49 protein-coding genes and 3 pseudogenes (1 of these 52 cut by a window edge) are annotated in these 57,671 nt (G+C 63.1%); 30 read left to right on the top strand and 22 right to left on the bottom strand.

What is annotated here, in order from left to right:
- The 10 genes from C7450_RS23575 to C7450_RS23530 all read right to left on the bottom strand — a co-directional run.
- Nucleotides 1-801, bottom strand: the 5' portion of a protein-coding gene (locus tag C7450_RS23575) for an NAD/NADP-dependent octopine/nopaline dehydrogenase family protein (protein ID WP_110376905.1). 276 nt of this gene lie to the left of the window's left edge; only the first 801 of its 1,077 coding nucleotides appear in the window; it begins with the start codon at nt 799-801; its stop codon lies off the left edge, out of view.
- Between the two features lies 1 nt (nt 802).
- Nucleotides 803-1,897, bottom strand: coding sequence for a hypothetical protein (locus C7450_RS23570; protein WP_110376904.1), 1,095 nt, complete (start codon nt 1,895-1,897; stop codon nt 803-805).
- Between the two features lie 13 nt (nt 1,898-1,910).
- Nucleotides 1,911-3,071 carry a M24 family metallopeptidase gene (locus tag C7450_RS23565; RefSeq protein ID WP_245450072.1) on the bottom strand — a complete coding sequence of 387 codons (1,161 nt, stop codon included), beginning with the start codon at nt 3,069-3,071 and terminating at the stop codon, nt 1,911-1,913.
- Between the two features lie 23 nt (nt 3,072-3,094).
- Nucleotides 3,095-4,252, bottom strand: a complete 1,158-nt coding sequence (locus tag C7450_RS23560) for a mandelate racemase/muconate lactonizing enzyme family protein (protein WP_110376903.1) — start codon at nt 4,250-4,252, stop codon at nt 3,095-3,097.
- Nucleotides 4,253-4,356: 104 nt separating this feature from the next.
- Nucleotides 4,357-5,172, bottom strand: coding sequence for an ABC transporter permease (locus C7450_RS23555; RefSeq protein ID WP_110376902.1), 816 nt, complete (start codon nt 5,170-5,172; stop codon nt 4,357-4,359).
- 1 nt (nt 5,173) lies between these two features.
- A complete protein-coding gene (locus C7450_RS23550) occupies nt 5,174-6,034 on the bottom strand; it encodes an ABC transporter permease (protein WP_110376901.1) in 861 nt (286 codons plus the stop codon).
- Nucleotides 6,027-7,106, bottom strand: coding sequence for an ABC transporter ATP-binding protein (locus tag C7450_RS23545; RefSeq protein ID WP_110376900.1), 1,080 nt, complete (start codon nt 7,104-7,106; stop codon nt 6,027-6,029). The genes C7450_RS23550 and C7450_RS23545 overlap by 8 nt, the downstream gene beginning before the upstream one ends.
- The gene (locus C7450_RS23540; RefSeq protein ID WP_110376899.1) at nt 7,106-8,188 is read right to left on the bottom strand and encodes an ABC transporter substrate-binding protein; all 1,083 of its coding nucleotides are present in this window, start codon (nt 8,186-8,188) and stop codon (nt 7,106-7,108) included. Before C7450_RS23540 ends, C7450_RS23545 begins: the two co-directional genes overlap by 1 nt.
- Nucleotides 8,189-8,239: 51 nt before the next feature.
- Complete coding sequence (locus C7450_RS23535) at nt 8,240-8,590, bottom strand: RidA family protein (RefSeq protein ID WP_110376898.1); 351 nt, start codon at nt 8,588-8,590, stop codon at nt 8,240-8,242.
- Nucleotides 8,583-9,770 carry an alpha-hydroxy acid oxidase gene (locus C7450_RS23530; protein WP_110376897.1) on the bottom strand — a complete coding sequence of 396 codons (1,188 nt, stop codon included), beginning with the start codon at nt 9,768-9,770 and terminating at the stop codon, nt 8,583-8,585. Before C7450_RS23530 ends, C7450_RS23535 begins: the two co-directional genes overlap by 8 nt.
- Before the next feature lie 161 nt (nt 9,771-9,931).
- Here C7450_RS23530 and C7450_RS23525 point away from each other — a divergent pair, with 161 nt between their 5' ends.
- Nucleotides 9,932-10,654 (top strand): GntR family transcriptional regulator, encoded by a 723-nt coding sequence (locus C7450_RS23525; protein ID WP_170147390.1) that lies wholly within the window; start codon nt 9,932-9,934, stop codon nt 10,652-10,654.
- Between the two features lie 48 nt (nt 10,655-10,702).
- On the opposite strand, the gene C7450_RS23520 is transcribed toward C7450_RS23525, so the two are convergent.
- On the bottom strand, nt 10,703-11,839 hold the full coding sequence (locus tag C7450_RS23520; RefSeq protein ID WP_110376895.1) for an aminotransferase class V-fold PLP-dependent enzyme: 1,137 nt from the start codon (nt 11,837-11,839) through the stop codon (nt 10,703-10,705).
- A 16-nt stretch (nt 11,840-11,855) separates the two neighbouring features.
- A complete protein-coding gene (locus C7450_RS23515; RefSeq protein ID WP_110376894.1) occupies nt 11,856-13,031 on the bottom strand; it encodes a M24 family metallopeptidase in 1,176 nt (391 codons plus the stop codon).
- A 214-nt stretch (nt 13,032-13,245) separates the two neighbouring features.
- On the opposite strand from C7450_RS23515, the gene C7450_RS23510 reads away from it, so the two are divergent.
- Together C7450_RS23510 and C7450_RS23505 are read left to right on the top strand one after the other, a co-directional pair.
- On the top strand, nt 13,246-14,790 hold the full coding sequence (locus C7450_RS23510; RefSeq protein ID WP_110376893.1) for an ABC transporter substrate-binding protein: 1,545 nt from the start codon (nt 13,246-13,248) through the stop codon (nt 14,788-14,790).
- 69 nt (nt 14,791-14,859) lie between these two features.
- Entirely contained in the window at nt 14,860-15,648 is a 789-nt protein-coding gene (locus tag C7450_RS23505) for an ATP-binding cassette domain-containing protein (protein ID WP_210206515.1), read from the top strand.
- A gap of 459 nt (nt 15,649-16,107) precedes the next feature.
- Here C7450_RS23505 and C7450_RS23500 read toward each other — a convergent pair whose 3' ends face one another.
- The 3 genes from C7450_RS23500 to C7450_RS23490 all read right to left on the bottom strand — a co-directional run bounded on the left by C7450_RS23500 (nt 16,108) and on the right by C7450_RS23490 (nt 19,647).
- Nucleotides 16,108-17,013, bottom strand: coding sequence for a LysR substrate-binding domain-containing protein (locus C7450_RS23500; protein ID WP_110376892.1), 906 nt, complete (start codon nt 17,011-17,013; stop codon nt 16,108-16,110).
- A 316-nt stretch (nt 17,014-17,329) separates the two neighbouring features.
- Nucleotides 17,330-18,496, bottom strand: a complete 1,167-nt coding sequence (locus tag C7450_RS23495; protein ID WP_110376891.1) for an aminotransferase class V-fold PLP-dependent enzyme — start codon at nt 18,494-18,496, stop codon at nt 17,330-17,332.
- Entirely contained in the window at nt 18,487-19,647 is a 1,161-nt protein-coding gene (locus tag C7450_RS23490; protein ID WP_110376890.1) for a M24 family metallopeptidase, read from the bottom strand. Before C7450_RS23490 ends, C7450_RS23495 begins: the two co-directional genes overlap by 10 nt.
- A 679-nt stretch (nt 19,648-20,326) precedes the next feature.
- On the opposite strand from C7450_RS23490, the gene argH reads away from it, so the two are divergent.
- From argH to metC, 6 genes are all read left to right on the top strand, one after another.
- Nucleotides 20,327-21,889, top strand: coding sequence for an argininosuccinate lyase (argH, locus tag C7450_RS23485; RefSeq protein WP_170147389.1), 1,563 nt, complete (start codon nt 20,327-20,329; stop codon nt 21,887-21,889).
- Nucleotides 21,890-22,139: 250 nt separating this feature from the next.
- Nucleotides 22,140-23,729 (top strand): ABC transporter substrate-binding protein, encoded by a 1,590-nt coding sequence (locus C7450_RS23480; RefSeq protein ID WP_110376888.1) that lies wholly within the window; start codon nt 22,140-22,142, stop codon nt 23,727-23,729.
- Nucleotides 23,726-24,907: a M24 family metallopeptidase gene (locus C7450_RS23475; protein ID WP_110376887.1), complete on the top strand. Its 1,182-nt coding sequence runs from the start codon at nt 23,726-23,728 to the stop codon at nt 24,905-24,907. Before C7450_RS23480 ends, C7450_RS23475 begins: the two co-directional genes overlap by 4 nt.
- Nucleotide 24,908: 1 nt before the next feature.
- Complete coding sequence (locus C7450_RS23470; RefSeq protein ID WP_110376886.1) at nt 24,909-25,850, top strand: ABC transporter permease; 942 nt, start codon at nt 24,909-24,911, stop codon at nt 25,848-25,850.
- Between the two features lies 1 nt (nt 25,851).
- The gene (locus C7450_RS23465) at nt 25,852-26,718 is read left to right on the top strand and encodes an ABC transporter permease (RefSeq protein ID WP_110376885.1); all 867 of its coding nucleotides are present in this window, start codon (nt 25,852-25,854) and stop codon (nt 26,716-26,718) included.
- A 144-nt stretch (nt 26,719-26,862) separates the two neighbouring features.
- Nucleotides 26,863-28,074 carry a cystathionine beta-lyase gene (gene metC / locus C7450_RS23460; protein ID WP_110376884.1) on the top strand — a complete coding sequence of 404 codons (1,212 nt, stop codon included), beginning with the start codon at nt 26,863-26,865 and terminating at the stop codon, nt 28,072-28,074.
- A 200-nt stretch (nt 28,075-28,274) separates the two neighbouring features.
- Here the strand turns inward: metC and C7450_RS23455 are convergent.
- Nucleotides 28,275-28,385: pseudogene (locus tag C7450_RS23455) on the bottom strand (IS481 family transposase); the annotation flags it as partial.
- Between C7450_RS23455 and C7450_RS35030 the strand changes: the two are divergent.
- Nucleotides 28,359-28,640 (top strand): redoxin domain-containing protein, encoded by a 282-nt coding sequence (locus tag C7450_RS35030; RefSeq protein WP_110376883.1) that lies wholly within the window; start codon nt 28,359-28,361, stop codon nt 28,638-28,640. The pseudogene C7450_RS23455 and the gene C7450_RS35030 sit on opposite strands and share 27 nt — an antisense overlap.
- Nucleotides 28,641-28,703: 63 nt before the next feature.
- Here C7450_RS35030 and C7450_RS23445 read toward each other — a convergent pair.
- Nucleotides 28,704-28,937 (bottom strand): annotated as a pseudogene (locus C7450_RS23445) (integrase core domain-containing protein); the annotation flags it as partial.
- 4 nt (nt 28,938-28,941) lie between these two features.
- Here C7450_RS23445 and C7450_RS23440 point away from each other — a divergent pair.
- Together C7450_RS23440 and C7450_RS23435 are read left to right on the top strand one after the other, a co-directional pair.
- Nucleotides 28,942-29,226, top strand: a pseudogene (locus tag C7450_RS23440) (phosphoenolpyruvate hydrolase family protein); the annotation flags it as partial.
- A 222-nt stretch (nt 29,227-29,448) separates the two neighbouring features.
- The gene (locus tag C7450_RS23435) at nt 29,449-29,889 is read left to right on the top strand and encodes an SRPBCC family protein (protein ID WP_110376881.1); all 441 of its coding nucleotides are present in this window, start codon (nt 29,449-29,451) and stop codon (nt 29,887-29,889) included.
- A 256-nt stretch (nt 29,890-30,145) separates the two neighbouring features.
- Here C7450_RS23435 and C7450_RS23430 read toward each other — a convergent pair whose 3' ends face one another.
- Genes C7450_RS23430 through C7450_RS23420 form a run of 3 tightly spaced genes read right to left on the bottom strand, consistent with a single transcriptional unit; the run spans nt 30,146 to nt 33,721 of the window.
- Nucleotides 30,146-32,002 carry a phosphoenolpyruvate hydrolase family protein gene (locus C7450_RS23430; RefSeq protein WP_146227471.1) on the bottom strand — a complete coding sequence of 619 codons (1,857 nt, stop codon included), beginning with the start codon at nt 32,000-32,002 and terminating at the stop codon, nt 30,146-30,148.
- Nucleotides 32,003-32,010: 8 nt separating this feature from the next.
- Nucleotides 32,011-33,081: a Gfo/Idh/MocA family protein gene (locus tag C7450_RS23425; RefSeq protein WP_110376879.1), complete on the bottom strand. Its 1,071-nt coding sequence runs from the start codon at nt 33,079-33,081 to the stop codon at nt 32,011-32,013.
- Between the two features lies 1 nt (nt 33,082).
- A complete protein-coding gene (locus C7450_RS23420) occupies nt 33,083-33,721 on the bottom strand; it encodes a cupin domain-containing protein (protein WP_110376878.1) in 639 nt (212 codons plus the stop codon).
- Nucleotides 33,722-33,929: 208 nt separating this feature from the next.
- On the opposite strand from C7450_RS23420, the gene C7450_RS23415 reads away from it, so the two are divergent.
- The 8 genes from C7450_RS23415 (at nt 33,930) to phnE (C7450_RS23380) (ending at nt 42,418) form a co-directional block, all read left to right on the top strand.
- Nucleotides 33,930-34,523: a phosphoenolpyruvate hydrolase family protein gene (locus tag C7450_RS23415; RefSeq protein ID WP_170147388.1), complete on the top strand. Its 594-nt coding sequence runs from the start codon at nt 33,930-33,932 to the stop codon at nt 34,521-34,523.
- Between the two features lie 186 nt (nt 34,524-34,709).
- Nucleotides 34,710-35,834: a zinc-dependent alcohol dehydrogenase family protein gene (locus tag C7450_RS23410; protein WP_110376876.1), complete on the top strand. Its 1,125-nt coding sequence runs from the start codon at nt 34,710-34,712 to the stop codon at nt 35,832-35,834.
- Nucleotides 35,835-35,925: 91 nt separating this feature from the next.
- Nucleotides 35,926-36,285, top strand: coding sequence for a hypothetical protein (locus C7450_RS23405; protein WP_245450071.1), 360 nt, complete (start codon nt 35,926-35,928; stop codon nt 36,283-36,285).
- A gap of 210 nt (nt 36,286-36,495) precedes the next feature.
- Nucleotides 36,496-38,520, top strand: a complete 2,025-nt coding sequence (locus C7450_RS23400) for a PAS domain-containing hybrid sensor histidine kinase/response regulator (RefSeq protein WP_110376875.1) — start codon at nt 36,496-36,498, stop codon at nt 38,518-38,520.
- Between the two features lie 308 nt (nt 38,521-38,828).
- A complete protein-coding gene (gene phnC, locus C7450_RS23395) occupies nt 38,829-39,635 on the top strand; it encodes a phosphonate ABC transporter ATP-binding protein (RefSeq protein WP_110376874.1) in 807 nt (268 codons plus the stop codon).
- A gap of 28 nt (nt 39,636-39,663) precedes the next feature.
- Complete coding sequence (gene phnD, locus C7450_RS23390) at nt 39,664-40,575, top strand: phosphonate ABC transporter substrate-binding protein (protein ID WP_110376873.1); 912 nt, start codon at nt 39,664-39,666, stop codon at nt 40,573-40,575.
- Nucleotides 40,576-40,631: 56 nt separating this feature from the next.
- Nucleotides 40,632-41,552 carry a phosphonate ABC transporter, permease protein PhnE gene (gene phnE / locus C7450_RS23385; RefSeq protein ID WP_110376872.1) on the top strand — a complete coding sequence of 307 codons (921 nt, stop codon included), beginning with the start codon at nt 40,632-40,634 and terminating at the stop codon, nt 41,550-41,552.
- Nucleotides 41,552-42,418 carry a phosphonate ABC transporter, permease protein PhnE gene (phnE, locus tag C7450_RS23380; RefSeq protein WP_110376871.1) on the top strand — a complete coding sequence of 289 codons (867 nt, stop codon included), beginning with the start codon at nt 41,552-41,554 and terminating at the stop codon, nt 42,416-42,418. The genes phnE (C7450_RS23385) and phnE (C7450_RS23380) overlap by 1 nt, the downstream gene beginning before the upstream one ends.
- A gap of 200 nt (nt 42,419-42,618) precedes the next feature.
- Here the strand turns inward: phnE (C7450_RS23380) and C7450_RS23370 are convergent, their stop codons facing one another.
- The gene (locus C7450_RS23370; protein WP_210206513.1) at nt 42,619-43,791 is read right to left on the bottom strand and encodes an alpha-D-ribose 1-methylphosphonate 5-triphosphate diphosphatase; all 1,173 of its coding nucleotides are present in this window, start codon (nt 43,789-43,791) and stop codon (nt 42,619-42,621) included.
- Nucleotides 43,792-44,139: 348 nt separating this feature from the next.
- On the opposite strand from C7450_RS23370, the gene C7450_RS23360 reads away from it, so the two are divergent.
- The 3 genes from C7450_RS23360 (at nt 44,140) to C7450_RS23350 (ending at nt 49,083) form a co-directional block, all read left to right on the top strand.
- A complete protein-coding gene (locus tag C7450_RS23360; protein ID WP_110376868.1) occupies nt 44,140-46,149 on the top strand; it encodes a heavy metal translocating P-type ATPase in 2,010 nt (669 codons plus the stop codon).
- A gap of 199 nt (nt 46,150-46,348) precedes the next feature.
- Nucleotides 46,349-47,176 (top strand): alpha/beta hydrolase, encoded by an 828-nt coding sequence (locus tag C7450_RS23355; RefSeq protein ID WP_110376867.1) that lies wholly within the window; start codon nt 46,349-46,351, stop codon nt 47,174-47,176.
- A gap of 482 nt (nt 47,177-47,658) precedes the next feature.
- Nucleotides 47,659-49,083, top strand: coding sequence for an amidohydrolase (locus tag C7450_RS23350; RefSeq protein ID WP_245450070.1), 1,425 nt, complete (start codon nt 47,659-47,661; stop codon nt 49,081-49,083).
- On the opposite strand, the gene C7450_RS23345 is transcribed toward C7450_RS23350, so the two are convergent.
- Nucleotides 49,068-49,802: a UTRA domain-containing protein gene (locus C7450_RS23345; protein ID WP_110376866.1), complete on the bottom strand. Its 735-nt coding sequence runs from the start codon at nt 49,800-49,802 to the stop codon at nt 49,068-49,070. The two genes, C7450_RS23350 and C7450_RS23345, sit on opposite strands and share 16 nt — an antisense overlap.
- A 261-nt stretch (nt 49,803-50,063) precedes the next feature.
- Here C7450_RS23345 and C7450_RS23340 point away from each other — a divergent pair, with 261 nt between their 5' ends.
- The 7 genes from C7450_RS23340 (at nt 50,064) to C7450_RS23310 (ending at nt 57,455) form a co-directional block, all read left to right on the top strand.
- The gene (locus C7450_RS23340) at nt 50,064-50,774 is read left to right on the top strand and encodes a cysteine hydrolase family protein (RefSeq protein WP_110376865.1); all 711 of its coding nucleotides are present in this window, start codon (nt 50,064-50,066) and stop codon (nt 50,772-50,774) included.
- Nucleotides 50,767-52,026 (top strand): aminopeptidase, encoded by a 1,260-nt coding sequence (locus C7450_RS23335; RefSeq protein WP_110376864.1) that lies wholly within the window; start codon nt 50,767-50,769, stop codon nt 52,024-52,026. Before C7450_RS23340 ends, C7450_RS23335 begins: the two co-directional genes overlap by 8 nt.
- A 71-nt stretch (nt 52,027-52,097) precedes the next feature.
- Entirely contained in the window at nt 52,098-53,657 is a 1,560-nt protein-coding gene (locus tag C7450_RS23330) for an ABC transporter substrate-binding protein (protein ID WP_110376863.1), read from the top strand.
- Nucleotides 53,658-53,684: 27 nt separating this feature from the next.
- Entirely contained in the window at nt 53,685-54,623 is a 939-nt protein-coding gene (locus C7450_RS23325) for an ABC transporter permease (RefSeq protein WP_110376862.1), read from the top strand.
- Entirely contained in the window at nt 54,620-55,486 is an 867-nt protein-coding gene (locus C7450_RS23320; RefSeq protein WP_170147387.1) for an ABC transporter permease, read from the top strand. The genes C7450_RS23325 and C7450_RS23320 overlap by 4 nt, the downstream gene beginning before the upstream one ends.
- Nucleotides 55,487-55,603: 117 nt before the next feature.
- Nucleotides 55,604-56,380, top strand: coding sequence for a creatininase family protein (locus C7450_RS23315; RefSeq protein WP_110376860.1), 777 nt, complete (start codon nt 55,604-55,606; stop codon nt 56,378-56,380).
- Nucleotides 56,381-56,393: 13 nt separating this feature from the next.
- On the top strand, nt 56,394-57,455 hold the full coding sequence (locus C7450_RS23310) for a threonine aldolase family protein (protein ID WP_110376859.1): 1,062 nt from the start codon (nt 56,394-56,396) through the stop codon (nt 57,453-57,455).
- Nucleotides 57,456-57,671: the final 216 nt, after the last annotated feature.

Raw genomic sequence — 57,671 nt, 5'->3', positions numbered from 1 at the left:
GGTGGCATCTGCATTGGCCGATGCGGTTCCGATCCGCTGCATCTCCGCTACCAGCGGGGGCAGATCATGGCCAAAGGCCGCGGCCACGCGGCGACGTTCACCGTCCAGCTTCGCCATCACCCGGGCCACCCCTGGCGTCATCGCATCGACGTAAAAGGTGAAATCGCCCTGCCGCGCCTCGACCCAAGCGGCCGCCATCACGCTGCCGGGCGGGTGAAGCACCATGTTCACATTGGCGAGACCCGTCGCCAGAACATCGCCCGCGTCATGGCTGCCGGGAAAAAGAGCCAGTGCCGTGTGCAGAGCCTCATCGCCGCCCGGCAGCGCGGCAGCGCGCAGGGATTTGGCCCGGCCGGTCACTGTCACTTCATCGGGCAGGTACTTGCGCGCGACATAGGCCAGCGTGGCGAATTCGGCCACGCAGGGCGCGACACCCACCTGCGCCTTGAAAGCCGTCGCGAATTCCAGCGCGCCGCCGGTATGGCCGGGGTTCAGCACCACGGGGCGCGCCGCGTTCCAACCCGCCTGCGCCATGGCGCGCGCAATGCCGGAATGAGCGAATGTGGGCAGCGAAACGACGGCGGCCTCGGCCCAGCCGGCATGCGGCGCCATGGCGGTGTCGATCACCACGGCGCCGGTCCGCCCTTTGCCCAGCACGCCCTTATAGCCGATTCCGTTGGCGCGCAGCGGGGCCATCGTCGCCTCGGATCGCCCGACCAGCCGCACCTCATGGCCCGCCAGCGACAGTTCCACAGCCGAGGCCATGGCACCCGAACCTGACCCGATCACCAGTACGCGCATCTCAACCCCCCAGGCGGGCGCGCAAGTCACCCAGTTCGCGTGCGGCCTCTTCGACCGCGCCCACATTGAACCCCTGCGCCAGTTCGGCGCTGTGGCGTGCCAGCGCGCGCTGGCCGGCTGCAGAATAGACGACTCGCCCGTCATTCTCGACGGACACGCCATCGGCCTCGTCAAAGCCGCGGTTCCAGGCGATGGCCTCGGCCTCGGTCAGCCCCGGCGGCAGGTCCAGCGTGACGCCCGCCTGCGAAACCTGCACCGGATAGCCACCCGGAAGCCCGCGAGGGCCCGGCACATGCGCTCGGCCCGACCACGCTCCGGCCAGCCCCAGCAGCACCGGCACCGCGCCACCGCCCGAAATGAGGTTCAGGTCGCGGTAGGGCAGTTGAAGGTGTCCGGTTAGCGCCTCGGTATCGACGATCTCGACGCCGTCCACCCAGGCTCGCACCGGTGCGCCGCTGCGGGTGCCGGGTGTGCGGCGCCACTGGACAAGATGATGGTGGTGCCCCAGCACGCGCAGGTGCTGCCGCTCTTCAGGCCGCAGAAGCCCAGCGATCACCGATGAATAGATCGACACGTTGCCGACGCCTGTGGCGACCGGCAGCCCCGCGCGCGCCAGCAGGGGGTTCACTCCATCGGGATAGCAGGTGTTGACGAAATGTGCCCCCGGCACCGTCCGGGCGACCGCAGCCGCCGTCCGCGCCGACAGCACGGAGTGAAAGGCGATGGTGATGCCAAAGCCGCCTTCGGCCACCACGCGTGACCATTCGCTATCCAGCACATCGACCTTCCAGGGCGATTGCATCGAGGCCGATTGCACCACCACCCGTGGCTGCAGCCGGCCCAGCACTGCATCCAGCCGGTCGGGGCTATCGAAATCGACACTGGCGCTGTCGAACCGGGCCGGCCGGCCGTGCAGTGCCGCCCGCGAATTGCCCGCCAGTGCGAGCCAGCCGCAACGGGCGGCATTACGTCCGCCAATCACCACGCGCAGCGGTGTATTGGCGGCCAGCGCCAGGTCGGCCACCATCACCTCGGCGAAATAGCCCGATCCCAGGATCAGGATGTCGCAGCCGGCGGCCTCTGCGGTATCGTTCATCTGGTGCTCTCCCTCAGCCGACACGGATCAGCCGGTCGGTATTGGTGTGGTCCGACAGCAGTTCCGCCCCCGAAGCGGTCACGCACAGAAGATCCTTGTTCTGCATCCCGTAGCCAAAGCCCGTGCGGTAGCAGAGCGGCTCGAACCCTAGGACCATGCCATCCTCCAGCCGGGTATCCTGTCCCGGCCGGCCGATGGTGGGGGTCTCGCCGATATAGGGGTCTTCGTGCAGATGCAGGCCGATTCCATGTGCCACGAACGAGATCGGCGGCAGGTTCATCGTAGCCAGCCGGCCGATGAAATCCTGATATATGGCCAGACAACTGGCCCCGGGGCGCACCTGATCAAGGATGCGCTGCTTGCAATCGGCCAGGAGCGACCAGATCTTTTCGGCCATGGGCGGTGGTTCCACGACATAGGCCGTGCGGCAGACGCCCGCCTGATAGCCCGCCCTGACCGCAAAGATCTCGACCCGGCAGATGTCGCCCTTTTGCAGGATGCGGGCGGTGGGGCCGACGTTGGGCAACTGGCTGCGTTCGCCCGTGGCCACGATCAGCAGTTTGAAATGCTCTGCCCCCAGTTCATAGACCCGGCGGGTCAGGGCGGCGGCGATGTCCATTTCCGAACTGCCAGGGCCTACGGCGGCATATGCATCGGCAATCGCCCGGTCGGCAATGCGCGACAGCTCGCGCAGAAGCGCGATCTCGGCGGGGGTCTTGATCTGCCGCAGGCGGGCCAGCATGGCATCGATGGGTTCGAACCGGGCGGCTGGCATCAGACGGACCAGCCGGGCGAAATCGGCTGCCGGAAGGTAATCCAGCTCAATCCCGATCCGCGCAGAGCCCAGCCCCAGTGTAGTCAGTCGGTCGGCCAGCACGGCCATGGGATCGTCGCGGAACTCGGCCCAGACGGTCAGATGCGGGGCGGGGGCCTGGCGGCGGATCGTCGACTCCTCCATATCCACGCCGAACAGCGACAGGTCACCTGCCGCCGACAGGATCGCCATGGCGTGGCGGTGGCGTATCAGCGGCTGCGAAGGCACGACGAACCCGGTCAGATGGGCAAAACCCTCGGGCGAGCACGAGATATTGGCATCAAGCCCGTCGCTGCGCATCGCGGCGACCTGGCGGGTGATGATTTCCTCGCGCGGCGAGAGGGTGGCATGCAGCGTCATGGGAATGGTCCTTTGCGAAACGGTCACGACACGCGGTAGCGGTCGATCTTGGCCTCATCGACGGCGATACCCATGCCCGGCGCTGTGGGCACGGTGATATGGCCGTCCATCAGCTCCAGTGGCGCAACCAGCAGGTCGTCCGAGTAGTAGATCCCGCCGATAGTGCCGGTCTGGAACTGGGCCGGGGTTGAAACGGGGATCACGTTCGACAGCGTGGCCGCGGGAGCTGCGGCGGCAAGATGCACATTGGCAAGGTTGCCAACCCCGGTTTCGACCGAGCCGTTGACGTTGCAGACGATGCCCGCGGCCCGGCAGACGGCTGCGGCCTCCATCGCCTTCCACAGCCCGCCCGCTTTGGTGGTGTAAAGCGAGACGATCTGCGCCGCGCGGGCTTGGGCGATCTGTAGCGCATCGTGCGAGTTCCAGGCGGATTCGTCGGCCATGACCGGGGTATCGATGGCCCGGGCCACTTCAGCGATGCGTTCGATCCCAATGACTGGCTGTTCGAAATAGGCCAGATCGAACTTTTCCATCGCGCGGAAAGTGCGTATGGCCTCGCCCGGGGTGGCATAGCCTTCGTTAGCGTCTACGCACAGGCGAGTGTCAGGGCCAACGGCCGCGCGGATTTCGCCTACGATGCGAATGTCGCGGGCGGCGTCAACGCCGACCTTGATCTTAATCGAGCGGATGCCCTCGGCCGCGACTTTGGCCGCCTCGGCCACCGCCTCCTCGACCGACATCAGGCCGATTGAATGCGTGACCGCCACCCGGTCACGCGTCAGCCCGCCCAAAAGCGTATGCACCGGCACGCCTAGCCATTTTCCGGTCAGGTCCAGATAGGCGAACTCTATCGCGGCCTTGGCATAGGGATATCCCTTGATGATCGTATCCATGCGCCGGTGCAGGCCGATCACATCGCCCAGCGGGTGGTCGTCGATGGCTGGGGTCAGATAGCGCTCAATCACCAGCCCGGCCACGGCGGTGCTTTCGCCGAAGTAACGGCCGAACTCGCCGCCCCAGTCCTTCAGCGCGGGCGCCTCGCCCCAGCCGGTGCGGCCGTCGCTGTCGGTCATGCGGACCATAAGATACTGGCCGATGGGTTCGGTCAGGCCGGTCCACTGATGCCGGCGTCGGGTGGGAAGGCGAACAAGGATCGTCTCGATCTGCGAAATCGTCGGCACTGCAGGCTCCGTCGGGTACAGCTGTCCCTAGGCGCTGCGGGCATGGCCGCGCGCTGAAGGGAGGGGATTGGGTCTTGGAACGGGCGGCCGGGCCGCGCCGGAAGTCAGCTGCGGCGCGGCCTTTCTTCGCCCGCGATCATCCGCAGCAGGCCAAAGCTCAGCTCGATAGCGACTACACCCAGCGCGCTGATGATGATCATGATGCCGCTGGCCGAAGCGATGATCGGATCGGCCCCCTGCGAGGCATAGTTGAAGATCTCAGCCGGAAGGGTTTGGGCGCCCGGCAGCGCGGTGAAAAGCGAGATCGTCACCTCGTCGAACGAAAGCAGGAAGGCGAACAGCAGACCTGCCGTGATGCCACGCATGCCCAGCGGCAGGACGACCCGCATCAGCGTCTGCGCATAGGAAGCCCCAAGGGTGTAGCTGGCCAGTTGCAGCCGCGGGTCCAGCCCGCCGAGGCTGGACATGGTCAGGCGCAGCACATAGGGCGCGGTGATCAGGATATGGCCCGCCAGCAGCGCATAGGGCGCCGTCGGCACGGCAAACTGCCCGAACAGCTGCAACAGCGCGATGGACAGCACGATATGCGGCAATGTCAGCGGCATGGTCGCCAGCGTGACCAGCAGCCCGCGGCCCGGAATGTCGCGGTTGACCAGTACCACCGCCGCCGCAACCCCCAGCGCCCCCGAAGCCGCCGCAGTAATGGACGCGATCTCAAGACTGTAACGCAGCGCGCGCATGAAGGTGTCGTTATGGTACACCTCCTGATACCAGCGCAGCGACAGGCTGGGAGGCGGAAAGCTGATATAGCCTTCGCCGGTGAACGAGGCGCCCAGCACTACGATCATCGGCGCCAGCATGAAGATGCAGAATAGGATGGCGTAGATGCGGCCGCCGGTGCGCAAAAGGCCCGTGGTCATGTCAACCTCCCACCCGGGTCATCACTCGGCGGCTCAGCAGGGTCAGCGTCACCAGCACCGACATGGTCACAGCCAGCAGCACGATGGCCAGTGCCGAACCCGTGGCCCAGTCGCCCACCACTAAATTCTGCTGGTAGATCAAATAGGGCATCGTCTTGTTGCCCGATCCGCCCAGCAGGATCGGCGTGCTGAAGGACGTCATCGACAGCGAAAACACGATGGCGCAGCCTGCCACGACACCCGGTGCTGACAGCGGGAGGATGATATCGCGGAAAATCTGGTAGTTCGAGGCCCGCAGCGTGGCGGCGGCCCGAAGGTAACGCGCGTCAATGCGCGACATAGCCGAGTTGATCGACAGCACCATGTAGGGAATGTAGATATGCGCCAGACCCACCATGATGGCGAACTCGGTCTTGATCAGTCGCGGGCGGATTTCGGACGGCAGCAGTGACGGCAGCCCGCCCGGTCCCAGCAGCACCATCCAGCCATAGGTGCGCACGATTACGCTGATGAACAGCGGCGAGATGATCACGAACAGGAACACTTGCCGCCACCGCCCCTGAAAGAAGAACAGCACCAGCGCCGCCGGATAGCCCAGGACCAGCGCGCCCAGCGTGGCCGCGAGCCCCACGACGACCGTGCGCCACAGGATGCCCAGATAGTAGCTGTCGGTCAGGATCGACGTGTACTGGCTCACCGATGGAAAGGCCGCGTCGACCCCGGTGCCAGTCAAGCTGTTGCCGGCTACGATACCCAGCGGCACCACAAAGAAGAAAAGCAGGATTATGAAGAGCGGGGCCAGCATGGCGCTGTAAAGCACCAGGCGGGGCCAGTCGACCCTGAGGGAAACAGCCTCAGCCATCGGACCCCTCCAGCAGGGCACCCGCCTGTGCCGGCCAGCCGATCCAGACCGGTGCGGACAGATCAAAGTCGGTCTCGGCCCGGGCCGAGAACATCGCCTGTACCTCGCCCCCGTCAAACCGGACGGAGTAATAGCGGTGCGGGCCAGCCTCCAGCATGGAGGTGACCCGGCCCTCGAACCGGTTGTCGGTATGGACCGCGGCGCCGATAGAGATGTCTTCGGGCCGCAGGTACAGCTCATAGGTGCGGCCCGGCTGCATCGGCGTTGCGGTGCGGATTTGCGCGTCTGCGATCTCCAGCGTGTCTGCCGCCGCAGCGCGGCCCTGCAGCCGGCTGGACTTGCCGATGAAGCGGGCGACGAAGCGGGTGGCCGGTCGACGATATAGATCGCGCGGTCTGCCAAGCTGTTCGATGCGGCCCAGATTCATGATCGCCACTCGGTCGCAGACTGCAAAGGCCTCATCTTGGTCATGGGTCACGAAGATCGTGGTCACCTTCGCCTCGCGCTGGATACGGCGCAGCTCCTCCTGCATCTCGCCACGCAGGCGGGCGTCTAGGTTCGACAGCGGTTCATCCAGCAACAACACCTTGGGCCTGATCGCCAGAGCGCGGGCGATGGCCACGCGCTGCTGTTCGCCGCCCGACAATTCCCGCGGAAGGCGCCCGCCCTTGGCACTCAGCTTGACCAGATCCAGCAGCGACTGGATGCGGGCGTCATAGTCGGCCATGTCGTGGCTGACACGCAGGCCATAGCCGATGTTCTCGGCCGCCGTCATATGCGGGAACAGCGCGTAGTTCTGGAACACCACGCCGACTTCGCGCTTCTGCGACGGCAGGCCCGTTACGTCGCGCCCACCCAGCCTTACCTTACCGCGTTCGATCGGTATGAACCCGGCGATCACACCCAGCGAGGTGGATTTTCCGCACCCCGAAGGTCCGATCAGCCCGAACAACTCGCCCGGCTCAATGCCGAGCGAGAAGTCCGCAAGCACGGCCCCGCCACCGTAGTTGACCTCGACCTGTTCAAGATCAAGCGAAACGCCGGCCGGGTTCGTGATGTCCTGTAAGCGCATCAACCCTCGACCTCCCGGTTCCAGCGCTGCACCAGATCAGGAAGCAGCGTCTGCATACGGCGCATGTCGGGGACGAATAGCTTATCGGGGGCTGGGTGGAATTCGCGCAGCGCCTCGGGGATCTCGATCCCCGGCACGACGGGGGTATAACCGATCACCTCGGCCAGCTTCTGCTGGACGCCGGGGGTGTACAGATAGTCCAGCCATGCATAGGCCGCGTTGATATGCGGCGCGTTTTTGACGATGCCCAACGAGGCGCTGTAGCCCACCGCCCCCTCTTTGGGTGTCACGAACCGGGCCGGGAAGCCGCTGTTCTGGTACTGCATGGCGCGAGCGGCGATGTGCGACCACATCCACAGATCGCCCGACTGCACCATGGTATCCATCGGGCCAGAGGCGGTGAAGAAGTCGTAGACATTGGCGCGCAGCTTGCCCAGCTTGGCAAAGGCCGCGTCGAAATCATAGGGATCGCTGCCCAGCGCCTTAGCCAGGAGCGGCAGGGTGGCCACCGTGCTGGTGCTGCCGATGTTCAGCATGCCGGTGTGGGCGCGGTATTTCGGGTCCCACATGTCGAACCACGAGGTCGGTGGCTGCAGCCCCTTCTCCTTGAAGATGCGCTCGTTATACAGGAGGCCCGCCGTTGTATTGCCCAGCGGCAGCGAGCGGGTCTCGGTGCGGCGTTCGGCCGGAATGTTCTGGGCGTTCGGCATGCGGCCAATATCCAGCTCTGCCACCAGCCCTTCGTCGGCAACCTGATAGGTCTGCGCGCCCGCCAGCCAGATCACATCAATCGACGGCGTGCCGCGCTGGGTGCGCAGCTTGGCCACGTTTTCAGAGGTGGGGCTGGAGACATAGGTCAGCCGAAGCCCGCCGTGGTTGGCGGCAAAGGCGGGAAAGATCTCCTGCTCGATCAGCTTCTGGGTGATGCCGCCGGTACCGGCAAAGATCAGCTCGTTTTCCACGGCGGCATGGGCACGGCCAACCCAGGGGGCCGCCAACCCCAGGGCGAATAGCCCGCTGCCGGTCTGCACCAGTCGCCGCCGGCTCATCGCGGTGGGACGGCCTGTCGTGATCTTGGTCATTGTGGTTCCCCTGTCGATTATTTGACCATTTATGCCCGATGCCAACCGGGCCTAGAGCGCCGCGGTGGCCTGCACCTCGATCTTGAGTTCGGGGGCGGCCAGTTGCGACTGTACACAGGCCCGCACCGGTTGCGCGCCGGGCACCACCCAGCCGTCGTAGACGGCGTTCACCGCATCGAAATCGGCCATGTCGGTCAGCCAGATAGTGACGGCCAGCAGCCTGTCGCGCGTGGTCCCGGCCTTGGCCAGCAGGCCGTCCAGCTGCTCTAGAACCACCCGCGCCTGCCCAGCCGCATCGGTGGGGCCGCCGCGCGCGGTCAGCCCACGCAAATAGACCGTTCCGTTGTGGATCACGCAGTCGCGCATCCGCACGTTGTCGCCTATGCGTCTGATATCATGCATTCATGAGCTCCCTTTGAAAATCGGGCCGGCGCAGCTGGCAGACCGATACGCGGCGTAGATCAGCCACCGACCGCCAACCCCCGATCATCATCGCGTTGCGCATTTCGGCCGCCAGGATGTCCAGTACCGCGGCCACGCCGCGCTCGCCCGCCACCGCCAACCCCCACAGATGTGACCGCCCGATGGCACAGGCGGCGGCACCCAGTGCCAGCGCCTTTATCACGTCGGTACCCCGGCGCACGCCGCCGTCCAGCAGCACCGGCACCTTGCCGGCCACGGCATCCACCACCGCGGGCAGGGCGTCGATCGTGGCCAGGGTCCCGTCTAGCTGGCGCCCGCCGTGGTTGGACACCTGAATGCCGTCGACCCCCGCTGCCACCGCCTGGCGCGCGTCATCTGGATGCAGGATGCCCTTGATCACCAGCGGCCCGTCCCACTGGCCGCGCAGCCAGTCCAGATCGGCCCACGTCACATCGGGGTCCAGCACGCTGGCGATATAGGCGGCCATGTCAACCAGCCCGCCCGTGGCGCGGCCTTCGAAATTGCGCAGCGAAAACTGCGGCGCCCCGGCCATGCGCAGCCACCAGCGATAGCGCAGTGCCGTGTCCACCAGCCGCGAGAAGCGAATTCGCCGTTCCATGGTAAAGCCGTTTCGGCTGTCACGTTCCCGGCGCCCGTGCACCGGGCAGTCGGTGGTGACCATGATCGCCCGATAGCCCGCCGCTTTGGCGCGCTGCAGGAATTCGGTGGTCAGCCCGCGGTCCTTGTACAGGAACAGCTGCAGCCATTTGGGCCCTTGCGAGCCAGCCGCAATGTCCTCCATGGATTGCAGTGAACCCGCGCTCACCTGCATGATTGTTCCGCAAGCGGCAGTGGCGCGGCCAGTTGCGGCCTCGCCCCCCGGCCACAACAGGCCCGAGGCGCCGGTGGGCGCCGTCATCACCGGCAGGGTGATCGGGCTGCCTAGAACGGTCGTGCCCAGTTCCACCTGCGATGCGGCGCTGAAGCTGCGGGCGCGCAGCCACAGGTCATCGAACCCCGCCGCGTTGCGCGCAAGCGTCCGTTCGTCCAACGCGCCGCCGCGCACGAAATCGTCGATCATCCGCGGCAGCACGCGATGCGCAGCCTTGCTGTAGTCGTCGACCGAAACAAGCTCGGCCCTGGCGCGGGCAGCCTTCATCGGCGGGGTCCAGATTCAGGTTGCCCTAGCGGCGTTCGATTGCTAGCAGTGACCATATTGAGATCCCTAACTGTGATCACACATTGTAATCACATTTTCTGCCTGTCAAGCCGCCAGCAAGAAGAATCCAGACCTGCCGACAAGGAGAGTTGATGTTGCCCATGAATGAAGCACCGGATGGGGCCGATGACGACGGAACGGCTTCGGGCCGTGGCAAAATGCAAGACCGCGTGCTGGCCAGCATCCAGTATGGGCTGATGTCGGGGCTATTCGTGCCGGGGCAGGCGGTCAGCCTGCGCAAGCTGGCGTCAAGCCTCGGCACCAGCGCCATGCCGGTGCGCGAAAGCCTGAGCCGGCTGCTGGCCGCGAATGTGCTGGAGGAACTGCCCAACCGTTCGTTGCGGGTGCCGCGCATGTCGAGCGGCACGCTGAGGGAGCTGTTCGAAGTCAGGATCCGGATTGAAGGGCTGGCTGCCCGGATAGCTGCGGAAAAGGCCGTGCCGCAGCTGATTGATTCGCTGACGGCGATCAACCGCGATCTTCAGGCCGAGCATCGTGACGGCAACATGGCCGGAGTGCTGCAGGTCAACCAGCGGTTCCATTTCACCCTATACCGCCATGCCGAATCGGACATCCTGATGCCGATCATCGAAGCGTTGTGGCTGCGGTCAGGCCCCACGATGTATTTCTCACTGAACTCGCCCAATCTGTGGGATACCTCGTCCCATATCGAGCTGCTGGCGGCGCTGTCGCTGCGGGACGGTGCTGCGGCGGAACTAGCTATGGCCCAGGACATCCGCAAGACCGGCACCTATCTGGTCGAACAGGCGACCAGCCCACAGGCAACCGGCCCGCTGGCCCAGCTGGGGCGACTGGGCCTTTAGGTGGGTCTGGGGCGGTGAGGGATGGGTTGTCCCCTCAACCGGACGGCGCTATGCAGGCAGCGCGTCGAGCAGCCGGTCGATATCGCCGGTGTCGTTATAGAAATGCGGCGCGATCCGCAGATTGCCCTGCCGCACCGTCACATCCACCCCCGCCAGCACCAGACGTTCGTTCAGTTCGGCGCTGGGCAGTCCGGGATGACGGAAGGTCAGGATGCCAGACCGCGCCGCCGGTTCTGACGGGCTGTGGATCAGATAGCCCTTGCGCTTCAGCCCCTCTATCGCGTGGGCGACTAGCGCCATCGCATGCGCCTCGGTCAACTTTGTGCCCAGCGCCAGAATGGTGGAGAGCGAGGCTTGCAGTCCCCACAACCCGGGATAGTTGGGAAGCGCCTCTTCGAACCGACGGGCATCGGGCTGCATCAGCCCGATGTCATAGTCTATGTCGGTTTCCTCGTTTGTCATCGACCCGGGGCCGATGGCATGGGGATGCAGGTGGCCTAGCGCGCTCGACCGGCAGTAGAAAAACCCCGTGCCCATCGGCCCGCCCAACCATTTGTGCCCGCCGGCCGACATAAAATCGAAATGCGTACGAGTGGCGTCGATATCCAGTACGCCCGCGGCCTGGATGGCGTCGTAGTTCAGCAGAACGCCGCGTTCGTGGCACAGCGCGCCCGTCGCCTCCATATCCTGCCGGTAGCCGGTCGAGAACTGCACGCAGCTGACCGAGACCAGCCGGGTGCGGCTGTCGATCAGCTGGGCGATGTCATCCACCAGCACGCGGCCGCCCGCCGCCTTGGCATCCACCCAGCGGATCTGCACGCCGCGGCGCTGCAGGTTCAGCCAGCAGTACACGTTCGACGGATACTCGATATTGGCGATCACCACATTGTCGCCCTCGCGCCAGTCGATGCTGTTGGCGACGATATTCAGCCCCTCGGTCGTGTTCTTGACGAAGGCGATCTCGGCGGCGCTGGCACCGATCAACCGGGCAATGGCGGGCCGGATATGCTCTTCGGCAAAGCGGATCCGGTGGGGCGAATTGTTGCGCCCGTTCAGTTGCAGGTCGCCCAGCTGCGCATGCACCGCGCCGACCACCCGGTTCGACAGCGGCATCAGCGAGCAGGCATTCAGATAGGCACGGCGATAGACGATGGGAAAATCGCTGCGGGCTTCGGCCAGGTTCATGTTCGGGTCCTCGGGGTCAGTCCAAAATGCGCAGGCTGCGATCCATAGAGGAGATCAGCGTGAAGCCGGTTTCGGTGACGATGCCGGTATCTTCGCACATCATCCCGCCCCAACCGGGTTCGTAATAGGGGGTTTCAAGGCAGAAGGTCGATCCGGCCTGCAGCACCGCCGTGCTGCCCGGCGTGATGATGGGCAGCTCATAGACCGACATGCCGATGGCATGGCCCAGATGGTGGCGGCGCACGTCGGGAAACCCTGCCTCGGTGATGCCCTGCAACCCGGCTTCGAATATCTCGCCGGCTGTCACCCCGGCGCGGGCCGTGTCGACCTCGGCCTTCAGGCCCAGGCGCAGCGCCTCGTACCGGGTCTGCTGCAGGGGTGTGGGTTCGCGCATCACGGCGGTGCGGGCCAGATCGGATTTGTAGCCGTAGTAGTTGCAGCCCACGTCAAACCGCAGCAGGTCGCCCGGGGCCAGCGGTCTTTCGCGGGCAAAGGCATCGGCAAAGGCGCTGTCGAGCCCGCCCACTACGGTGACATTGCGCGGGTAGCCCCCGCCGACCGACATGGCGGCGGCCACGACCGCAGCCACCTCCTTGTCCGTCACGCCGATGCGGGCCGCCTGCATCCCGGCCTCGATGGCGGCTTCGGTCATCCGGGCCGCGGCCCGCAGGAGGGCAATCTCACCCGGCAGTTTAACCGCACGCACCGCCAGCATGAAGGGCACGGCGTCTGCATGGCCGATCCCCCGTGCCTGCAAGAGCGGCACCACCGGCGCGGGCGCGTGGTCCATTTCAACCCCCAGCCGGCGGGGGGCGACGACCGACAGCGCCCGATCCAGCGCGGTTGGGAAATCGGGGTGCTGTGGCGTGGTATGGGCCGATGGTGTGGTGCCGCTGAAATAGAAGGTGCCAAAGGTCAGGATGTCGCTGATCGGCACCCCGGCTTCGATGGCTGCGGCGAAATCGGCCGCCGGAACCACCAGCAACAACCGGTCAGGCGTGACGACGGCGCAATGGACATACCGGCGGTTGATCGCCGCCGGCATGCTTTCATAGCCCGTCGCATACAGAAAGTTCTCGGGGCTGAAGAGCAGGACCGCATCCGTATCGGACCTTTCCAGCGCCGTGCGCAGCCGGGCCAGCCGGGCCCGGGCCAGATCGGTCAGCGATGTTGGTAGGGGGACGAAGGGCATGGGGTCGCTTTCTTCAGGGCACGGTAACAGTGTAACCAATATCGGTACAACGTAACGATTATGGTGGCGCGCAATAACTGTCAACACTGTCACGATAGTCGTAACAAATTGGGTCTGGCCGACCAGAGCCCCCTTGACAGAGGGCCTGACAAGCCTTTATCAGAAACGCTGTAACGATAATAGCAACACTTCCGTGACGACAGGGGAGACCTGCATGGTAGATCGCCGACAGATGATGCTGGGTGCCGCGGCGCTGGGCATGAGCAGTTCGCTGGCATTTCGCGCCTTCGCCCAGTCCCCGGCCGCTGGCAGCGGAACGCTGACCTTTGGCACGCTGGGCCTGCTGGCGGGGCTGGATCCCCATGTCGCGGCCAGCTCGGTCTGGCGCAAGACGCTGACCGTCATCTATGACCGGCTGATCGGCTATGACACCAAAGGCCGGATGGTGGGCGAGCTCGCCGAAAGCTGGGAATTTACCGACCCGTCGACCTTTGTGGTCAGGCTGAAATCGGGGGTGACCTTCCACAAGGGCCAGCCGTTCACGGCCGCCGATGTGATCTATACCTTCGCGCGTATCCAAGATCCCGCGGTCGGCGCCACGCTGGCCAAGCCGCTGGCAGGGGTCAAGGTCGAGGCGCGGGACGATCTGACCGTGGTGTTCAGCCTGCCGCAGCCAGATGTCAGCTTTCCCGCCGTGCTGGCCACCGAAGAGGTCGCCATCGTGTCTGCCGGATGGATGGCCAGCGCCCCCAATGTTGCGGTCGAGGCCAACGGAACCGGCCCCTTCATGCTGAAAAGCTTTGATCCCAAGGTGCAGACGGTGGTCACACGAAACCCCGCCTTTTATGAAGGCCCCGCCAAGCTTGAAACTATCACCTACCGGTCCATCGCCGATGACAGCGCCCGCATCAACGCGCTACGGACGGGCAGCGTGGATGTTATCGACACCGTGCCGTGGAACCAGATCAACGCGCTGAAGGCCGCATCGGGGATTACCGTGTTCTCGGCACCCGCGGCGTTCATGAGTCTGTTTTGCAATGTGTCGATGCCGCGGCTGGCCGACCCCAGGGTACGCCGGGCCATCGCCTGGGCAATTGACCGCAACGCGGTGTCGATGGCGGCGTTCTTTGGCTATGGCAAGCCGCTGTCTGGTATGCCGATGCCGGCGACCTCGGCCTTCCACAACCCAGATACCGCCGATGCCTTTGGCTATGACCCCAAAAAGGCCAAGGCGTTGTTGGCAGAAGCAGGGGTCGAGGGGCTGAAGATCGACTTCATGGTGGCGCAGACGCCGGCGGTCTATGTCGTCGTGGGCCAGATCATCGCGGCTAATCTGGCGGCTATCGGCATCAAAACCAACATCCAGCTGGTCGATTTTCCTACCGTGGTCGACCGTAAGAACACCGGCAATTATGATCTGATCCTGTACGGAACCAATGTACGGGGCCCCGATCCAAACCTTGCCTATGACTATTTCTTCGGTCCCGGCACCGGGTTCTGGGCAAACGGCGCGAAGTTCGAGGATGCCCGCGTCAGCAAACTGCTCGCCGCCGGCCGGGCCGAACAGGACGAGACGCGCCGCAAGGAGATCTACCGCGAGCTGGAGCTGTATCTGCTGGAACTGAGCCCGTGGATATTCATCTCATGGCGCGATGACGCGATGGCCTATAAATCCAGCCTGCAGGGCATGGCCCAACTGGAAGGGGCGCTGAATGTGGTGACGCTGCCGATTTCGGCACAGCACCTGCACTGGGCCTGATAGGATTATACCTTCCGGGCGGGCGGCCTGCCCCGAAGCTGGCATACCCAACCAGTCAAGGAGCCTGCCGTGTCTTCCACCGATGCCATCGTGCAGATCAGGGACCTGAGCATGACCTATGGGTCGGGCCGTTCGCTGCTGGGTGGTGGTGGGCCGGTCGTGCAGGCCGTGCGCGGCGTGTCGCTGACCATCCGACGCGGCACCACGCTGGGGCTGGTGGGCGAAAGCGGCAGCGGGAAAAGCACCCTTGGACGCTGCGCGACGCTTTTGGCCCGGCCCACGGCGGGCGATGTGCTATTCAAAGGGGAATCACTGGTTTCGGCTGACCGCCGCCGCCTCACGGCGTTGCGGCGGGGGTTTCAGACCGTTTTCCAAGACCCTTATTCATCGCTGAACCCACGCAAGACCGTGGCCCGGCTGATCCGCGAGCCGCTGGATATCCACGGGTCGGGGAACCCGGCCTCGCGCGTGGCGCGGGTGGCCGAGATGATGCAACTGGTCGGACTGCGCGAGGATCAGGGCAGCCGCTTTCCACACGAATTTTCCGGCGGCCAGCGCCAGCGCATCGCTATCGCCCGCGCGTTGGTGCTCGAACCCGAATTGCTGGTGCTGGACGAGCCAACCAGCGCGCTTGATGTTTCGGTTCAGGCGCAGATTGTCAACCTGCTGCTGCGGTTGCAGGCCGATCTGGGGCTAACCTATTTCTTCATCTCTCACAACCTGCATTTGGTCCGTCACATCAGCGACGACGTGGCGGTCATGTACAAGGGCCAGATTGTCGAGACCGGTCCTTCGGCCCAGTTCTTTGCCAACCCGCGCCACGACTACACCCAGCAACTGATCGCCTCCGCGGTCTGATCAGCGTGGGACAACGGGTCAAAGCACTGCATCCTGACAAAGCCTGCACTTCCGGGCTTTGTCGCAAACTTGCCATTTGGACCAACACATTGATCGGATACGGTATTCAGGCCGCCAGGACTTCAAACTCGTCGACGAGTGATGGTGCTGGATTGTGGACGTACCTCGCCTGTCGTTTGCGCATGGTGTGGACCATTTTCGATCCCGGACAGGATCGTCGCGGCAGGCGGATGTTTTGAAGCCGATCATCGAGCTTTCGACGCTTGATACGTCTATGATCTTGCGCAATGCAATTGTTCGGCATTGCTTTGCCGAATGCAGACCGGCTTCAGCGATCGACGCGACCGACTTCGCAAGCGGCCTTCGCCATCGCAGGCCATGATTGCCTCATGATTGGTTTGGCTGCTCCTCATGATGTAAGAAAGCTCGCGAAGCGCGAATTACATTATTTACTGGACGCTATACAGCATCTCCAGATGGCGCAATGCCTTTCGACACACTACGCAGGACGTCCGAAAATTGCCTCGAAATGATCGAATTCTGCAAACCCAGAGGGTATATTAAGCTTGTCATCAGCACGACTTCTGGCAGGAACGGTCGCACCACCAGTCCGCTTCTGATGTATTTCTCGGCTGCTAGAGGGTTCACAATTCCGATTCCAACTCCCTCGCAAACAAGAGCGCAAACAGTTGCAGAGGAGTAGGCCTCTGCAACGACGCGCAACCTGATATTACGATGTCCAAAGATTTGATCGATCTTGATGCGTGATGCATCTTCCGGCGAGGGAAGCACAAATGCTTGGCCCGCGAGATCTTCCGCCGTGATCAAGCCCTTTGCTGTTAGCGGATGAGAGGCTGTCATCACACAGACGGCCGCGTATCGCTCGAAGAGCTGACGCTCGACGCCGCGCAGATCAATCTCATTTGAGACGATGCCGATGTGGTATTCCCCTGAAAGGATGAGCTCGCGGACAGAGGAAGAACCTACGACTCGCAGCGTCACCGGAACATGGGGATTGGCCTCCTGAAACAACTTCACCGCCCGCGGCGCAAGCGTATCGCCAAGGGCGGGCAGACTGGCAATTCTGAGGTCACCGGAACCGAGATTGCGGATTCGCGCCGCGGTCATTCGGATCCTTTCGATGCCCGCGAACGCGTCCTCCGACTCGCGGTACAGCATCTGCCCTTCCGGGGTCGGGATCATACGACGGCGCTCACGGGTGAACAGCGGGAATCCGACTTCGCGCTCCAGTTCGGCAATCGATCGACTGATAGCGGGCTGAGTCACGTTCAGAATATCAGCGGCTCGAGAGGCGGTTCCGCAGGCCATCAGTGCGCAGAAGGCTTCAATCTGCCGGAAATTCATATCGCCGTTCACCTCGGTTGGCGGAGCCCGCCCGTGTGTTCTCTTATCCTCCTAGTATAGCCGTCAGCAAGAGTGCGGGATATGGCAGGAAACCCAGGATGCACACAGACGCACGGGGCCAGGCGATCAAGCCTCGGTGCTGCGGCTTCCCCGATGCGCAGCGCAAACTTCGCGGGCCGCGGCGACTTCGGAAGCTCAGCCCGGTCGCGTGGCCCACATCGAGATCATAATCCGACCGGAGCGAAACCAGGCTCGACAAGTCTTGCTGGATAGAAGAGGTGAGCGCCGATCTGCTTCAATCAGGTCGAAACGCGCTCTACTGTGGCAGCGCATCGAGAAACTGGGCGATATCATCATCGTTGTTGTAGTAGTGAGGCGAGATCCGCACGATATCGTTCCGCAGCGAGATCACGACATGTGCCGCGGCGAGTGCTGCATGGATCGCTGGCGCCGGCAGCCGGGGCGATTGGAATGACACAGCGCCGGACCACTCCTCACCGGCACGGCTGCTGATCACGGTATATCCGCGGGCGAGCAGTCCCGATACTGCCCTGTCCGAGAGGCGGCGGATCTGGTCCCGCACGCGAGCCATCCCGACCTCGTTAAACAAAGCGATCGCGGCGGTCAGCCCAACGAGCCCCTGATAATTCAGGATGCCGGGCTCGAAGCGACGCGCGTCCGGCCAGAGTGGCAGGTCAAGGTCGAGATAGTCGAGCGCGAGGCTACGGCTGACGCTGCTCTGGCCGAGATAGCTCACACCAATCCGCTCGATGAGCGCCTTGCGCACATACATCCAGCCGACCCCCGTTGGCGCCAGGAGCCACTTATGCGACGATGTCGCGAGGATGTCGATGTCGGTATCGCGGACGTCGAGCGGCAGAGCGCCGAGAGCCTGAATGGCATCGACACAGAATAACGCGCCCTTGGCGTGGCAGGCGGCCGCGATCGCTTTTAGATCATTGCGATAGCCCGTGCTGAATTCCACCCAAGAGAGCGCTACGAGGCGGGTCCGCTCATCGATCGCCGCCGTCACGGCGTCCTGCGGAACGCGCCCTTTCACGCTCGCCACGGTGACGATCTCGACGCCGCGGGACTTCAGATTGGTCCATGGGAAGACGTTGGCCGGAAACTCCTGGTCGGCGATGACGATCCTGTCGCCCGGCCGCCAAGCCAGGCCCTGCGCGACGATATTCAGCGCATCAGCGACGTTCTTGGTGAAGGCGATCTCTTCGACGTCGGCATTGATAAAGGCTGCAGCGGCCTCACGCGCCTTCGCGACAAGCTCGATGTCGCTCGGTATGCTGATGTTGCCGTTGGCATGATCGTCGATATAACTGCGCAGGGCCTCGGCAACGGGATCGCTCAGCGTGCCCATGGATGCGTGATTGAGCCAGATTTTCTTGCGGGTGACCGGGTAAAGGGCTCGGTAGACTTCGAGGGGCCTTGACCGCACCGCATCGAGTGGCGCGTCAACTAGAGGCATTCATAGTACTCCGGAACAAGCTTACTCAGGACCTCACGTCCGTCTTCAGTAATGACGATCGTATGGCCAAGCATCATCGCCGAGCCCGTCCGGGGATCCGACCAGACTGCATGGAGGAAGAAGGTCATCCCCGGCTGGGCGATCATCGGGTTGCCGGTGTAGAGCAGCGGCGGCGAATCCGGCAGGCCCTTCGGGGGGAAGGTCGCGCCAACGGAATATCCGGCCGAGGGCTGTCGCTCGTTCTCATATCCGGCTTCGTCGAAGACGCGCCGATGCTCGCGGTCGATATTGCCGATCGGCTCGCCCGGCATCGCGGCCTCCGTCATTGCGTGCAATGAGGCATTGGCGATCTCGAAGATCTCCTTGTGCTCGGGCTTGGCCTTGCCGATGGCAAAGGTGCGGAAGATTCCCGCATGGTAGCGCCGGTAGATCCCGCCCCATTCGCAGGTGAGCTGCTCGCCAGCACGCATCGTTCGCGAACCGGAGGAAGCGCGCGTCATCATTGCATTCGGCCCGGAGGACATGATCACCTTGGCGATCGTGATATCGCCGCCGCCACGAAGCACCGCGGCGCCTGCGGCGGCCTCGACCTCGCCTTCATGCACATCCGGCCCCGCGCACGCGGCCACGACGCGAATAACCTCGTCCGCCAGGCTGGCGGCGCGTCGCACATAATCGAGCTCGAGGGGCGATTTCACGACGCGCTGCAACGATACGACGGTCGATGCATCGATCAACGTGCACCACCCGTCGCATGCGACCCGGACCTTCTCCCAGTTGGCGGCTGTCAGGCCATGCGTGTCGAGCTCTATGCCCAGGCGTTTGCCCTGGAGCCCCTTTTCCTGAAGAATCGTCTTCAACTGTTCGGCTGGATTGGCGCCCTCGGCGTCCACCCAGATCCGGATATCCTCGATCGTTGAAGTCAGCCTGGCCTGAGGCAAGTCTGGCCGGCGCGTCATCAGAGTGATGGGCGTCTCGTCTGTCGTCAGGATCGCGCACTGGAAGAACTTGTATCCGCCAGTATCGAAGCCCGTGAGATAATAGTGGCTCTCCTGCGCAAATATGAGCAGCGCATCCAACCCGCGTCGTTCCAGCTCTGCTCGAACATTTCGAATGCGGCGATCGAATTCGGAAACAGGAAAGTGCAGCATGTCGCGATTACTCTGGACTATGAGCCGCGGCATCGGGGCCGCCTCGGAGAACGCAACATTCGCGATAAAATGTAACGTCGTCAACTTGACACTGCCAAGTATAACGAAATTTACTATAAATCCCATAAACCGTTATATATAATTTTATACGCATTTGAACATTGATCGTGCAAATCAGCCCAATTCCATAACTTAAATGTCGATCATCATGCTAATTCATGATGGATCGATCATTCAGCTTGACCATGTGAGGAATCTGAGAGCTCCTCTCTGTTCAAGAAATTTTCAGAGTGATATCGATGATTGTTGGCGAACACGAATTGACGCGCCGCCAGGCGCTGCTGCCGGCTGCGGCAAGAGGAGCTGCCGTCGCCGCCTCCTGCATCATCGGCTCATGCCGGGAGTTGGCGGGTCACGGCTCTCGAAGCCGGTGGCACCGTGGCAGTCCATGACGGCGGTCTATGGCGATGTGCAACCCTCGCCTCATCGCCTCTCGCTTCATGCCACTCTCACTTGGAGCCCCACGCGGGAAACGGCATCCTGGCTGCCGGCTCTGAATGCGACGTGCCGAGCATCGTCCGCATATCCCATGAGCCGCCCCGGGCGCGAGGGACTGCGCCGTTGACGCTGCAAGTCAATGCGCTGCAAATGCGCCGACGCCCATAGAGAGCCGCCTCCCATGATGCCGCCCACATCCTCTGCCCCCCATTCTGCCGGTAGCGCCGGCGCCCTTCTGACAGACGCCCGTCTAGGCAAGAAGCCCGCCCCCCGCCTGCGGCGCTACTATCTTGAACCGGGACTGCGCAAGGAACTGCCGAAGCTTCACCAGATTCTGGCTGTGGACCTTGCCCATGTCGTGATGCTGGCCGAGCGTGGCATCATTCCCGCGACGCAGGCGGCACGGCTTGTCGACGCGCTCCGGGATCTCCGCGCCGATCCGGAAGCACGGCTCCGCATCGAGCCGGAGCGCGGCAGCATGGTGCTCCAGATCGAGGCCCATCTGACAAACGCCGTCGGCGAATCGGATGCTGGCGCCCTGTCGACTGGCCGCAGCCGCATCGACCAGGGCGCGACCGTCCGTCGCCTCTATGAACGCAACGGCACCTTAGCTGTTCTGGACCGCCTCGTGGCGCTGCAGGACGCCTTGCTCGCTCTTGCCGCCCGCCACAGCCGGACGCTGATGCCGGGCTATACCCATTTGCAGCCCTCCCAGCCCTGGGTGTTTGGCCACTACCTGCTCGGTTTCGCCAACAAGATCCACCGGGCTTTCGTCCGGATGCTCGAGGCCTATCACCATCTCAACCTGAGCCCGCTCGGCACGGTCGGCGGCTCCGGCTCGCCCTGGCCGCTGGATCGCCGGCGCACGGCGGCGCTTCTGGGATTCGCGGGATTGGTGGAGAACGCCCGGCTCGGCCGGGATATCCAGTATCTGGCCGACATCGCAGCCGCGGCCTGCCTGATCATGAACGAGATCAATGATCTGGCAACCGACTTGCAGCTCTGGTCTTCGAACGAGTTCGCCCTGGTGGAACTTGATGCCGGCTATTGCGGCACAAGCAGCATCTTCCCGCAGAAGAAGAACCCGATCGCATTGGAGGGCATCCGCACTGCCGCCGCCCAGTCGATGCACTGGTTTTCCAATGTTCTGGCCCTCTGTCGGGGCATGGGCTCGGGCGATCTGGCGATGCGCAGCCCGGGCCATGTCGACGCCGTGTTCGAGACGACGGCGGATATGACGGATCTCATGACCGGCATCATCGAGACGCTGATTGTCCATCCGTCACGCATGGGCGCGCGGGCACAGCTGGGATGGACGACGGCGAGCAGCTTGGCCGACCTTTTGGTTCATCAGGGAACTCTGTCCTACCGCCAGGCGCATCACGCGGTTGGCGCTTTCGTCCGCCATTGCGTGGAAAACGATGTCGCCGTCACCGATGCCACTGCCGGGCTGTTCGCGTCGGTCACCGGCCTCGATATGGCACTGACCGATGCCGAATTCCGGAGCGCGCTGGACCCGGCAACCTTCATTGCCGCCTGCACCAGCCAGGGCGGCGCGGCACCGGAACAGGTCGACGCCCTCTTGCGCGCCGCCGCCGCCGATCGCGAGGCAGATCGCAGCTGGCTCGACACCGAACAGCACCGCCTTGCGTCATGCAACGCGGAACTCGACCGCGCTGCAGAAATCTTGGCTGCGGCGCGGCCAGCCGGAAGTCATCATCATCCGGACCTCGCTCATGAATGATCCAAGCAGATAAACTGAATACTTCTATGCAAAACATCGCTTACGTTGGACACAGAATAAGAAATCCATGATTGAAACGTAGATTCATCGTGAACTGTTCATCACGGACACAGGCCGGCCAGCGTCGATACAGGCGTGTTTTCACGGCCCCGGCACGTGAAGCGCCCTTATAAGCGAGGGTTGCGTCCGATGAGGACAACTACGGATCCCCGGATATGGGGCCATCCGATCAAATCCAAGGGGAAGTGCCATGAAACGGCGGACATTTCTTTCACTCGGCAGCGCGGCTGTCGCGGGCTCTGCCTTCGGCGCGAGGACGGTCTTCGCGCAGACCAAGCCCGCCAAAGTGCTGCGGTTCGTGCCTCTTGCGGATCTCGCCTCGATCGACCCGATCGTGTCGACGGCGGTTGCCACGCGCAATCATGCCTATCTGATTTACGAGGGGCTTTACGGCCTCGACGCCAATCTCGCGCCGCAGCCGCAGATGGCCGAGGGACACCTGGTCGACGATGACGGCAAGCGCCTGACCTTCAAACTGCGCAGCGGCCTCGTCTTCCACAATGGTGAGCCGGTACGCGCCGCCGATGTTGTGGCGTCGCTCAAGCGCTGGATGAAGCGCGTCCCGCACGGCATCACCCTAGCGGATCGCACAGAGTCTCTCGAGGCGCCGGACGATCGCACGGTGGTTCTGCGTCTCAAGCAGCCCTTCCCGGCCGCGTTGTGGCTGATCGCCAAGGCGACACCGAGCACGATGCCGGAATATCTGGCCAACACCGACCCCAGCCAATCGATCAAGGAGGCGATCGGCAGCGGCGCGTTCCGGTTCGCCCCGGGTGAATACATTCCCGGCGGACGCGCCGTGTACGAGCGCAACGATCGCTACCAGCCCCGCCAAGAACCGGCGAGTTACACAGCTGGCGGCCGCCAAGCGCTGGTAGATCGCATCGAATGGCGGTCGATTCCCGACGTGTCCACGGCAACCTCGGCGCTGATCACGGGCGAGGTCGACTGGATCGACCAGGTGCTTCCCGACGTGCTCCCGCTCCTGAAGACGAGCGCGGACGTCTCGGTCGATCGTCTCGACCAGTATGGCCTCATTGGCGAGTTGATCTTCAACCATCTGCAGGGCCCGACCGCCAACCCGGCGATCCGCAGGGCGATTCTTGCAGCGGTGGATCAGACCTCGGTGATGCGCCTCACCATGGGCGACGACAACCTGTGGAAGGCCCCCATCGGCTGTTTCACACCCGGTACGCCCTCGGCCAACGATGCTGCGATGGACGTCCTCGGCACGCCGCCGAAGAGCAAGGCCGAGATCCAGGCGATGCTGAAGGAGGCCGGCTACAACAACGAGCGGCTCGTAGGCCTTCACGCGAGCGATCATCCCTTCTACGGGCCCATGATGCAGGTTGTGGCCGCGCGCCTCACCGAGGTCGGCTTCAATGTCGATGACGTCACCATGGACCTCAACACGGTCTACCAGCGGCGCCTGAGCAAGGAGCCGCTCGACAAGGGGGGGTGGTCGATGTTCATTACCGCAGGCAATGGCTTCCTCGACTTCAGCGATCCGGCGAGCCCGAATATCTTGCGCGGTATTGGCGAGAAAGGCTTTTACGGCTGGCCGACGAATGCCAAGCTGGAGAGCCTGCGCAACCGTTGGCTCGCCTCCGGGGATCTTGCCGAGCAGAAACAGATCGCGGCCGATATGCAGCGCGAGGCGCTGACGACAGGCCATTGGGCGCCGCTCGGCCAGTACTTCCAGTACAGCGCCTGGCGCAACGAGTTGAAGGGCATGAACAAGAGCCCAGTGCCGCTGTTCTGGGGCGTGTCCAAGGGATGATAACGGATCATTCTCGCGGTCGGGATGCGGACGCAAGCCAGCTCGCTGGCCTGCTCCGCCAAAAGGTGTTCGACGAGGCGCGCGATCTCGATGCCATCGTGACCGCTGATCCCGACCATGTCGGGTACCTCACCGGCTATCGCAGCATGGCCCACGACATGAGCCGGCATTATGCGGTTGCCGCGGTGGCGACGCGTGATGGGGCCACGCTCGTTCTGGGCGCGGCGGACGCGCCGCCTGCCCTGGAGGTCCTCGGCGATCCCGCATGCCTGTTCCGCTACGGGACCTTCTTTGTCGAGACGCGCGGCAGAAGCGGTATCGCGCTCTGCCGCGACTCGGTCCCGAGCTTCGGTGAGGCCTTAGCAGCGGCCCTGCACGGCCTTGCCCCTGGGCTGCGCCTTGGCGTCGACCGCACCGGCCATGCCTGGCGAACGCTGCCGGTCGACGAGAGCTGTCCTGATGCCCGGCCGGCGTTGATCGCGGCCCGCCGCACGAAGCTGCCGGGCGAGATCGCGAGGATCCGGAAGGCCGCCATGCTCCTGGAAGAGGGTGTCGAGGCCGCCTTTGCTCTTGCCAAGGCGGGCGTCAGCGAATGCGAGATCGCGGCGGTGGTGACGCAGGCGATTGTCGCGGGTGGCGGCGTTCCACGCGCGATCGCCGTGACCTCCGGTCCGCGTTCCGGACTTGTGGACGCCTTCCCGTCATCGCGCCTGCTTGAGAGAGGCGATCTTCTGCGGCTTGATCTCGATTGCACCTATGACGGCTATTGGGCCGACGTGGCGCGCACGGGTGTCATCGAAAATGCTTCCCCCCTGCAACGCCAGCGCTTCGACGCTACCGCTGCGGGTCTCGAAGCGGAACGGGCAGCGCTCGGGCCCGGGACAAGGGCTTGCGACCTGTTCGCGATCGCTGTCGGTGCAACCCGCCGCGCCGGGCTCCCCGCCTATCGCCGGCAGCACTGCGGCCATGCCATCGGCATCGAGGCCAACGAACAGCCGCGCCTGGCACCTGGCGACGAAACGGCCCTCGAGGCCGGAATGGTGCTGTGTATCGAGACCCCCTTCTATGAACAGGACTGGGGCGGCCTGATGAGCGAGGACATGGTCGAGATCACGGCGTCGGGCTTTGCGCCTATCACGACGCTGCCTGCCGACCTGCGAACCTGTGGGGGCTGCTGACATGCTGTTCTATGCCGCGAAGCGGATCATCTACACGATCCCGGTTATGCTCGTTGTCGCCATTGTCGTCTTCAGCCTGCTCTATCTCGCTCCAGGCGACCCCGCCGCGGTCATCGCGGGCGAACAGGCTACGCCGCAACAGGTCGAGCTCGTCCGGGCGAGCCTTGGCCTCGACCGACCCTTCCTGGTGCGCTTCCTGGAGTGGATCGGGCAGATCCTCAGCGGCGATCTCGGCACCTCGATCTTCAGCAATCTCCCCGTGTCGCAGCTGATCCTGCAGCGCATCGAGCCAACCCTGTCGCTGATGGTTCTGACCCTCATTATTGCTGTCGGCCTGGCGGTCCCACTCGGGATCCTGGCGGCCTGGCAGCACAACACCAAGACCGACAAATGCGTAATGACCTTCGCGGCGTTCGGCTTCTCGGTGCCGGTATTCGTCGTCGGCTATTCGCTGGCTTATGTTTTTGCGGTGCAGCTGAAATGGCTGCCCGTACAGGGGTTCACCCCCATATCGCAGGGACTTGGCCCGTTCCTGCGCAATCTCATCTTGCCAGCGATGGCGCTTGGAAGCGCCTATATCGCGCTGATCGCGCGGATCACCCGCGCCGCCATGCTGGAAGCGCTGGCGCAGGACTATGTACGCACCGCCCGCGCCAAGGGGCTCAATCAGTTCATGATTCTGTCGCTTCACGTCTTCAAGAATGCCGCCCTGCCGGTCGTGACCGTCGTCGGCATCGGTGTCGCGCTCCTGATCAGCGGTTCGGTCATTACAGAGAGCGTATTTGCAATTCCCGGCCTTGGGCGACTGACGGTCGATGCCATCCTGCGCCGCGACTACCCCGTCATCCAGGGCGTCGTCCTGATGTTCAGCATGGTCTACGTGCTCGTCAACCTGGCCGTTGACCTCATCTACACGCTAATCGATCCGCGGATTCGGTACTGACATGAGCGCGATTTCTGAAACATCTCCGCCGGTGCTGCGCCGTGTCGCGGGTCTGTTCATCTGGCGCGATCCCGTGATGTCAATCAGTGTCGTCGTGGTTCTTATCCTGGTGGTCATGGCGCTCGCCGCCCCCTGGCTTGGCACCGTCAATCCAGGGCAGCTGGCGGCCGGTCCGCGCGCAGCGTTGCCTTCGGCTGCCCACTGGTTCGGCACCGACATGCTCGGCCGCGACGTCTATTCCCGCGTCGTTTACGGCGCGCGTGTCTCGCTGGTCATTGGCTCGGCTGTCGCGGTCATTTCCGTGGTGATCGGCCTGGTCATCGGATTGGTCGCCGGCTCTGTGCGCTGGCTCGATGGCGTCATCATGCGGATAATGGACGGGCTGATGTCCATCCCCTCGATCCTTCTTGCCATCGCGCTCACGGCGCTGACGCGCGGCTCGGTCCAGAACGTGATTCTCGCTATCACAATTGCAGAGCTGCCACGTGTCGCCCGGCTGGTGAGGGGCGCCGTGCTGACGGCACGCGAGCAGACCTATGTCGACGCAGCCATCACAACCGGTTTGCCCCTGACGTGGATCATGATTCGCCACATCATGCCCAACACGCTGGCGCCGCTGATGGTGCAGGGCACGCATATTTTCGCTCATGCCATGCTGATCGAGGCCGGGCTGTCGTTCATCGGCGCCGGCACGCCGCCCAACATTCCATCCTGGGGCAATATCATGGCCGAAGGCCGGGCCCTCTGGCAGATCAAGCCCTATCTCGTGTTCTTTCCCGCGATATTCCTGTCTTGCGCGGTGCTGGCGGTCAACATGATCGGCGATGGTCTCCGCGATCGCTTCGACCCGCGGATGCGGGGCACGTGATATCGCACAATCGGCGGTCCCCGCCGGGCCATTTCGCTCAAGCGGCATATTGGGGCGGGAGCCGCTCCCCTCTTTTGGCGTGCGCCCCTCAGGGGGCTCCACCCGAGCGCGTGCGCCTCACCACGTTGAACCGAAGGGCCTGCCATGGCTGATCCCACTGAACCGTCCGCGAACCAGGCCGCGTCTCTCGCCGACCAGACACTCTGTATCGCCCGTTCGATGGCGCCCGCTGATGGCTTTGCCAGCCTGACGGTTCCGATCCATCGCGCCTCGACAATCGTCTTTCCCGATGCCGAAGCTTATCTGAATCGCAACAATCACGGGCCCGACAGCTACAGCTACGGCCTGCATGGCACGCCGACGAACCGAACGCTGGAGGCCCAGATCGCCGCCCTCGAAGGCGGGGCCCATGCACTGGTCGTACCGTCGGGCCTCTCCGCCATCACCCTCGTGTTGGCCGCCTTTCTGAAGCCGGGGGAAAGCGTCCTCGTTCCCGATACTGTCTATCCCCCGGTCCGCAGTTTCTGCGATCAGTATCTGACCTCGGTCGGTATCACCACGACCTACTACGACCCTCTGCTCGGGGCCAGCATCGCCGAATTGATCGACGCCTCGGTGCGGCTCATCCTGGTGGAATCGCCCGGCTCGACGACGATGGAGGTGCAGGATGTCCCGGCCATCGTCGCGGCTGCAAAGGCCCGCGGAGTCCTGGTGGCTTGCGACAATGCCTGGGCAACGCCTCTTCTTTTCAAGCCGCTGGCGCACGGCGCCGACTTCGCGATCGAGGCGGTGTCGAAATACATGGGTGGGCATTCCGACCTGCTTATGGGCTCCGTCGCCGTCACCGATTTCACGCTCTTCACGCGGCTCAAGGATGCGTTCAAGCTCTGGGGGCTCGGCGTTTCGCCTGACGATTGCTCACTCGCGCTGCGCGGTTTGGAAACGCTCGCCGTGAGGCTGGAGCGTTCGGGAGCCGCCGCCAACGACCTCGCCCATTGGCTGCAGGACCAGACGGGCATCGAGCGGGTACTTTATCCGCCGCTTCTAGATTCGCCGGGCCATGCGGAGTGGCGACGGGATTTTCACGGCGCGAGCGGTGTCTTCACCGTCGTCATCGAGCAGCGATATGCCCCCGTAATCCCGACTGCCCTCTCCCGTCTTCGCCTCTTTGCCATCGGCGCATCCTGGGGAGGAACGCGCAGCATTGTTGCCCCTATGGATATTGCAAGCGCGCGAACGGTGCGACCGTGGAACGGAGGTCTCAGTTTGCTCCGCTTCAGCATCGGACTAGAATGCATCGATGACCTGAAGGCGGACCTTAAGCGCTTGCTGATTGGTTTATCCGCCAAGACTTAGGAACCCGATCTGGTCGTCCTTCCTTATCACCGAAAGCCGCCGAAGCGAGCGGTCTCACTCCGTCAATAGGTTTCGCGCGTCCCTCTGATGTTTGATTGACGAACTGTGGAACCCGGACAGTTCACTAACCTGGTGGCAGCATATCGACGCACGTGCGGAGGACAAATCCTGCTTCCGCGTGTCCATGTGTTTCGCCGCGGCTGCCGGACGGTCGCCTCCTTGATCGTTCGGTTCACTCGCTCGACCTGCCCGTTGGTCCACGGGTGATTGATCTTGGCGAAGCGATGCTCGATCCCGTTCTCCCGGCAGCGCATGGCAAACATATGCGTGGTGTAGCGGGCTGTAGGGCCGTTGTGCATCTCGCCTGGCGGCAGAACCATGAAGGCTTGAGAGACCTGTCCCTTCCGATGCTCGCAGAAATCAAGCGCGAGCTGAGCATGGCATTGGGCGTCCTCCACCCGGAGAAAGGCGTCGCCCTACGCGCGACATTCATCGTGGACCCGCAAGGCATCATTCGCTTCGTCTCGGCCAACGTGACGTGCTCCCCATTTTCCTGCCGGTTATAAGTTAGGTCCGGCTGGGCTTTGGTCCTCATGGGACCGGCTTGCGAACATCGACGGCGATCAGCCACCGAGGCTCGTATGGGGTCGGACGGTATTGTAGCCGATCCGCCAAGCCTCGATGATCCGCCGCGCCTCGGCAAGCGAGGCGAAGGCGTGCTCATTGAGGCACTCGTCACGCAGGCGGCCGTTGAAGCTCTCCACGAAGGCGTTCTGGATCGGCTTGCCCGGGGCGATGTAGTGCCATTCGATGGCGGTCTCCTCGCAGAAGGCGAGAACCGCCCGGCTGACCAGCTCGGTGCCGTAGCACGTCGGGAAGGAAGGGGCCCCAGTCGGCGCGCGGAGCCATTGCGTCGCGCGGATCGCCGCGATTGCGGCCGCTGCACGTGCTGTTCGCGACGACGTCATCATCCTGTGCCACGGCGGGCCGATTTCCACACCGGAGGACGCGCGCTATGTGCTCGACCAATGCCCGGCCTGCCATGGCTTCTACGGCGCCAGCAGCATGGAGCGCCTGCCCTCGGAGATCGCGCTCACCGAGCAGACGCGGCATTTCAAGACGATCCGTCGCACGGGCGGCGACGTGTCCTAGAGCATTTTCGCGTTTCTCCGAATCGCGAAAATGCTCCATGTCTTTGTTTTAGCGCATTTTCTTCACGCGAACCGGTGTCCACTTCGCTCGAAAATGCTCTAGAGCCGCTGAATTTGCTCGTTAATTTTGGAGCGGAGCCAAGTCCGCAACAGACGGACTTGCTCTGGAGATCCTGGAACGAACCGAATCTATTCGAGCAACAAGACTGCGGGAGAAAACGCGATGGCCAAAGTTTATGTCAGCGGTATCATCGACGCGCCCATCGACAAGGTCTGGGCCTATGCGCGCGACTATAATGGTCACGGCGAATGGCATCCCTTGATTGCGAAAAGCGACGTCGAGGATGGCAAGTCGAGTGATCAGGTCGGCTGCGTCCGTAATTTCACGACGACTGCAGGCGGCCACCTGCGCGAACGTCTGCTGTCCTTCTCCGATCTCGACCGCAGCTTCACCTATAACATCCTCGTCTCGCCGATGCCGATCGAGAACTATGTGGCGACTTTCGCGGTCAAGCCCATTACCGAAGGCAACAAGACCTTCGTGGAATGGTACGCCACCTTCGACGTCGGCCCGGAGGACGAGGCGCGCATTCGCCAGCAGGTCGGACAGGATACCTTCGCAGCGGGAATCGTCGCCCTGGAGAAGGCCATCAAGGCGCGGTAGGATCAATCGACATTCAGCGCTTTCGCTGTCATGGCCGGGCTTGTCCCGGCCATTCCGACGTATCGAGGCGCCTTTCCTGTCGGGATCATAGGAACGCGGCTGTTGCCGCGTTCCCGACCCATGGCCGAAATCGGGTCAACCCGATTTCGGGGACAAGCCCGGTGATGACAGTGGTAACTCTTACAGCATGTCCTGAATGTCGATTGAACCGAGAGCGTGCTGTGTTTGGATGGAATGACGGGATGTTGCTTCGTGCTCAGCGCTCGCTGCCCGAGGCCAGAAGGCCATAGGCGCGCATCTTGTTGTAGAGCGTCTTGCGCGAGATGCCGAGATAGGCGGCGGCGCGCCCGCGGCGGAAACGGTTTTCCTTCAGGCCGTGGAGGATCCAGTCCATTTCCGATTTGAAGCTTCCCATGGCGGCACGGTCGGTGCTCAGCGGCGGCAGATGCTTTTCCGTGATCACCTCCCCGGGCGCCGCGAGCGCCGCGCGCTCCAGCACGGCAATCAGTTCTCGCAGGTTCCCCGGCCAGGCGTGGTCGGCCAGCATGCGAAAGGCGGAGGCGTCGAGGGTCTTGCGCTGCCCGGCACGCCGTCGTTCGATGGCGCGCAGGGCTTCCTCGATCAGGGTCGGCAGATCCTCCAGCCGCTCGCGCAGTGGCGGCAAGGTTATGGTGAAGCAGCCAAGCCATTCGGCAAAACGCGGATCGGCCGCCGTATCCGGCAGGCTGCGCAGGTCCTGCTTGGCAATGCCGAGGCAACGCACGTTCAGGACAATCGAGTTGTCGCCGCCCATGCGCCAGAAGCGCCCGCTTTCAACGGCCTCGATCATCATGGACTGGACGTCGGGCGGCAACATGTCGACGTCATCGAGCATGAGCGACGAGCCATGGGCGATCTCAAGCCAGCCGAGCCTCGTCTTGGCGATGGCGGGATGGGCGCCCGCCATACAGCCGAACAGGTCGAGCCGCAGCCGCTCCGATGGCTGATTGGCGCATTGGAGCACCACGAGATCGCGCGCCTTGCGGGTCCCCGCGGTGTGGAGCGCCCGGGCAACATCCCGGCGGCCCGAGCCCGTCTCACCGACCAGCACCACCGGGTGATCCGTGCCGGCGAGGCGCGCAAACATCGCCCGGGCATCCTCGGCCGCGCGGGAGTGTCCCCATAGGGCCAATGGAAAGCGCCGCTTGTCACGATTGGACTCGAGGCCCTCCACGGTCTGGCGCAGGACGCCGATGGCCTTGAAGGCCGCAGTCACCACCTCGATGGCGGCCTCGGAGGGCACGCGATCGATCGTCGAGCCCCCGATATAGCCATCGACCTCGGCGATCTGGCAGAACTCCTCGAGTTGCCGTGGGCTGACGATCGGCCCTCCTTCGACCACGCAGCGCGTCGTCGGCGATTCCGTGCGCACCCGCTGCGCGATCCGATTGGCGATGAGTGCGGCTTCCTCAATCCGGAGATCGGAGCTGGCGCCAAGAACACCACCGACGTTCCATCCGAGATCGATGTTGACGATATCGATTCCCGCAGCGGCCGCCTGCGCCGCTTCCGCCTCGTTCTGGATATAGGCAAGGGTGGCCAGGCCCTGCGCCTTCGCGCGCTGCAGGAGATCGAGCTCACGGTTGAAGCCGACACCGCTTTTTTCCAGGAAGGCGCGGTAAGCGCCGTCAATCAGCACGGCCGTCGGGAAATTGGCGATGCCGCCGAACCCGCCGGCCGCGATCCGCTCGATGAGGGCATCGAGGTCAAGGCGCGGATCGAAAGAGGCCGCGCCGAAGAAGACGGGAACCGTCGCGCGCGGCAGGATCTCCGTCGGCGCGAAGCTCATCACGAATTCATTGCTGTCGCGCAGGGGCAGCATGGCGGCAATCGAGGGCTCGCCTATGCAACGCATGCGCCCCGCCGACAGCGCGATGAGGAAATCAGCCCCGCCGCGCGTGGCCGACTGCGCCGCCATGCCCGTGCCGATCGCGGCGCCGACGAGAAAACGGCGACGCGCGCCGCGCGTCACCGCAAGCTCACTCCTCAATCGATACAGGGCTTCCTGCAGCGCGCCCTCCTGAAGTCCCTCTTCGCGGGGGGCATTATGGGGCCGGACCTCGTCCCTGGCCACTTCAGCCTTCAGCCGAAGGAGCGGATGTAGTCTTGCACATGGATGGTCTGCCCGCGCCGGGCGCTCTCGATGCCCGCGAAGATCAGCGCGGCCGCCTGGAGGTTGTCAGCGACATTGGTCTCCATCTCCGGGCCACCGTCGAGCCAGGCGCAGAATTTCTCGATCAGCCATGTGTTGAGCCACTTGTTCTGCGTGATCAACTGGATCTTCTGGCCCTGACCTTCGCGACAGCGCTGGCGCTTGAGAGCGCTGCGGGTGAAGACCTCGATCTCGCGGCTGTTGAGGATGGCGGTGCCGAGTTCACCGTCGACGCGGATATACTCCTTCGTCCAGTCGTTGAGCCCGACCGCGGCGGAGGACGAGCCCTCATAGACGCCGCGCACGCCGTTGGCGAAGGTCATCATGACGATGCCGTCCGTGTCGCCGGCATATTCGGCCCAGTCCGGCTTCCAGGTGCTCGCCGTCAAGGTCTCGCATCGGGCGCCGGCGAGGTCGGCGACGAGATCGAGATGGTGCACCGCGCCCTCGATCATCAGCGGGTCCTGCATGGTATGCCGGAACAGGGCGCCCCAGCCCATGTGCTCGCGCATATCCGCGAAGTAGCGGCAGCTGATGTTATTGACGCGGCCGATCTGGCCCGATCGCACGATCTGCCGCAGCGTCGTCTTGTCCTGGTCGAAACGGTGGCTCATGGTAACGGCCATCTTGCGGCCGGCCGCCTTCACCTTGCGCGCGATGCGGGCCGAGCCCTCCATCGTGTCGGCGATCGGCTTCTCCGACAGAATGTCGATGCCGAATTCGATGGCGAGGTCGACGATCGCCTCGTGGTGGTTCGGCGGCACGACGACCGTGCAGAAATCGGCTTCCCCCGCGTGATTGGCGAAGGCGGCGCGGGGGTCCGTATAGGCGCGCTCAGGCGGCAGCCTGAGGACCTTGCGTCCGAATTCGACCGCCTTGGGGTCGATATCGACAACCGCGATCACCTCCACGGTGCCATCGGCGATATTCGGCTCGAGCCACGTGCTGCACCAGCGGCTGCCGAAGAGGCCGACGCCGACGTGAATGACCTTTTTCGTCATGTCAAATTCTCTCCGGATGCGGCTCAGCGATGCCGTGCGTGTGGTTCCACAGATGGCCGATGCGCTTGTCGCGCTGCAGGGTCGTCTCGAAGAACACCGCCTTGATGGGTTCTGGCGCCAGCGGCATGTCGTGGTGATGTCCCATGCCGATGCTGACGCAATCCCCGGGGCGCATGTCCATTGTCTGATCGCCGACCACGACGGTCGCGCGGCCCTCCAGAAGGATCCAGTACTCGTCGCAATCGTGATAGTGGGAATCGACCCGGGTCTTTTTGGGGTAATTCACGGGATCACCGGCATTTGTCGCGGCCGGGTCTTCCGCGACCCGGAAGATCCCGCAGCCGCCAAGGTCCTTGCCCCAGTCGCCGGACAGGGCCACCACCTGGGCTGCGGGGGATCCGGGCTTGACCTGCCACCCCTTGTCTCCGCCGAGGAGATCGAGGTCCGCGAATTGTCCTTCCTTCAGGACGAAGGAGCCGCCGCCGGCGAAGACCTGGGCCGTGCCGAGCGTGCAGAGCAGGCGCGTCCTGGCATGGCTCCGGCGGCGGGACACCGCATCCTCGGGCTTCAGGTCAATGATCTCGAACGCCTTGAGCTCGCACCAGGGTGGCGGGGCTTCATCGTGGCGGTAGACGGGCATCGCAACCTCCGCAATCACTTCGGCCGGGTGCCTGCCGCGCCCGATCCGGCGCGATCCTTGTTTCCCCCCGAAGCGTCATTCATCGCCGGTCATGGTCGCCAGCGTGGAACCGCTTATCTCAGGTCCTCGGCTTGTAGTGAAGCCGATGGCCTGTGTAAGCTGGGTAAAATTGGGAAGGCGGAGAACGCCCGATCGCGGGGAGGATCCCATGAGCTCAAGCGGAGCGGAATGGCTCATGGATGGTGGGCTCATGGAGGGCGGGCTCATGGAGGGTGGTCTGATGGAGGGTGGCACCGTCACGCGGCCCTGCCGTCTCCTTGACCGCCTGCCGCGCGACGCCGATTTCCTGGGCGACGACACCCTCCTCATCTGCCCCTGGCTCGAAGGTCTCGATCTCGAGGCGGGCCCCTGGCTTGCTGCCCTGTCGATCCATGACTGCAACGCCTATCTGGAAGGCGACTGGACCTTCATCGCCTCGCCGGCAGAGCGGGAACGCTGCTATTTCGGCGTCTTCGCCCTCGACCGCCTGCGTTCTCAGGACGGGCTCTTCGCACTTTTGCGACGGCGCGGCGTCGATGCGATCGTCAACCTCCCCAGCATCACCTTCTTTGACGGGGCGACGGCCCAGACGCTGGACTCGCTCGGCTTCGATGCCAAGGCCGAGGCGCGGTTCCTCGACAAGGCACGACGGCAAGGATTCCGTGCGGCGCTGTGCGTGAGGGCGGGCGATGACCGCGCCGGCGGCAACGGAGCCTGCGTACTCCACGAGGGGCCGGGGCACCCCTTCAGCTTCATTCGATGAGACACGGATGGCACGCCATCCACAAGCGGCTATCCCTATCCTTGCAGCGCAGTATAAGAATTGTAGATACCGACGTTGCCACGTGCGGCGCGCTGGAGCGGCCCGGCCGGTCAATCGGCGCCCTGGAGCCAGATGCCGGCACGGTGGCGCAGGCGCGCCGAGCGCGAACGCCAAAGGGGAACCGCCATGAGAATGCGTGCCGCCGTGCTGCGGGCAAGCCCGGTTTCCGCGCCGTTCGCGCTGAGCCGGCCACTGACTGTCGAGGAGGTCGAACTCGATGAACCAGGGCACGGCGAGGTCTTGGTCCGCGTCCGCGCGACGGGCCTGTGCCATTCGGACCTTTCGGTCATCGACGGCAATCGTCCTCGCCCGGTGCCGATGGTTCTCGGCCACGAGGCCGCCGGCGAAGTCGTCGGGGCCGGGCCGGGCGTGGACGATCTGTCTCGCGGCGACAGGGTGGTCATGGTCTTCGTACCGTCCTGCGGGCATTGCATGCCCTGCGCAGAGGGGCGCCCGGCCTTATGCGAGCCGGCGGCTGCGGCGAATGCGGCCGGTGAGATGCTGGCCGGCGGTCGCAGACTCTCGGTCGGGGGCGAGCCGATCCATCACCATATCGGCGTGTCCTCCTTTGCCGAATATGCGGTGGTGTCGCGACGCTCGCTTGTGAAAATCGACACGGACGTGCCCTACGAAATCGCGTCTCTCTTCGGCTGCGCCGTGCTGACCGGCGTCGGCGCCGTGGTGAATTCTGCCAAGGTCAAGGCGGGAGAGACGGTCGCGGTCGTCGGTCTCGGCGGTGTCGGATTGAGCGCCCTATTGGGCGCCGTCGCTGCCGGTGCCTCGCGGATCGTTGCCGTGGACCTGTCCCGGGACAAGCTCGCCCGCGCCGGCGATCTCGGCGCCACCGACGTTTTCAATGCCGGTGAAGAAGGCGTCGTTGATGCCATCCGTGCGCTCACGCGTGGCGGCGTCGATCACAGTTTTGAAATGGCGGGTTCCGTCAAGGCGCTCGACCTCGCCTTTCAGATCACCTGTCGGGGCGGGACGACGACCACGGCGGGCCTCGCGAATCCGAACCATACGCTGTCGCTTTCACCCACGCGCCTCGTTGCCGAAGAGCGCAGGCTGCAGGGCTCCTACCTGGGCTCCTGCGTCCCCACCCGCGATATTCCGCGCTTCATCGCGCTCTACCGGCGGGGAAAGCTGCCCGTCGACAAGCTTTGGACGAGCTCTTCCAGCCTTGAGACAATCAACGAAGGTTTTGATGCACTTCATGAAGGACGCACCATCAGGCATGTCATAACGATGTAATCTGTAGAAACCTGACTGAAACTTGACGCAGACACGTCCGAAACGGGTACCGGCAGAGCGCTGGCGGACGAGACAAGGAAATAACCAACCGATGCTCCATTTCATCAAAAGCCGAGCCTTCGCCGTCCCAATGATGGCGGGCGTGCTCATGACCGCTGTCAGTCCCGCATTTCCGGCCGGGCAGGCGACCAAGCTCTTCACGATCGTGTCTGAAAAGGACGAAATCGTCGTTGGGCTCACGAAGGAAGACGCAGCGCTCGGCAGCGATGCCGCCGCGATCGGCAAGGCGCTTCGTGAGCGTGGTTCGCTGACGGTGTGGCGTTATGCCGTTCGCAAGGCGAAGGACGGCGAACTGGAGCAGGCGCCGCTGTCGAAGATCAGCGTGCAGGCTCAAGGCAATCTCAGGGTCGAGCCCTATGCGACGCCGTTGCGTGTGGTGCCTGCGGAATAGCCCTCCGGGACCCTGCGCCGCGCCACGAATCGGCCGTGTCGCTGCGGTTTGCACGCAAGGTCTCGCGCGGATGTTCTGGACGCTGGATCCTCCGTCGCGATCGAAAATCCGGCCTGCTTCCCATCGCTGACAAGCTGAGGCCTGAATCGCTCGGGAAATTCGCGCCGATCTTGGTCGCGGCAGCGATCTCTGCCTTTGGAAGGACTGCTCATGAACTCATCGTCCGAACTCCGCGAAGGCGAACCGGAGCGGGCGAGCGGGTGCCTCGGCGCATTCGAACCGAGCGAAGCGCAACTGCTGCAAACAGCCTTCAGCAGCGTGCTGGGTCGGGCGGTTTTCGTCGATGCGGCCTATGTCTGCCGCTGCGCGAACCAGGAATTCCTGGATTTTGTCGGCCTTACAGAGGCGCAGCTCGTCGGCAGGTCCATTCGCGCGGTTCTCGGCGATGCCGCGCTCGGACCGGGCCTCGCGCAGGTCGACAGGTTGCACCGCGGCGAAGCCATCCGCTGGGAGGGGTGGGTCGACTATGGGTCACGGGGCCGCCGCTACGTGCAGGAGACGGTCACGCCCTATCGACGGACAGCGGATAGCGCGATCGTCGGCTTCATTGGCATCGCCCGCGACCTGACCGACCTGAAGCTGCGCGAGCAGGAGCTCGCCGAGCAGGTGGCTTTGCAAAAGGCAACGGAAGCCCATCACGCGGCCGTGGTGCGTGCGGCACTTGATGGCGTGGTGGTCATTGACGGCGATGGATTGGTCGTCGATTTCAATCCGGCGGCTGAAACGATCTTTGGTTACTGCCGGGATGCGGTGATCGGCCGCCCGATCGCGGACCTCATCATCCCGCCGGAACATCGCGCCGCGCACCAGCGTGGCCTGAAATCCCTTCTCATGACCGGCGCGAGCCGCGTCCTCGGGAAACGTCTCGAACTGCCTGCGCTCCTGTCGACGGGTGAAACGATCCCGATCGAGCTGACCATCACCGACGTCACGCTCGTCGGTCGACGTCTCTTCGCCGCCCATATCCGCGATCTTCGGGCGGCGAAGCGGGCCGAGGCCGAGATCCGCGCGCAGCGCAATGCGTTGTACCAGAAGGAAAAGCTCGCTGCGCTCGGATCGCTCCTGGCCGGCGTCGCCCACGAGTTGAACAATCCGCTCTCGATCGTCACCGGCCAGACCATGATGTTGCGGGAGGCGATGGAGAACCTCGCCGTCGCGGATTCGGATGACCTGACCCGGCGCTGTGATCGGATCGCGACGGCCGCCGATCGCTGTGCGCGGATTGTACGCAGCTTTCTCGCGATCGCCCGCCAGCGGGAGGCGGAGCGTACGCCGACACGGCTGGAAGCGGTCGTCGAGGAGGCCCTGGAGCTTCTCGCCTATACGATGTGTGCGTCAGGCATCGCGATCGAACGCGATTGGCCTGAAGACCTGCCGAAGCTCTTGCTGGATCAGAACCAGATCCATCAGGTCGTGCTCAATCTTCTCGTCAATGCGCAGCAGGCGCTGGAGCAGGCGGGCGGTGAGGATCGCAAGATCATCGTGCGCATCGCAGTCGACCGGCAGGCCGGATCCGTTTCGCTATCGGTCGACGACAATGGGCCCGGCGTGCCGGAAGCGATCCGGGGGCGCATCTTCGACCCATTCTTCACGACCAAACCGCAAGGGGCGGGGACCGGCATCGGGCTGGCCGTGTCGCGCGGCCTGGTGGAGGCCCATGGCGGGAGCTTGAGGCTTGATGATGCCCCAGAAGGCGGTGCGCGCTTTACCCTTCTTTTGCCATACGAGCCTGCCCTTCAGGGCGGCGAGGCGATCCGCGAGACCTTAGCGCCTGCTGCCCGGGCGATGCCTGCGTACCATGTCCTCATCGTCGACGACGACGCGGCGATCGCGGAACTCCTGGCGGAGGTGGCCGGTCGTATCGGCTATGTCACGACCCGCGCGCAGAACGGCGAGGATGCGAAGGCCAAGATCGAAACGTGGGGCGGGCGTTTTGACGCCATCCTCTGCGACATCCGCATGCCATCGGGCGACGGCCCGGCTTTCTACGATTGGTTGCGGGAACAGTACGCGCCTCTGGCCGACCGGGTGGGCTTCGTGACGGGCGACACGCTTGGACCCCTGGCTGGACGCTTTCTGGCAGATTCGGGTTGCCCCGTGCTCGAAAAGCCTTTCTCTCCCGAGGAGATCCGGACTTTCCTCGCGCATCTCACAAATCCCGGTCGCGATACCTAGAGCAAATCCGGCTTAGATGGAATCGTTTGATGCCATCTAAGCCGATGAATTTTCTCGTCATTTTTTTGAGTGGAGCACGTCCGCAAAAGACGGACTTGCTCTAGCGGGGGAGAACGGCTCACGAGGTCGGGAACAATGCTTCCCCCACCATGCAGCCCTTGCCCTGAGCCGGTCGGGCCGGAACATCGCGTCATCATCGCATGCGCGAGGTGGTCTGAAGGGTGCCGCCGTCGTCGAAGCGACACGAAACTGCACACGATGTGACACACAAGTCTGCTTGGTTTCGTGGGGGGATGGGGAGCGACCACATGCTTGTCGTTAACGACCTGCGGAAAACTTTCGGCCGGCGTGCTGCCGTCGACAGCCTGTCGCTGTCGATTCCGACCGGGCAGATGGTGGGCGTCATCGGCCGCTCCGGCGCCGGCAAGTCCACGTTCCTGCGCCTGATCAACAGGCTGATCGAGCCGACCGGCGGGAGTATCGCCTTCGACGGCACGGACGTCACGCGCCTCACCGGCCGCGACCTCCGGCTGTGGCGGGCCTCGTGCGGCATGATCTTCCAGCAGTTCAACCTCATCGAGCGCATGGATGTACTGACCAACGTGCTGGTCGGACGCCTCGCGCATCACGGCTTCGGCTCGTCAATGGCGCGGGCGTTCTCCGCCGCGGAGCGGGCGACGGCCATCCGCGCCCTCGACCGTCTCGATCTGGCGCCGCAGGCGTTGCAGCGCGCCGGCACGCTCTCGGGCGGCCAGCAGCAGCGCGTCGCCATCGCCCGCGCTCTGGTGCAGTCGCCGCGGCTGCTGCTCGCCGACGAGCCGATCGCCTCGCTCGATCCGGCGAATGCGGCACGGGTCATGGACGCGCTTCGACTCATCAACCGCGAGGACGGCATCACGGTCATCGTCAATCTGCATACCATCGACACAGCGCGGCGCTACTGCGACCGCATCGTCGCCATGCGCGACGGCCGCATCCAGTTCGACGGCGCGCCCGACGGTCTGACGGGCGCCGTTCTCGCCGACACTTACGGCGACAGCGCTGTCGGCGGCGCGATTGACGAGGCCATCACCTCGACCGAACTGCCGCCGGTCCGGCAACTGGAAACCGCCTGAACCAAGAGCTCCCCTGGAGATACGACCCATGCTGAAAGCCCGCCTCGCAATCGCCGTCTTCACCCTTCTCCTCGCCGCCCCGGCCGTCGCCGGAGACTGGAAGGACAGCTACAAACAGGTCAAGCTCGGCGTCACCTCGGCCGAGAATGAAAAGGATCGCATGGCGCGGGTCGAGCCGCTCAGGAAGTATCTGGAGCAGGAACTCGGCGTTCCCGTCGAGATCTTCACGGCCGGCAGCTATGACGGCGTCATCCAGGCGCTGGCGTCGGGACAGATCGAGGTCGCTTCGCTCGGCTCGGCCGCCTACGCCGCCGCTTACACGGAATCGAACGGCAATGTCGTGCCCTTGGTGACGACGCAGGAGCAGGACGGCTCGACCGGCTATTACTCCGTCGTCGTCGTGCGCTGCGACAGCGGCTATAAATCGCTCGCCGACCTGAAGGGCAAGGTCCTCGCCTTCGCCGACCCCGATTCCACCTCAGGCTACATGGTGCCGTATTTCAACATGGTACAGCAGGGCTTCGACCCGAAGACCACGTTCAAAGACATCCCGTTCTCCGGCTCGCATGAGGCGGGCGTGATCGGCGTCGTCAACAAGCAGTTCGACGCTGCCGCCACCTACATCAACAATGAGACGAACGGCATTCCGCAGCGCATGCTGTCGAAGGGCATGATCAAGGCCGGCGAAGCCTGCTGGATCTGGCAGTCACCGGAGATCACCAACGGCCCGGTGACGGCGCGCGCCGATCTGCCGAAGGATTTGATGGCGGCGCTGAAGGCGGCGTATCTCGCCATGCCGACGAAGGCGCCGGACGTGTTCAAGACGGTCATGGGCGGGCCGACGGCGACGCAAAAGGCCTATATTGAGGTCGACCATCCGCGCTACCAGTGGATCATCGACATGCGCGCCTGGCAGAAGAAGCAGCGCCGGGCCGGCTGACCTCGTCCACAGCTCCCCGCGCCGGCCAAGCCGGCGCGACACGCCCCGGATCCGCCATGACCGACATTTCGCTGGCCGCCCAGCATTTCGAGATCGCGTTTGCGGCAACGCGCACGCGACAGCGGCGTACGCAGGCGCTGGCCGTCGTCGCCTTCGCGCTGGCGGCACTGGCGGCGGCGCAGTTCAGCGGCTTTTTCGACGTCAACGAGATGTCGTTGCCGTCGGGCGAGCGCGTCGCCGGCTGGAAGCTCCTCATCGGCCTGCCACGGCTCGGCGACTATCTGGCAAAGACGGTGCCGATACTGCACTGGCGCACGCTCGGCGCTGACCTCGGCGAGTGGTTCTGGCGCTGGCCGACCTGGGCAAGGCTGCTCGGCGAGACGATCCTCATCGCCTATATGGCCACCCTGATCGGCGTCGTCGGCGGCTTTCTTCTGAGCTTTCTGGCGGCGCGCAATCTCGCACCGAACCGCATCGCCTATCATGTGGCACGACGCTTCCTGGAGGTGGTGCGCACCGTGCCCGACCTCGTCTGGGCACTGATCTTCGTGTTCTCCTTCGGCGTCGGCCCGCTCGCCGGCGTGCTCGCCATCGGCCTGCACACCACGGGGTCGCTCGGCAAGCTCTACGCCGAAGCCAACGAGAATGTCGATCTTCGCGCGGCGGAGGCGATCCGCGCCGTTGGCGGCACCTGGTTCGACGAGATCCGCTACGGCGTGGTGCCGCAGGTGATCCCGAACGTCATCAGCTACACATTGCTGCGCTTCGAGATCAACGTGCGGTCGTCGTCGGTCATCGGCTACGTCGGTGCCGGCGGGCTGGGTCAGGAAATCCGCACGGCCATCTCGATGCAGGAATACACCGATCTCTCGGCGCTGTTCGTCATCATACTTGTCACCGTCGTCGTCATCGACTCCGCCAGCGAAAAATTGCGCCACCGCATTATCGGCCTCACCGGCAAGGGAGGGCTCGGCTGATGTTGTTCGTTCCGACACGCCCGCCCATCGAGGGCATCATCGCCGAGATCGAGACGGCGCGTCGGCTGCCCCGGCGTCAACGCCTCGCGATCGCTACGACGGTGGGGATCCTCCTCGGTACGCTCACCTGGTGCCTCTATGCCTTCGATTTCAGCCCACAGCGGCTGTGGCATGGCCTCGGGCGGCTCGGCGACGTCGTAAGTTTCATGCTGCCGCCCTATATCTGGACGACATGGGACGAATGGCGCGGCGTGCTCGGCGGCCTCGGCGAGACCATCGCGATGGCGTTCATGGGAACGCTCATCGGCGCCATCGTCGCTTTCCCGCTCTCGTTCCTCGGTGCCCGCGTGATCGTTCCGATGCCGTGGCTGCGCCTCGCCAGCCGGCGCGGCTTCGACACGCTCCGGGCGGTCGAGACGATCATCCTGGCGCTGGTGTTCATCCGCGCCTTCGGCCTCGGCCCACTCGCCGGCGTGCTGGCCATCGCGGTGTCGGAGGTCGGCACGCTCGCCAAGGTCTATTCCGAGGCGATGGAGAATACCTCGGCGCGACCGGTCGAGGGCGTGCGAGCGGTTGGTGCCGGGCCGTTGCAGACCATCCGCTACGCTATTCTGCCACAGGCGCTGCCGGTGATGCTGTCGGCGGCGCTGTACCAGTTCGAGTCGAACGTGCGTTCCAGCACCATCCTCGGCATCGTCGGCGCCGGAGGCATCGGCTTTCTGCTCTCCGACCGGATACGCGCCTATCATTGGCAGGAGGCGTGGTCGATCATCTTTCTGATCGTCCTGGCCGTCTTTGCCATCGACACCGCCTCGGGCTGGCTCAGGATGCGGATCATCGATCCGCGCCCCGCAGCGACGCCTTAAGCCACGCCGGCGCTTTCGAGCTTGCTCCGCTCGACAATAGACGTGCCCATTCACCGGCTTGGATTGAATCGGCTGATTCAATCCAAGCCTGCTTTGCTTTAGAGCATTTTCGCGTTTCTCCGAATCGCGAAAATGCTCCATGTCTTTGTTTTAGCGCATTTTCTTCACGCGAACCGGTGTCCACTTCGCTCGAAAATGCTCTAGGAGACGCGGCGCCCGGCGCGCCACACCTGCTTCAGGCAGGGGTGGCCGTCGGCGAGGGCGACGTGCAGCAGATCGGCGCGCTTGCCCGGCGCGATCTCGCCGCGGTCATCAACCCCGGCAATTCCCGCCGGGGCCTTGGCGACCATGGCGACGGCGCGCGGCAAGTCGATGCCGAAACGCGGCTCCTCGGCGAGCGCGAAGGCGCAATCGAGCAGCGAGCGCGGCACGTAGTCGGACGCCAGGACATCCACCAGCCCCTCCGCCAGGAGGTCGGCGACGGCGACGTTGCCGGATTGCGAGCCGCCGCGCAGCAGGTTGGGCGCGCCGGCGACGATGGCCATGCCGGCGGCGCGGGCGGCACGCGCCGCCTCCAGCGTGCACGGGAATTCGGATACGGCGACGCCATCGGCCTTCGCGAGCTCGATATGCGCGACCTCGGTATCGTCATGGCTCATCAGCGGCAGCGCGCGCTGATGCGCGAGATCAACGACCCGGGGCCGGACGCGGGCGCCGATATCTCCGGCGTCCGCAATCGCTTGGTCCATCTCGGCGCGCAGTACGTCGGCCGACTTGCCGGTCTCCTTCTGCCGCCGGTCGATATAGGCGGTGAGATCGCGGCTCTGGCGCAGGCCGGGGACGTGCTCCATGACGGAGACGAGGCGGACCACGGGGCGATCGATGTTGGCGGCAGTCAGTTCGGGCGTCAGCGCGTCAGTGATCTCGCAGCGCAGATGGACGAGATGCTCCGCGCGCAGCATCCCCTTGGCCTGCGCCGCTTCGATCGCTTCGAGCATGGGCGCGAGGATCTCGCGCCGCTCCAAGGTGGCGGTGGCGCCGACGCACAGGCTGTCGAACACGGTGGTGATGCCGCCGCCGATGACTTGCGCGTCATGCGCCAGCAGCGCCCGCATGATGTTCCAGCGGACATGGGCGCGCGGGAAGACGTGCTTCTCGAAATGGTCCGTGTGAATGTCGACGAGCCCGGGCAAGAGATAATCGCCGCCAAGGTCGAGGCTGCCGGCCGGTGTCGGGCCGGTGCCGACGTCGAGGATGCGGTCGCCGGCGATGACGACGAAGCCATGGATCACGCGGTCGGCGAGTACGACGTGGGCATTGCCGAAGGATATGGCCACATCTGTGGCGGCAATGGGATGCGGGGGTAAGTTCACGTGGGGGAATCTCCGGATCACTGACGGCGCCGGCGCCGCGGCCGGCGACTATGACGTCTCCGGATGACGCTGCGATGTAAGCGCTCGCGGATTTGCCATCGGCGTCCCGGCGAGCCGTGGCTTGAGCGCGGAGCCGAACCTGCTCGGCGACGAACTCTGCGAATGTTTGGGGCTCTTTCTCAGATGGCATGGGGAGGTAACGCGGCGTGAGATCGAGCTGCGCGGCAAGGTCATCGACGGAGAGCCGCCGCAGCTGACTGAGCCGGCAAGCGGCCTCTTGATTTTAATTAGAACAATTATAAATTAGGCGGGCAGCTTCGACATCTGCACGATCGGGATGATACGACCATGACGACGATCACAGGCCCGGTGCCGCTTTGCCCCGCCAGCGCACAGCCCTGCACGTGCTTCCGTCCATTCGAGCGCTCCTGCCATGCAAGCGCGGCCGAGCAGGCCAGGCGCTCCTCTGGGTGGCTCGGCGACCGTATCCCGCGTGCGCTGACCCTCTTCGGTCATGACTTCGAGACCATCGAGGTCCTGCGTGTCGTGGTCGTCGCCGTCGCGGCGGCATTGGTCTGGTTCCAGGCGGTCCGTCCCGTGGCGGGCTTGGATCTCGTTGGCGTGGCGGCCCTGCTTTTCGGAGCCTGGCCCATCTTCCGCGAGGCGATCGCGAATATCAAAGAGCGGCGGATGACCATGGAATTGTCCATGTCGATCGCCATTGTGGCGGCCGCTGCGATCTCGGAATTCTTCACCGCGCTGGTGGTCACCTTTTTTGTGCTCGTTGCCGAGGAACTCGAACATCTGACGGTCGATCGCGGGCGCGCGGCGATCGCCGACCTCATCGACGTGATGCCGCATGAGGCGACCGTGCGCCGCGACGGCGTGATCGCGACCGTGCCGATCGATACGATTGCGGTCGGCGAGCACGTCCTGGTTGCGCCGGGCGAGAACATTCCGGTCGACGGTATGATCAGCTCCGGCCTGTCCTATGTCGATCAGGCCCACATAACCGGCGAGTCCATGCCGATCAAGCGCAGCGTGGGCGACACGGTCTTCGCCGGTTCGATCAACCAGTCGGGCGCACTCGATATCCAGGTCTCCCGTATCGGGCGCGACACCAGCTTCGGGCGCATCATCGACGCGATCGAGAACGCGGAGCAGTCCCGCGCGCCTGTCCAGCGCCTGGCGGATCAACTGGCCGGCTATCTCGTCTATTTCTCCTTCGCCGCCGCGGTCGTGACCTACCTGCTCACCGGCGACATTCGCGACACGATCTCCGTGATCATCGTCGCCGGCGCCTGCGGCGTCGCGGCGGGCACGCCTCTGGCCGTGCTGGGCGGCATCGGCCGCGCCGCGCGCAACGGCGCCATCATCAAGGGCGGCATGCATCTCGAGACGCTCGGCCGCATCGATACGATCGTGCTCGACAAGACCGGCACCCTGACCTTCGGCGAACCACGCGTCTTGGCGATCCATCCCGCGTCTGGCCGCAGCGAGGCGGATTTGCTCGGCCTGGCTGCCACCGCGGAGCTGCGCTCGGAGCATCCGCTCGCCAAGGCGATCGTCGCGGAGGCCCGCGCCCGCGGGATCGCGGTGGCCGAGCCTGACAGCTTCGTCTATACGCTCGGGCGGGGTGTTGCGGCGCAACGCGGCGATGACCGCATCCTGATCGGGAGCGTCAAGCTTCTTGAGGCGGAGGGGATCGACATTCCAGCCGTGCATGGCGGCGATGCCGTGTCCTCCGAGGTCTGCGTTGCCGTGAACGGGCATTACGCCGGGAGCTTCGCTGTGGCGGACGAGGTCAGGCCCGAAGCGGCAGCCGCGATCCGTGAATTGCATCGCTTGAAGATCCGCACCATCCTGCTCACGGGCGACAATGCGACCGTCGCGCAGAGCGTTGGTGCGGGCCTCGGAATCGATACGGTCGAGGCCGGCATGCTGCCGGAGCAGAAGCTCGCGCGCGTGCGGGCGCTGGTCGCGTCCGGCGCCAAGGTCGCCATGCTCGGTGACGGCATCAACGACGCGCCGGCCTTGACGGCGGCCAGCGTCGGGATCGCGATGGGCTCCGGCACCGACGTCGCCAAGGAAAGTGCGGACATCGTGCTGCTCGCCAACGACCTCGAGCGTCTCGTCGCGACGGTCCGGATCGCCCGGCGCACGCGCGGCGTGATCTGGCAGAATTTTTCCGGCACGATAACCGTCGATGCGCTCGGCATCGCGTTGGCCGCCTTCGGTTTCTTGAACCCGCTCCTGGCGGCCTTCATCCACGTTTCGTCGGAACTGATCTTCATTTCGAACTCGGCGCGCCTGCTCCCCGCCGCCGACGCGATGCGGTTACCGCGAAAGGCGCCATAGGGTCCATGCCGATCACAGGGTGGGAACCGAGACCGGTCGCCATCCTGCACGCCGTCGTGTCGAAGGAATCATGGACATCGGAGGCATCCGGGCGATGCCGACAGGCGCATCGGCCCGCCCCAAACTTTTCCTCTTCACCCCTTGACGCGGCGGGCCATGGCTGGCCATTGCTGCGATGCCGTCGAGAGGAGAGGAACCCATGCTCGAGCGTCTCATCGAGGACTGGGACGATGCCTATGCCAACGGTGCCAACATCGCCGGTGGCGATCGCTGGCCTGACATCTGGGTCGAGGCGGCGCAGGCCTTTCGCGACAAACTATCGGCTGAGGGTCGCGCCCGGCTGGACATCCCCTATGGCAGCGGGCCGCGTCACCGGCTCGATCTTTTCCTGCCCGAGACTGCGGCGCGAGGCCTTATGGTCTTTGTCCATGGCGGGTATTGGATGGAATCCGATCATCGCGCCTGGTCGCACCTTGCGGCCGGATCCGTGGACAGCGGCTATGCCGTCGCGATGCCGAGCTACACGCTGTGTCCCGGCATCCGCATTTCAGGCATCGTCGCGGAAATGGGGGCAGCCATCACCAGGGCCGCGGACCTGATCGACGGTCCGATCGCGCTCAGCGGACATTCCGCCGGGGGGCACCTCGCAAGCCGCATGGTCTCCGCGACGTCACCGCTTTCGGACGCGATCCTCGGCCGCCTCCGCACTGTGGTCTCGATCTCGGGACTGCACGATCTGCGTCCCCTGATGAAGACAGCCATGAACCAGACATTGCGCATCGATGAGCCGGAAGCGCTGGCGGAGAGCCCGGCCCTTTTGCGACCGCTGCCCGGTGCGCGCGTCATCTCTTGGGCCGGCGGGGCCGAACGCCAGGAGTTCCTCCGCCAGAGCGCGCTTCTGGCCAATATCTGGACCGGGCTTGGCGCGCGGACGACGGCGATCGTCGAGCCCGATCGCCATCATTTCAATATTGTGGACGGTCTCGCCGATCGCGAACATCCCCTGACGAAGACGCTTCTTGATTAAGAGAGCGCACCGGGGGGTGGTCTGACGGCAAGGCTCAGGACCAATAGATGTGCCCCACGGCGGGGCGAACCCACCAGTGAATACTGGATGGAATCTCGCCGTCATGCCGGGGCCTCGCGTCAGCGAGGAGCCCGGAATCCGAGGCGCCCGGAACCCGAAGAGCCCAGGAACCCACGAACACCACGCTTAACCGGGGAGGCACAGTCCGATGCGCCTTCTTCTTAGAGCATTTTCGAGCGAAGTGGACACCGGTTCGCGTGAAGAAAATGCTCTAGACCGCGTGTTCATGGATTGCCGGGCTCGGGCCTTTCGGCCCGCCCCGGAATGACACGGTGGTTCCGTATAAAATCAGCGTGCTCTGGGTACTGTCAGCTTGACGCATTCGGCAATCGACGTGCCGCGCGCATATTCGAAAGCTTGACAATTCCTCGCTCTTCCAATTATGCATATGCATTATTGGAGGGGCGGCTTTGAGAACCGACTTGGCGAGCGAACTGAATTTGGCGAGCGAACTCGTTGAGAAGCGGCGAGAACGCTACGCGGCGCTAAGTGACCGTGTCTGGGGCACGCCTGAGACCAATTTTCGAGAGACAGCCTCTGCCGGCGCGCATATCGACATGCTTCGCGAGGAGGGGTTCTCCATCGGCTTGCAGCTGGGCGGGCTGGATACCGCCGTGTCCGGCGCGTTCGGGACCAAAGGACCTGTCATCGCCATCTTGGGCGAGTTCGACGCCCTGCCTCAGTTGAGCCAGGAAGCAGGCTTGGCTGAATGCCGGCCGCTCGTTCAGGGTGCAAACGGTCATGGATGCGGTCACAATCTGCTCGGCGCCGGCGCGCTTATGGCCGCTGCTGCGGTGAAGGAATGGCTCTCGCTCTCGCATTCGCCCGGCCGCATTCGTTACATTGGCTGCCCTGCGGAGGAGGCGGGCAGTGCCAAATCCTTCATGGTACGAGAAGGTCTGTTCGATGACGTGGATGTCGCCATTTGCTGGCATCCCGGCGCTGTAAGCGGCCTTTTCGCGCCGACCTCGCTGGCTTGCATCAACGCGGATTTCCACTTTAAGGGACAAGCAGCTCATGCTGCTGCAAGTCCCCATCTGGGACGCAGCGCGCTCGATGCAGTCGAGTTGATGAATGTCGGGGCGAATTACTTGCGTGAACACGTCCCGCCGGGTGCCAAGTTTCACTATGCTATCGTCGACGCAGGCGGCATGGCGCCGAATACGATTCCAGCCAATGCGTGCGTGCGCTACATGATCCGGTCGCCGCGTCTCAACGATGTGTGGCCTCTGTTCGAGCGCATCAGCGACATAGCACGAGGTGCTGCTATGATGACCGGCACAAGCGTGGAAATCGTGCGCCTGGCCGGATGTGCCGAGCTGGTTGGCAATAGGGTCTTAGAGTTGCTTATGGGGCAAGTCTTGGAGAGGCTTGATCCTCCGACCTTCGATGAAGCGGACCAAACGTTTGCCCGTGCTATCCAAGCGACGCTTCAACCGAACCAAATCACAAACGCAATCGCGCGCCTACGCGAAGCGCCTCCCGATGGAATGGCGCTGTGGGGCGGTCTCATGGACCCTTCAGTGGAATCGGACCTGGCGATGACCTCAACGGACGTCGGAACCGTAAGTTGGGTCGTCCCAGTCGTCCAATGCCGCGCGGCGACTGCCGCGCTTGGGACGCTCGTCCATACGTGGCAGATGACCGCGCAGGGGAAGTCGCCAGCTGCGCACAAAGGAATGACTTTCGCCGCCAAGGCGATGGCCGAACTTGCCATTGCTCTGTTCCGCGATCCGGCGATCATCAAGGCGGCGAAGGTCGAACATGACGCGTTCCGCAAGTCGAATCCCTTCCGTAATCCTGTAGCGGGCGTGGATATCGATCTCGTTCGTCAGGTGGTTGGGTGAATTGCACTCGTGTCGTAGTGCGCTCGCAGACGTTGCTGACTGGCAGGGTAGCGCGTAATACTATACGAGAGGTAGCCAGTACTCACGTAGACCTGTCTTTCTATGCATAGCAGCGCCGCACCAGGCCTCACCTGCAATGCCTCAGCATGTGATTCACTGGCTTCCTCGGCGAAGATAGAGTTGTCGCCCGTCCTCCATGGCACGCGCAGGACCAGCCATTCGGACGGGGGCGTCTTATCGAAATCGATGTGTTCCGCATCCGGAATTGTATCAAGGTTGAATAGTCTTTCCTCCAAGCAGTAAATAACGTCATCCGCCCAATCGCGGGTAACGATACTGAGGACGCGCCCGCTCCGCATCCGCAGCTTAGCGCGATCGCCCGATGTTGTTCTGCGAACCACGCGAGAGAGTACTTCGTAACGGCGCTTCTGGTTACGAGCGCTAATCTCGGTGGCCGGATCAAGGGCCTGCAGGATGACAGATTGGGCCGGCGGGCGGCGGACAAAACTCCCCGCACGCTTGCGCCGCATGATCATCCCTTTTTGCTCGAGCAGCATCAGCGCCTTGGCAACTGTTGGCCTCGAACAATTATACTCGGCCGCAATCTCATGCTCCGTCGGGATGCGGAAACCAGTATGCCAGAGACCCGAAAGTATGCGGGTCTCGAAATCCTCGATGATCCGGAGATGAACAGCCAGGGCGCCACGGCTCGTAATCATTTTCAGGTTCCCGGGCAAATTAAGGCGGGTACTCGCCACTCAGTTCCTGCGGATCGATCATCAGCCAACGACAGCCAACTCCGGCGCAGTGACGTTGCAGCCTCACTGCGCGGCATAGGACATCTCCGGCCGATCGAAAACCCAAATTGCACTGTCATCCTCAGAAAATATTGTATGTGCATTATTGTAATGCATATGCATATTGACTCGATGGGCGTCTTCGGTCACGCTCATTTTGAGGGGTTCGTTTAGGAGGGGGAAATGGACTGGCGACAGGCGCGGCGCTCATTCTACTATCAGGATGCACCTGATCCAGTTGCTCCGCCGCTGAACCCGGCAACGACCGCGCTGCTCGTCGTCGATGTTCAGAACCATTTTCTGAAGCGTCCCGATCCGGCAACCCTCAATGAAAGCGAGCGTAAGCGCTACGACGCTTGGGAGCCTTTCCACGAGCGGATGCGCCAAACGGTCATTCCTAACATCTCGTCGCTCCTTGGGGAGATGAGAAAGCGCGGCGTAGAATGTATCCACGTGCGCATTGCCGCTCTCACACGGGACGGTCGTGACAGATCATTGAGCCAGAAGCTGCCTGGATTCAACAATCTGCTCCTGCCCTTTGACGAGCACGCCTCACAGATCGTCGCAGAACTGACGCCAGCTGAGGGTGAGATCGTTGTAACGAAGACGACCGAGAGTTGCCTCACGGGGACAAACTTGCGGTTGATGTTAAACAATATAGGCATCCGGACCGTAATTTGTGTCGGAATCCTTACTGATCAATGCCTCTCGTCAACAGTAAGATCGCTGTCCGACGAAAGCTTCCACGTCATTCTGGTGGAAGATTGTGCCGCAGCCGGCTCGCACGATCTCCACGAGCGCGAGCTTGAAATACTGAACATGATATACTGCAATGTCATGAGCAGTGCCGAGCTGGTTTTCCTCATGGACGAACAGGCGGCGATCCATGCATGAGAGCGGCGATCCTAAAGCGGCACGCGCGATCGATCCCGTCAAGCTCGACCGGTTGGCGCGCATGGCTCTCACCGTCGGCGTCGATCTGGCCGAAGGGCAGAACTTACTGATCATTGCTCCCCTGGCGACTTTGCCCATGGTGCGGTTGTTGGCGAGGCATGCCTATCAAATGGGTGCTGGCCTTGTAACTCCCATCTTAACCGATGAGGACATGGCCCTTATTCGGTGTCGACATGCGTCGGACCATAGCTTCGATCAAGCGCCATCCTGGCTCTATAAGGGTATGGCAGAAGCGCTCCGCGCGAATACGGCCCGCATCGTCGTGATGGGAAGCAACCCGACGCTGCTCGCAGGGCAGAACTCAGACGGAATCTCACGGCTCAACAAGGCTGAGTGGAAGGCACATCGCCCGGTCTTGCAGATGACCGCCGGGTTTGGGATCAACTGGGGCAAAGTCGCCTACCCAACACCAGCTTGGGCGGCCGCGGTGTTTCCCGATGTTGATGCGGCAGAGGCCATCAGCAAGCTTTCAGACGCGATATTTGCGGCGAGCCGCGTCAACGTCGACGATCCGGTTGCTGAATGGCGAAACCATAACGCGAATCTCCATGCCAGGGCCGACTGGCTGAACGGCAAGCGCTTCGCCTCACTTCGATTTCGCGGACCGGCGACTGACCTGACCGTTGGTCTCGCCGATGATCACCGTTGGAAGGGGGGCTCATCCGCGACCGCAAACGGCAGGACAATTACACCCAACATTCCAACTGAAGAGGTGTTCACGGCGCCGCATTGTGAACGGGTGTCGGGCCATGCACGCATGACAAAGCCGCTCGCGATCGGGGGCACTCTCATCGAGGGGATTGAGGTGCGGTTCGAGGCAGGTCGGCTCGTTGACGTACGGGCATCGCGCGGCGCGGACATCTTGAGGCGTATGGTCGATACCGATGAGGGGGCGAAGCGCCTTGGCGAGGTCGCGCTCGTGCCCGATAGCACGCCGATATCGCGCTCGGATTTGCTCTACTATGTCACAACATTCGACGAGAATGCTGCGTCCCATATTGCTTTCGGTCAATGTTATGCCGACTGTTTTCGCGACGGCATCACGCGCAGCCCGGAGGAGGTCGCAGCGCGTGGTGGCAATTCGAGCCTGATACATGTCGATTGCATGATCGGTTCGGGTGAGATCGATGTCGATGGCATTCATGCCGACGGCGCCGTAGAGCCGGTCATGCGTCAAGGTGAATGGACTTGAGGGCGAAGCAATAGAAATGCTTCGCCCTCAGTATAACGCGAAAACGATGAAATAATCCGGAGGCCGGGATAATGAACCTGTTCAAAACTGCCGGAATTGGAACCACCGCGCTATCGCTTCTGACATACATGGCTTTCGCGACACCAGTTGTCTGCGCCGAATTGAGGACCAACCTGCCGGCTGACCCGGCAACGATCGATCCGATAGTCGCCTCGGAACTGATAGCTGGCGACGTGATTCGCAATATATATGAATCATTTACGGCAATTGATAGTCATGGAAATGTCATACCGTCACTAGCAGAGAGTTGGGAGGCTCTCGATGGCGGCCGGGGATTTCGCATACATCTAAGGAAAGGCGTCAAATTTCACAGCGGACGCGTTTTTACGGCCAAGGACGTGAAGTTCAGCTTGGAGCAACTCCTGCTTCCGACGAGCAAAGCAGGACTGAATTCGCCTCATGCCAGCGCTATTGTTGGAGCAGACGAGGTCAAGAGTGGCGCGACGACCGAGCTCAAGGGCGTGAAGATCGTTGACGATTATACGGTCGAAATCGCGCTTAAATCGGTCAATCCTCTGTTCCCGCTCTATCCAATCTACATGATGGATAGCGGCGTGATCGCGGAGGCCGGTGCCAACTGGGCGACGAAAATCTCTGCCGGTACCGGGCCGTTCAAGTTCGGGGGCTGGTCGCGCGGTCAGCAAGTCCAGCTTGAAGCGCATAAGGACTATTGGCGCGGCGCACCAAAGATCGACGGCGTTCGCTTCATGATTGTGCCGGACTCTAACACGGCGATGTCGATGTACGAAACCGGCGGTCTTGATCTCTTGCGCGTGCCTGCAGATTTGGTCCGGCGGGTCATCGGCGACGCCGCGATGAAGGGTCAGCTTGTCACGAGCCCGGAGGCGCGCGTTCGCTATCTCGCGATGAACGCAGAGCTCTACAAGCCCTTTGAGGACAAGCGTGTGCGCGAGGCGTTCTGCATCAGCCTCGATCAGGCCGAGATGATCGAAGGCCTGTATTATGGGGCGGCTCTTCCGTTTTATGGGGCGGTCCCGCCGGGAATTGGAGGGTATAATTCCAATCTGAAGCCGATAAACGTCGATCCGAAGCGTGCCAGGGCGCTGCTTGCCGAGGCTGGATACGCTGGCGGCGCCGGCATGCCACCGCTGAATTTTTCGAACCTCGAGCCTAACAAGACGGAATCGCTATACATCACTTCGAAAATCAAGGAAGCGCTCGGCGTGAATGTCGGGGTTGAGATACTCGAGCGCGGTACCATGCTCAAGTCGATGAACTCCCGGCAGCTCCCTTATTATTATTGGGGATGGAGCCTGGATTATCCAGATGGCCTCAATTTTCTAGAAGCGCTTTGGTATGGGCCGAGTCCGTATAATCGGGGCTGGAAGAACGCAGAATACGATGCGCGGATCGCCGAAGCCAAGGCCATCGCCGATAACGATGCGCGATACAAAGTCTATAATCAAGCGGAGAAAATTCTGCTCGACGAATGGGGCATGTGCCCCCTGCCGCTGCAGCTTCAGGTCGTTCTGGTGAAGCCCGGCGTGAAGGGTGTCAAGCTGACGTCTTCTCGCCTCGAGCCATTTTGGGATGTCTCGATCAAGCCGTAGAATCCTGACCTGTGAGCTGAAAATACGATGTTACGCTATATATTAAGACGTTTGTGGAGCCTGCTCCTCGTCTGGGCGGTAACAGTTACGGTAACGTTCTTCGCCATGCGGATGGTGCCGGGCGACCCTATTACCGTTATGCTCAGCGACCAGTCCGGTAACGTAGATCTTGCGGAAAGGTTACGAGCGCAATATGGTCTTGATCGGCCGCTTCTGTACCAGTTGTTTGACTATCTCGCCGGCATAGCGTCTGGAACATTCGGACTTTCCTATCGCTTCGTCGGCTATAGTGTTATCAATGTTATCGCAGGTGGTCTTGCAATCACGCCAATTCTCGCGCTTGTAAGCTTTCTTGTAGCGTTGCCGATCGGTGTGGTTCTCGGCGTATCTGCCGCGGTGCGGGCAGGCGGTTGGCTTGACGCTGTCATCACGATCGCGCTGGTTGCGAGCATCTCGATACCGAGCTTCGCGCTGGCTGCTGTGCTGGTGTGGGTATTCTCAATAAAGCTCGAATTGCTGCCTGTTGCGGGCTGGGGCAGTGTTGAGCAAGCGATCCTCCCGATCATCGTGCTGGTGGTTGCGCCGACCGCCGTCATCGCCCGTCTGGCTCGCACCTATATGCTTGAAGTCCTTGATTGCGACTATGTACGTACGGCCCGGGCCAAGGGCGTGCGCGAGTCTCTCGTCATCTATCGGCACGCCATGCGCAATACGCTGGTGCCGTTGCTCACGTCCGTTGGTATCATTTTTGGCGCGTTACTGTCAGGCGCGTTTATCGTTGAGACGGTTTTCAATATTCCAGGTCTCGGTCGGATAGCCGTGGAATCAATATTGGCGCGCGACTATCCAGTAACGATGACAATAGTTCTTCTATTCACTGCGTTCTACACGCTGATCAATTTCGCTGTTGATCTGCTTTACGGTATAGTCGATCCACGCGTACGCTTGACTGGAGATGCGTCGTGAGTGCGCCTACGCTATCGCCGTCTTTACGGGTGCGATCAGAGTTCCTTGCGCGCTTCATGGGCACACCGAAAGCGATGATTGGGTGCGCGATTGTAGGAACGATGGTGCTTATCGCCATCTTTGCACCTTGGCTGGCGCCGACGGATCCGACGAAGATCAATGTTCTTCATAATTGGCGACCTCCGAGCAGTACCAATTTGCTCGGAACTGACGAGCTAGGCCGAGATGTTCTGAGCCGATTGATTGCTGCTGCACGTATTTCCATGCTGATAGCCATTTCCGTTCTGGCCATCATCATGTCGATTGGCGTCACCTCCGGTGTATGCGCCGGCTGGGTCCGCGGCAGGATCGACGGACTGGTCATGCGCGTGGTCGACGTTACCTTCGCGTTTCCAGAGGTCATCATTGCTATTCTCGTTGCGTCCATTCTTGGGCCAGGTGTCCTGACCACGATCGTGACGCTCTCGCTCGTGTGGTGGCCGGGCATCGCCCGCCTTGCCCGTTCGCTTGTGCTTTCAGTCCGCAACGAGCTCTATATCGAAGCGGCGATCTCCTGCGCCACGCCGATATGGCGTATCATGCTATGGCATGTTCTGCCCAACATCTTCCCGCAATTGCTGGTGCGCGCGTCACTGAGCGTTGGCATGATTATCATGGCGGAGGCGGGCTTGAGCTTCCTCGGAATTGGTGTTGTGGAGCCGAATCCGACGTGGGGCGGCATGATCCGCGAGGGACTGCCAAATCTCCGCACGGATCCGCACCTGGCGCTCTCCGCCAGCGCCGCGCTGATGATCACGATGATCGGCTTCAATCTACTCGGTGATGGCTTGCGTGACGTGTTCGATCCAAAAGTGCGGCGGTGATGAGCGGCGCGTTCAGCCGACACGGACGTCTCAAGGCGGATCTCGCAGGGTGGTCCGTCACTATCCCGACTGCTTTTCCGAAGTACAACGACCGTAATGCAGACATAGGAGAGCAAATTGACTAAGAAGGGTGTTTGGCTTGAAGATTTGACTTGGCCGGAGGCGAAGGCCTGGTTTGATCGTGATGCAGTCGTCATCATACCCATTGGGGCTGCCTCGAAGGAGCATGGCCATGCGCTGCCGCTATGCACAGACTATATACTGGCCAGGGACATTACCGATCGCGTGCTTCAGGAAATCCCGGTTGTCGCCGCACCGGTCGTCAACATCGCCTATTTTCCAGCCTTCCGGCGCTTTCCCGGAAGTCAACATATCTCACCGGCGACGTTCGCGGCGTTGCTCGACGAAATTCTTTCAGGATTCTATGATCATGGCGTAAGAAATATGTTGATATATAACACCGGGGTTTCGACAGAAGGGACTGTTGAGAACACGGTTCGTGAGTTCTACGCGCGAACCTCTGTTCGAGTTGGTGTTGCTCACATCCTTTCTTTGGGACTCAGCGCCCACAGTTTGCTCAAGCAGAAACTCGGTGGGCATGCATGCGAGCTTGAGACGTCGATGATCCTGGAGTTGGATGAGAAGCGTGTCTACATGGACAAGCTTGTGACCGACTACGGCAATATGCTCGATCAGCCAAAAAGCGCGTTCTATTTCCCCGCCATTTTCGGCCGCGATCCGAACAGTGGCAGAGATTACACTGCAACGGGTGTTCGTGGCGATGCGACGCTGGCCAGCAAGGAGAAGGGAACTGCGATCGTATCGGCGATCGTGGATGATATCGTCAACGGGATAAAGGCGCACTACCCGGACGCCCTTGCGAAATCGTCATGAGAAAGACCCGATCATGGGGAGCGATCTTCCATTCATCAACTTGGCTGACGACGGCATTGTGCCCACGCCCAGGGAGATGGCGCGACGGCTCGCTGATTTGACCGCGGATGGCGATATCGCCGCAGATTACTATGGCGACGGTGGTCCGGTCGAGGCGCTTGAGAGGGCGGTTGCCACCGTTTTCGCCAAGGAACGGGCGGTGATGGTGCCAACGGGCACGATGGCAAACAGGCTTGCGCTGCAACTCATGGCCCGCGGCCCAGGTCCGCGGGTCATTGTCCATCGCGATAGCCATGTGTTCAATGATGCAGGCGACAGCGCCACGGCATCTGGTATTACCTTAGTGCCGGTTGCGGGGAGGGGAGCCGGGTTTGATCCTGAACAGGTCTTGGCCGAAATAGCCCGAGCAGCCAGCGCTCGCGTCAAGGCGACGATCGGCGGGATTGTTATCGAGACTCCGAGCCGCCGACTGCACAACCGCATCTTCGACCAGGCGGCACGCGATGGCGTCGTGGCTGTCGCCAACACGCACGGAATTCCGTTGCTGCTGGATGGCGCGCGCGTCTTCATCGAGTCGGCATGGACGGGACGCTCGCCAAGCGAAATCGCGAAGCCGTTCGACTTCGTTTATTTGTCGCTTTACAAATACCTCACTGCGCCCTTCGGCGCAGTGCTCGCGGGGCCGGCGGCCGCCTTGGACGGCCTTTTCCACGAACGTCGCCGACAAGGCGGCGGCCTCTATCAGATGTGGCCCGCCGCGCTGCTGGCACTCGATTCACTGCCCTCCCAGACTGACTTGTGGCGCCAGACCAGGCTGGCATCAGACGCGGTTCTGGCGGCGCTCCGGGCAGGCGGGGCCGAGGTGAATATCTATCCTGACGGGTCAAACTGCGCGACCCTTTCGATCGTACGCGAGGCGGCACTATTTGGAGACACCGGTGAAAGTGCACGGTCCGCGCGACTGAAGTTCGCATCACCTTCATCTGGAAGTTTGGCGATCAAGGCCAATGCAAGTTGGCTGTTGGCTTCACCCGACGATGTGGCAAATCGGATCCTCTCCGCGCTTAGACTGTGATGGGCGTCGCGTATGTCATTGCGCGTGCGTCCGACGACATCGGAAGTAATGCAATGAAGACCGTAAAACACCGTCGTGGCTGTTCGACGCGAAAGATTCGGCCCTGAGCTTCGCGGCCGGGGATTGGGCGACGGTTGAGGATGCGCACGGGGAACATATTGGGAGTCACCGCCGCCGACCGTGCTCGGCTTCGGGCCCTCATTGCCGCCCCGGCCT

The sequence above is a fragment of the Chelatococcus asaccharovorans genome (assembly GCF_003201475.1).
GTDB classification, from domain to species: Bacteria; Pseudomonadota; Alphaproteobacteria; order Rhizobiales; family Beijerinckiaceae; genus Chelatococcus; species Chelatococcus asaccharovorans.
The sequence above is the reverse complement of the archived record's forward strand: the minus strand, read 5'-3'. Positions and strand labels throughout refer to the sequence as shown.

What these genes read in the sequence shown, in the direction of transcription:
- C7450_RS23570 (WP_110376904.1), bottom strand. Translation starts at nt 1,897, where the DNA reads ATGAACGATACCGCAGAGGCCGCCGGCTGCGACATCCTGATCCTGGGA.
- C7450_RS23550 (WP_110376901.1), bottom strand. Translation starts at nt 6,034, where the DNA reads ATGGCTGAGGCTGTTTCCCTCAGGGTCGACTGGCCCCGCCTGGTGCTT.
- C7450_RS35030 (WP_110376883.1), top strand. Translation starts at nt 28,359, where the DNA reads ATGCTCGATCCCGTTCTCCCGGCAGCGCATGGCAAACATATGCGTGGT.
- C7450_RS23410 (WP_110376876.1), top strand. Translation starts at nt 34,710, where the DNA reads ATGAGAATGCGTGCCGCCGTGCTGCGGGCAAGCCCGGTTTCCGCGCCG.
- C7450_RS23335 (WP_110376864.1), top strand. Translation starts at nt 50,767, where the DNA reads ATGCATGAGAGCGGCGATCCTAAAGCGGCACGCGCGATCGATCCCGTC.
- phnE (WP_110376871.1), top strand. Translation starts at nt 41,552, where the DNA reads ATGTTGTTCGTTCCGACACGCCCGCCCATCGAGGGCATCATCGCCGAG.
- C7450_RS23345 (WP_110376866.1), bottom strand. Translation starts at nt 49,802, where the DNA reads ATGATTACGAGCCGTGGCGCCCTGGCTGTTCATCTCCGGATCATCGAG.
- C7450_RS23490 (WP_110376890.1), bottom strand. Translation starts at nt 19,647, where the DNA reads ATGCTGCACTTTCCTGTTTCCGAATTCGATCGCCGCATTCGAAATGTT.
- phnC (WP_110376874.1), top strand. Translation starts at nt 38,829, where the DNA reads ATGCTTGTCGTTAACGACCTGCGGAAAACTTTCGGCCGGCGTGCTGCC.
- C7450_RS23435 (WP_110376881.1), top strand. Translation starts at nt 29,449, where the DNA reads ATGGCCAAAGTTTATGTCAGCGGTATCATCGACGCGCCCATCGACAAG.
- C7450_RS23530 (WP_110376897.1), bottom strand. Translation starts at nt 9,770, where the DNA reads ATGAAGGCTGCCCGCGCCAGGGCCGAGCTTGTTTCGGTCGACGACTAC.
- C7450_RS23405 (WP_245450071.1), top strand. Translation starts at nt 35,926, where the DNA reads ATGCTCCATTTCATCAAAAGCCGAGCCTTCGCCGTCCCAATGATGGCG.
- C7450_RS23425 (WP_110376879.1), bottom strand. Translation starts at nt 33,081, where the DNA reads ATGACGAAAAAGGTCATTCACGTCGGCGTCGGCCTCTTCGGCAGCCGC.
- C7450_RS23540 (WP_110376899.1), bottom strand. Translation starts at nt 8,188, where the DNA reads ATGACCAAGATCACGACAGGCCGTCCCACCGCGATGAGCCGGCGGCGA.
- C7450_RS23330 (WP_110376863.1), top strand. Translation starts at nt 52,098, where the DNA reads ATGAACCTGTTCAAAACTGCCGGAATTGGAACCACCGCGCTATCGCTT.
- C7450_RS23510 (WP_110376893.1), top strand. Translation starts at nt 13,246, where the DNA reads ATGGTAGATCGCCGACAGATGATGCTGGGTGCCGCGGCGCTGGGCATG.
- C7450_RS23565 (WP_245450072.1), bottom strand. Translation starts at nt 3,071, where the DNA reads ATGACGCTGCATGCCACCCTCTCGCCGCGCGAGGAAATCATCACCCGC.
- argH (WP_170147389.1), top strand. Translation starts at nt 20,327, where the DNA reads ATGATGCCGCCCACATCCTCTGCCCCCCATTCTGCCGGTAGCGCCGGC.
- C7450_RS23340 (WP_110376865.1), top strand. Translation starts at nt 50,064, where the DNA reads ATGGACTGGCGACAGGCGCGGCGCTCATTCTACTATCAGGATGCACCT.
- C7450_RS23355 (WP_110376867.1), top strand. Translation starts at nt 46,349, where the DNA reads ATGCTCGAGCGTCTCATCGAGGACTGGGACGATGCCTATGCCAACGGT.
- C7450_RS23500 (WP_110376892.1), bottom strand. Translation starts at nt 17,013, where the DNA reads ATGAATTTCCGGCAGATTGAAGCCTTCTGCGCACTGATGGCCTGCGGA.
- C7450_RS23420 (WP_110376878.1), bottom strand. Translation starts at nt 33,721, where the DNA reads ATGCCCGTCTACCGCCACGATGAAGCCCCGCCACCCTGGTGCGAGCTC.
- phnD (WP_110376873.1), top strand. Translation starts at nt 39,664, where the DNA reads ATGCTGAAAGCCCGCCTCGCAATCGCCGTCTTCACCCTTCTCCTCGCC.
- C7450_RS23470 (WP_110376886.1), top strand. Translation starts at nt 24,909, where the DNA reads ATGCTGTTCTATGCCGCGAAGCGGATCATCTACACGATCCCGGTTATG.
- phnE (WP_110376872.1), top strand. Translation starts at nt 40,632, where the DNA reads ATGACCGACATTTCGCTGGCCGCCCAGCATTTCGAGATCGCGTTTGCG.
- C7450_RS23415 (WP_170147388.1), top strand. Translation starts at nt 33,930, where the DNA reads ATGAGCTCAAGCGGAGCGGAATGGCTCATGGATGGTGGGCTCATGGAG.
- C7450_RS23515 (WP_110376894.1), bottom strand. Translation starts at nt 13,031, where the DNA reads ATGCCCTTCGTCCCCCTACCAACATCGCTGACCGATCTGGCCCGGGCC.
- C7450_RS23325 (WP_110376862.1), top strand. Translation starts at nt 53,685, where the DNA reads ATGTTACGCTATATATTAAGACGTTTGTGGAGCCTGCTCCTCGTCTGG.
- metC (WP_110376884.1), top strand. Translation starts at nt 26,863, where the DNA reads ATGGCTGATCCCACTGAACCGTCCGCGAACCAGGCCGCGTCTCTCGCC.
- C7450_RS23495 (WP_110376891.1), bottom strand. Translation starts at nt 18,496, where the DNA reads ATGCCTCTAGTTGACGCGCCACTCGATGCGGTGCGGTCAAGGCCCCTC.
- C7450_RS23520 (WP_110376895.1), bottom strand. Translation starts at nt 11,839, where the DNA reads ATGAACCTGGCCGAAGCCCGCAGCGATTTTCCCATCGTCTATCGCCGT.
- C7450_RS23525 (WP_170147390.1), top strand. Translation starts at nt 9,932, where the DNA reads ATGAATGAAGCACCGGATGGGGCCGATGACGACGGAACGGCTTCGGGC.
- C7450_RS23480 (WP_110376888.1), top strand. Translation starts at nt 22,140, where the DNA reads ATGAAACGGCGGACATTTCTTTCACTCGGCAGCGCGGCTGTCGCGGGC.
- C7450_RS23465 (WP_110376885.1), top strand. Translation starts at nt 25,852, where the DNA reads ATGAGCGCGATTTCTGAAACATCTCCGCCGGTGCTGCGCCGTGTCGCG.
- C7450_RS23360 (WP_110376868.1), top strand. Translation starts at nt 44,140, where the DNA reads ATGACGACGATCACAGGCCCGGTGCCGCTTTGCCCCGCCAGCGCACAG.
- C7450_RS23545 (WP_110376900.1), bottom strand. Translation starts at nt 7,106, where the DNA reads ATGCGCTTACAGGACATCACGAACCCGGCCGGCGTTTCGCTTGATCTT.
- C7450_RS23535 (WP_110376898.1), bottom strand. Translation starts at nt 8,590, where the DNA reads ATGCATGATATCAGACGCATAGGCGACAACGTGCGGATGCGCGACTGC.
- C7450_RS23400 (WP_110376875.1), top strand. Translation starts at nt 36,496, where the DNA reads ATGAACTCATCGTCCGAACTCCGCGAAGGCGAACCGGAGCGGGCGAGC.
- C7450_RS23310 (WP_110376859.1), top strand. Translation starts at nt 56,394, where the DNA reads ATGGGGAGCGATCTTCCATTCATCAACTTGGCTGACGACGGCATTGTG.
- C7450_RS23475 (WP_110376887.1), top strand. Translation starts at nt 23,726, where the DNA reads ATGATAACGGATCATTCTCGCGGTCGGGATGCGGACGCAAGCCAGCTC.
- C7450_RS23555 (WP_110376902.1), bottom strand. Translation starts at nt 5,172, where the DNA reads ATGACCACGGGCCTTTTGCGCACCGGCGGCCGCATCTACGCCATCCTA.